The organism is Myxococcus guangdongensis (assembly GCF_024198255.1).
Classification (GTDB): Bacteria; Myxococcota; Myxococcia; order Myxococcales; family Myxococcaceae; genus Myxococcus; species Myxococcus guangdongensis.
The window spans coordinates 57,672-115,342 of the sequence record NZ_JAJVKW010000006.1 but is presented as its reverse complement, the minus strand read 5'-3'; the positions used below and the strand labels follow the sequence as shown (position 1 = coordinate 115,342).

The window sequence follows — 57,671 nt, the reverse complement described above, 5'->3', positions numbered from 1 at the left end:
AGGGCATCGTGCATCTGGTCCATCAGCACGCAGCCCAGGCTGCCCAGCTCGCGAGTGATCGTCTCGACCTTGCGAGCCAGGGAGTCGAGCACCGAGTCTTCGGCGCGCTGACCATAGACGAAGTAGCCACAGCGCACGATGGGCGAAGGTTGCAAGGCACGGTCGATGCGGCCGTTGCGCTGCTCCATGCGGGATGGATTCCATGGGACGTCGATGTGGAAGAGGTCCGCGCACTGGCCTTGCAGATTGATGCCTTCGCGCGCTGCGTCGGTCGCGAGGAGGACCCGCACGGGGAACTCATCCATCGAACCATTGAAGGCGGCCTGCACCTCCGCGCGCTTCGCATCATCGATGCCACCCGTCAGCGTGAGGATGCGCTCATCCCCCCGTTGGGTCCCCTCGAAGGCGGCGGTGAGCTGCTCCTTGAGGTAGCGGAGCGTGTCTCCATACTCGGTGAAGAGGATGACCCGGCGAGGCTTCCACGCAGCGTCTCGGGTGAGCGGGCATTGGTGCTCGCGAATCCAGTGGAGCAGGGCCCGAAGCTTCGCGTCCCGGGCCGAGCGGTGCTGGGCGCTCAGCTGGAGCATGTCCTCCAGGAGCTTGCGCGCCTGGGCGTTGGCGGACAGAGGCTGACTGTGCTCGCGGATGGTCTCCGCGAGCGACAGCTCGAGTGCGTCGTCCGTCTCGCCGTGCTCCTCGGAATCAGGAGCCGTGTCGCCGGTGAGCACTCCATCGTCGGGAACCCGCATCCCCGAGCCGAAGGCCGCCGCGTGGATGGAGAGTGTGCGGTGGAACGCCTCGATGCTGGAGAGGAGGCGTTTCTGGAGGTTGATGAAGACCAAGCGTCCCTGCTTCGTGCCGGGCGCCATGAGCTCCGTGTAGCGCGCGAGCTTCTGGGACAGTTCCAGCTCCGGTGCTGAGGCTTCGCCCAGATCGATACGATGCTCGACGGTCTTTCCATCCGGGGCGAGCCACTCGGCGTGCCAGCGTCCCGAGTCATGTGTCAGCCGCACACCCACCACGTGTCGTTCGGGGTAGCGCTGTGAGCTGCCGAGGGCGCGGAGGTCCCCTTTGAGCCGGCGCACCATGACGGGAGCCAGCTGTGATTCTCGGACGCGGGTGCCCCGCGTGAAGCGCTGTGGGTCCAACATCTCCAGCAATGCGGAGAAGCTGTTGGAGTGGCCGTTGTGAGGAGTGGCTGAGAGGAAGAGCCGGTGCTCGAAGCGCTCCGCCAGTGAGCGGATGCTGCGAGTGGTCTCCGTGTCGATGGCATACCGGCTGGCCGAGGCGGGCGCGACGACGTGCGCCTCGTCGAGCACCAGCAAGGACTTGTGGTGCCCCTTCTCATCCAGGAGGGTCTTCAGCGGCTCGAAGTACTCGCTGCGCCGCAGGGTCTGGTACGACACGATGAAGCGGGAGTGCGTGGCCCAGACGGGGACCTGGAAGCCACGTTCCTGACGGCGACGGGAGACGAACTCGCTGTTGAAGATTTCGAAGCGCAGACCGAATCGCTTCTCCATCTCATCGCGCCACTGGAGCGTCACCGACGCCGGGCAGACGATGAGCACACGATCCACGCGCTGGCGGAGGATGAGTTCCTGCAACACCAGCCCCGCCTCGATGGTCTTTCCGAGCCCCACGTCATCGGCGATGAAGAGATTCACCCGAGGCAGCTCGAGCGCCTTTTTGAGAGGCGTGAGCTGGTGATTCATCAAATGGATGCCCGCGCGGAACGGCGCCTGGAAGAGCCGGGCGTCAGTGGCGGTGACGGAGCTCCATTTGAGCGCATGCAGATACGCGGCGAAGTGACGCGGCTCGTCGAAACGCGCAGGAGGTCCCAGTCCACCCTGATGGGGTCGAATGACCCGAGCAGCGAGTTCACGTTCCCACAAGACAGACAGGGGACGTCCCTGTGCGTCATCATCAAGACACGTGAGACGAACGAGGGTGTGTTGTTCCCGGACCCCCGAAGGAGCAATGACCTCGTTGACCAGATACTGACGGTGTCGGACCTGCGCGATATCACCCGCGCACGGCATGGGAGCGATTGGCACGGGAGATACATGCCGCGACGGGCGTGTAGCCAGCCATCACCCCCAGGTGGTAGAGTCATCACCCCCAGGTGGTAGAGTTTCACTCCTCGGTGGGCTGTAACGGCGTCACCCCCGCCAAATAGGCTGAGGGCGCCGATACGTCTATCCACGCAGCACAGAGACCTTCGTAGTCAGCGGCGAAGGTGGAAGCGAAGAAGGAGCGGATGCCGCGACTGAATTGGGTGAGAGTCCCTCGCCTCCGTAGACACCCTCGATGTGATGGAAGGGCGTTCGATGTCGGAGAGCGAGAAACCCAGAGGATACGGTCATGGCTGCGGTAGGGCGGCGATTAACTTCTCCATGAGAACCTTGGACCCAGCTGCGTAGGTCGTGCTTTGACCAGCCGTAGCCTTGTTCATCCGCCAGATATCTTCTTGGTTGGTAAGCTCGATGATTTTTATAGTATTGGGTTCAAAGCCAGGGCCGACGGCTACGTCCGACGATACAGGAAGCCAAGCCTCAGAGTCGGCCTCGCGGAGATTTCCCGGCTTGCGCACGATCGGAAGACTACCGATGGCGAAACTCTCGCCAGGTGCGGTGATGTGCAGCAACGCTAGTCCGCGCGCGGCCAGAATCCCAAGCACATCGCCTGGGGTGCGACGGATGGCTTGAACCTTACCGCCCTGGATCAGGCGCTTGCGCCCTTCGGGAGTATTGAGCTTGTCGATCTCCGCTGTGGCATCGGGCCTCCGTGCTCGTATCTGTGCGAAGATCTCATCCAGTAGGGCATCCGCTTGAGTGAGGGAGCCGAGCTTGGCGTGAACGTCCGGCACTCGCTTCCACTGAAGATAAAAATAGGCATCCCAGATTGTGCGTTGCTGGGCCGTCAGTTGCGGCTCGTGTCCAGACCTTGCACCAGCCACCAACTCCTCAATAATGCTATTGGCACCACTCTCCAATTTGGAGAAGTCTGACTCCAGGCTGGTGTCCTTCACGCCGTCGGAGGCCTCGATCGTGTAGAGGTGTGTCTCGACAAATACTGCCTTGGGCGGCGCGTGAAAAAGCACTCCTCTCTGCTTGTTAAAGGCCCAGAGCTTACCCTTACCGTCGGTGAATCGGTCGGCGTGCATCTGCGCGACAAAGTGATGCCTTTTGGGGATATGATCGTCATTGTTGAGCATGGATGTCTTCGGCAAGGACAAGTGCTACCTACTCGAGCAACTGCTTCTCCCAGCATCTTTCCTATGCAGAATGTTCCGCCCAAGGTCATCCAGGAGTTGATGGGTCACGAGACCGTCGAGATGATCATCGGGTACGCCCACCTGTCGTCGGAGGCGACGGAGCGCGCGGTGCAGCAGTTCGACCGACCCGTGCCCAGTTCCACGCAGCACCGACCCGAGACGCCGGATGGTCACCGAGGGCACAGGGGAACCAAGCGGCCAAACAAAAAGCCCAGCAACCTCTCGGCTGCTGGGCTTCTCACTCAGTGGAGGCGGCGGGAATCGAACCCGCGTCCGAAAGCCTTCCGCTCTTCGACCCTACGTGCGTAGTCCGCGATTTGCTACGTCCCCAAGACTCCCACGGACGGGATTCCTAGAGCCGGTCCTGGATAGGTCTCGCCACCTCGGGTCCAGGCACCCTCGGCAGCCAGCCCGCATTATGACGGTCGATCCCAACCCCACGGGCCGAGAGTTGGGGGACCGCGCACTAAGAGCTGTTTTTAGGCAGCCAGCGCGAGCTCAACGTTGTCGTTGGCTTTTGTGTCTTTGCCGGGTTGGATTTACGAGCTACCTGACAAGCTCGGCACGCGTCTCGAACTTCCTTGCCCCCGTCGAAACCAGGTCGCCCCCGGTAGTTGACTGCTTGCTCCACTGGCGGTCACCACGTCGACCGCGTCTTCTCCACATTAACCGCTGAAGCGCCCTCGTCAATCCTCCTGAGCGTCCACCAGCCCACGTTCCCGCACGCAGGCGGACACTCACCCTCGAAGTCGCTTCCCCTCCCGCCTCACCCGCGTAGGGTCGCCCCCTCGCTCGGCCAGCGCCCTACCCGCCCTGCCCGAGCCCTCGAGGACACCGCATGAGACGACTCCTACCCCTACTCCTCCTGCTCCTGGGCACCGCGCTCCCCGCGCTGGCGCAGCCCCAGGCCGCCTCCCAGGCGTTCCCCTACACCCTCCAGACGGAGAAGCTCGCCAACGGCCTCACCGTCGTGCGCGTGCCCTACCCGTCCCAGGGAATCGTCTCGTACGTCACCGTCGTCCGCGTCGGCTCGCGCAACGAAGTGGAGGCCGGCAAGACCGGCTTCGCCCACTTCTTCGAGCACATGATGTTCAAGGGGACGAAGCGTCACCCCGAAGGCGAGCGCGAGCGCATCCTCGGCACCTTCGGCTTCGACGACAACGCCTTCACCACCGACGACATCACCCTCTACTACTCGTACGGCCCCAGCGCCGGCCTGCCCTTCCTCATCGACATCGAGGCGGACCGCTTCCGAAACCTCGAGTACTCCGAGCCGTCCTTCCGCACCGAGGCCCTCGCCGTGCTCGGCGAGTACCACAAGAACGCCGCCGCCCCGTACCTCAAGATGGAGGAGGCCCTCAACGCCGCCGCCTTCACGAAGCACACGTACCGCCACACCACGCTCGGCTTCTACGACGACATCAAGGCCATGCCGGAGGCCTACCAGTACAGCCGCGACTTCTTCGAGCGCTGGTACACCCCCGACAACACCATGCTCTTCATCGTCGGCGACTTCGACGATGCCCAGGTCATGAAGCTCGTGCGCGAGCACTACGGCCCGTGGGACCGCAAGACGGCCTCCATCCAGGTCCCCAAGGAGCCGCCCCAGAACCAGCCGCGCACCGCCCACGTCGACTGGCCCCAGCCCACCCAGCCGCGCATGGTGCTCGCGTGGCACACGCCCGCGGCCTCCGCCAACACCTCCGACTCCGCGCTCCAGACGGTGCTCGTCGCCTACCTCGTCGGCCCCACCAGCCCCGCCTACAAGCAGCTCGTCCTCGACAAGCAGCTCGTCGAGGCCATCGGCAGTGACTACGTCGAGCACCGGGATCCGCACCTGTTCTCGCTCACCGCCACGCTCAAGAACGAGAAGGACCGCGACCGCGTGCGCCTCGCCCTGCTCCAGGAGGTCAGCCGGCTCGCCGCCGGCAAGGTCGACGCCGCGCGCGTCAAGGCCATCCAGGACAACGCCCGCTACGGCGCGCTCATGGCGCTCCAGACGCCGCGCGACGTGGGCATCCAGCTGGGCTGGTACGCCGGCATCCTCGGCACGCCCGACGGCCTCCAGCGCCAGCTCGGCAACCTGGCCAAGGTGACGCCCGCGCAGCTCTCCGAGTTCGCCAAGCGCCACCTCAAGGCCACCAACCTCACCCTGCTCAGCCTCACGCCCAAGGTCTCCGACGCCGGAGGGACGAAGTGATGAAGACTCCTCGCCTGTTGTCCCTCGTCGCCCTCGCGTCCCTCGTCGGCTGCGCCTCCACGCCCAAGCCCGCGCCCACGACGGAGGCCCCTCCGCCCACCACCGAGGCCCCCGCGCCCGAGGCTCCCATTCAGAAGGCGAGCACGCCGCCCACCGAGGTCCCCGCCGTTCCGCTCAAGCAGCCCAAGCCGCTGGAGCTGGTCGTCCTCGCGCGCCCGGACACGCCCATCGTCACGTTCCGGCTCGTGTTCCACTCGGGCTCCATCGACGACCCGAAGGGCAAGGAGGGCCTCACCGCGCTCACCGCCACGCTGATGGCCGAGGGTGGCACGCAGAAGCTCACCTCCGCGCAGCTGCTCGAGACGCTCTTCCCCATGGCCGCCGAGCTGGAGGTCGCCACGGACAAGGAGTTCACCACCTTCTCCGGCCGCGTCCACAAGGACTTCCTGCCGCGCTACCTGGAGCTCTTCACGGACGTGCTGCTCGCGCCGCGCCTGGACCCGGCGGAGCTCGAGCGCCTGCGCGCCAACGCCATCAGCGACGTGGAGAACGGCCTGCGCAGCGCCAATGACGAGGGGCTCGGCAAGGTCGCCCTCGACGCGCTCATCTACGAAGGACACCCCTACGCCCACTACACCGGCGGCACCGTCCAGGGCCTCAAGGCGATCACCCTCGACGACGTGAAGGCCCACGCCCAGCGCGTCTTCACCCAGGACCGGCTCGTCGTCGGACTGGCCGGCGCGGTGGACGATGGACTCAAGGACTCGCTCCTGTCGCGCTTGGGTGGACTGCCCGCCTCGGGCGCGCCGCGCGTGACGCTGCCCACCGTGGCATCCACCGCCGGGCGCACCGTCATCATCCAGAAGCAGACGCTCTCCACCGCGGTCAGCATGGGCTACGTCAACCCTGTGCGCCGCGGCGACGCGGACTTCTTCCCGCTCGCCTTCGCGCTCTCACACCTGGGTGAGCACCGTCAGTCCATCGGACTGCTCTTCACCGAGCTGCGCGAGAAGCGCGGCCTCAACTACGGCGACTACGCGTATGCCGAGCACTTCATCGAGGACCCGGGCACCACGTACAACCGCACCAACATCGCGCGCACGCAGCAGGACCTCACCGTGTGGATCCGCCCGGTGGAGCCCGCCAACGGCATGTTCGCCACGCGCGGCGCGGTCTTCTACCTGGAGCAGCTGGTCAACGAGCCGATTCCCCAGGAGCGCTTCGACCTGATGCGCGGCTTCCTCCAAGGCTACTCACGCCTGTGGGAGCAGACGGACCCGCGCAGGCTCGGCTACGCCATCGACTCGCTCTTCTACGGGACGCCGAACTACCTGGACCAGTACCGCCAGGCGCTCACGAAGATGACGCCCCAGTCCGTGCAGGAGGTGCTGCGCCGTCGGCTGCATCCCAGCGCGCTGTCCTTCGCGTTCGTCACGCAGGACGCGGAGGGGCTCGCCAACGCCCTGCGCACCAGCCCGCCGTCTCCCATCACCTACGCGTCCGACAAGACTCCGGAGCTTCTGGAAGTGGACAAGGCCATCGTCCCCTTCAAGCTCCCCGTTCGAGCAGACGCCGTCACCATCATTCCCGCGCAGTCATTCATGGAGAAGTAGCGCGAGGCTGTATTTCGGCCCGAGGGGTGGGTCATTTCTTTCCGCCCCTCGGGAGCCGATGGTATGAGCTGCCATCATGCGAGGCACCAGCTCCGGCTCTCTCTCCTGGTGGCGGCCCCTGCGCAGCTCCGTCGCCCGACTCGCCCTGCTCGGCCTCGTTCTGGCCTCGGTAGCGGCCCACGCTCAAACCGACCCCTTCACGCGCGGCTTCGACGCCGTGCCCAACAAGCCGACCACCGCGCAGAACAGCGGCATCGCGCTCGAGGGCACCTACAGCGGAGAGCCCGTGGGCAGCTTCCGCGGCGCGCTGCTGTTCGACTTCAACTGGCGCATCCTGGCCCTGAAGCTCGGTGACGAGAAGCTCGGCGACCTGTTGCCGTACCGGCTCGACGCGCACCTGCTGTTCGCCTACCAGCTCCACGAGCGACTGGAGATTGGCGTCGACCTGCCCGTCACGCTGTTGCAGGGCGACAACTTCAAGCTGTTGCGAGACGCGCTGAACGCGCCGAACTTCCCCGGCGCCGCGGGCGTCAGCCGCACCACGCTCGGCGACATCCGCGTGGTGCCTCGCGTGCACCTGTTGGACCGCGAGAAGTTCCCGGTGGGCCTGTCGCTCGTCGCGGAGGTCCGAGCGCCCACGGGCTCCGCGGACAGCTTCACGGGTGAGCGGGGCTTCCTCTTCGCGCCGCGCCTGGCGGTGGAGCAGCGCATCGAGGTGCTGCCCATCCCCCTGCGCGTCGTCGGCAACGCGGGCGTGCGGATTCGCAAGGAGGCCCAGTATCTCAACCTGCTCGTGGATGACGAGCTGACGCTCGGCGGTGGTGTCATCGCGGAGCTGCCCAACATGGGCCGCTTCACGGACGTGCAGGCCACGGCCGAGATGCACATCGCCACGCCGCTGGTGCGCCCCTTCAACTTCGACCAGTCCGACACGCTCAAGACGCCGTGGGAGGTGCTCGTGGGCGCCCGCACGAAGGTCTGGGGCAACTGGGGGCTGGAGCTGAACGTGGGCCGAGGCATCAACCTCACCACGGGCTACGGCCGCGAGGCGCTGCGCGTGATGTTCGGGCTGCGCTACGACGAGAGCTTCGTGGACTCGGACGGCGACAACGTGCCGGACAACCGGGACCGCTGCCCCAACGAGCCCGAGGACAAGGACGGGTTCATGGACAGCGATGGCTGCCCGGACCCGGACAACGACGACGACGGCATCGTGGACGGCGAGGACGCCTGCCCCAACGTGAAGGGGACGAAGGAGCTCAAGGGCTGCCCCGAGGTGGACACCGACGGCGACGGAATCACCGACCAGTTCGACAAGTGCCCGGACAAGCCCGGCCCGAAGGACTACGACGGCTGCCCGGACACCGACGGCGACGAGGTGCCCGACAACGAGGACGACTGCCCCGACATGTTCGGCCCACCGGAGAACAACGGCTGCCCGTTCGACTCGCCGCCGTACGTGTTCGTCGAATCGGACCGCATCCGCATCAAGGGCAACGTGCTCTTCGAGACGGGTTCAGCGGTCATCCAGAAGCGCTCGTATCCGCTGCTGGACGAGGTGGCCACGGTGCTGCGCAAGAACCCCACCCTCGGACCGGTGCTCATCGAAGGGCACACGGACAACCGGGGCTCGCGGCAGCTGAACATGAACCTGTCCGACAAGCGTGCGCGCTCGGTGCTCGAGTACCTGGTGGGCAAGGGCATCGACCGCAAGCGCTTGAGCTCGGAGGGCTTCGGGTTCGACCGGCCCATCTCGACGAACGACACCGCGCTGGGCCGCGCGAAGAACCGCCGCGTCGACTTCCGCCTCATCCGCTCCGAGGTGGAGACCGAGGGCCGGGAGACCGTCGTCCCCGCGGGACAGCAGCCTCCGGCGGGCAAGGAGGCTCCGGCGATGAAGCCTCCCGAGGGTGGCGCGAAGAGCGCGCCCGCGACTCCGCCGGCGACGAAGGCTCCTGAAGGCGCGGCGAAGAGTGCGCCCGCCACGACTCCGGCGACGAAGGCTCCTGAAGGCGCGGCGAAGAGTGCGCCTGCTACGGCTCAGCCAGCGACGAAGGCTCCCGTGGATGCTTCGAAGACGGCTCCGGCGACGAAGGTGCCGGAAGCCGCCCCGAAGCCAGCGACGACTCCAGGGAAGTAAGCCGCCTCACACGCGGCGCCGCGAGACCTCACCGTCTCGCTGTGCGCCGCGTGTTCGAGGGGCGGTCAATGGATCAGCGCAGGCGCATTCGTCCCGGGCGCCGCACCGCGGTCCTGATCGCACATCCGCTCGAGGAGCCTCACACCGAGCGCCGAGTTCCTGCCAGCGCATCCGCTCGGTCCATCCGGGAGAGCGGCTTCACGCTGAGCGCCGCGCCTCTGGATGCATCCGCCCGAGAAGCCGCACACCGAGCGCCGAGTTCCTGCCAGCGCATCCGCTCGGTCCAACCGAGAGAGCGGCTTCACGCTAGGCGCCGAGCCCTCGCTGCATCCGCGCAGGCGCCCGAACGGGACGCCGCGCCCTGCCCCGCGCTACTGCTTGAGCGCCCGCTCGATGCGCCTGCGCAGGGCGTCCTCGGACAGGGCGCCACGCTGCGCGTCCGTCACCTTGCCCTCGCGATCCAGGAAGTAGAGCGTCGGCAGCGCGTTCACCTCGAACGCCCGCGCCATGTCGTCGTCCGCGTAGACGACGTAGGGCTTCAGGTCCGGCAGGTGCTTGCGGATGAAGCTGTCCACCAGCTTCGGCGCCATGTCCCCGTCGTCACGACTCGCCGCCAGGAAGACGAGCCCCTGCGACTCGTACTCCTTCGCCAGCTTCACCAGCGCCGGCATCTCCTCGCGACACGGCGGACACCACGTCGCCCAGAAGTCCAGCATCACCACCTGGCCCCGCAGCTCCTCCAACTTCAACACGCCACCCTCGTGGCGCTTCATCTCGAACGAGGGCGCCGCCGCGCCATCCGGCACGAGCTGCGAGCGGCGCGCCTCCAGCACGCCCAGGTACACCACCCCCGCAAGCCCCAGTCCCGCGAGCAGGGCCATGAACACCTTCGTCCCCACGCCCGTCGGCTTCGCGGGCGGCGGCGCGCCGATTCCTTGCTGCGTCACGAAAATCCACTCCTGGTCAGGCGGTCATGCACCTGCCTCAACATCCAGCGCACCCCGCTCCGAGCCACCGGCCTGCGTGACACCCACCGCGCCACGTCCGGGCCGAAGCGATAGTAGCCACGGATGAACCCGCGCCCGAGCACACTCTTCCTGAGCACATCGTCCCGGTACGCCCGGAACGCCACCAGCTCCGGCGCGCCCTCGCCGAACGCCACCGTCGCCACGAAACACGAGGACGCGGGACTCACCCACATGAGCCGCTGGTTGGTGAGGTTCACCACCACCTTCAGCTCCCGCGCCTCCGTGTACAGGAAGCCGAGCAGGTCGCGCCGCGCCGCCGGGAACTCCTGTCCGCTCGCCTCCTCGAACTCGATGCGCGACGAGTTGGCGGAGCCCACCTCGTCCACCGTGAAGAAGTAGCGCTTCGAGCTGCGACGGACCTCCACCTCCAACCCGCGCAGCTCCCCGAAGTACGCGAGGAACGGCGTGCCGCACACCGGACACACGAAGCGGTTGTACGCGTGGTTCGTCAGGAAGGCGTAGTCCCCCACCCGCTTGCACCCGGTGTTGGGGCACACCAGCTTCACGCTCGCCTGCGGCGCGGGCCGGGGGTCGTACCGCGAGCCTCCCGACGTCTTGTCGAACACCGGCGGAGGCCGTGGCGGTGACGTCACCAGGTGCCGCGTCGGATGCGCCGCGCGCTCCAGCTCCTGCGCGCGTCGCCACGCAACCTCCGCCGCCTCCAGCCGTCCGCCCGCCGTGTGACACAGGGCCTCGGCATGCGCGAGCAGCGCGGCCACCATCTTCTCGAGCGCGGGCGCCATCGAGGGCTCACGCCCCGCGGCGAGCGCCTCCGCCAACACCTTCTCCATCTCCGGCAACAACGCCTGGGCGGCCTTGCGCGAAGGGTCCTCGGCCCGCCGGTACACCGGGGGCTCGGGGATGCGGGTGAACAACGCCGACGCGGACGCCCGGATACGCTCCACCACCGCGTCTCCACGTCCCACGTCCATCTGCGCCGCACGCGTCCGGGCGGCCTGGAAGAGTTCTTCGGGCTGCAAGCCCGCGGACATTAAGTGCCGTCCGCCCCCCTGTCAGCGCGGATGACACACACCCGGTCGGAAACTGGCCATGCGTCACCGCCTCATGTAAGACGACGTGGGAGGCTGTGAGCATGGGAGCTTTGAAGTTCATCGTCTGGACGGCTTGCGCGGTGGGGCTCGGCATCTTCCTGTCGACGGGGCAGGTGGACGGCAGGACGCCGCTGCAGCACATGGAGCGGAGCTGGAAGCGCGCCGTGAAGCCCGACACCGTGGATCGGATGAAGGAAGGGCTGGAGGACGCGTACGAGGACGCCAAGGGCGCTGTCTCGCGCTCGACGGATGCGGCCCCGCGCGAGCGCATCAGCGCGGAGGACCGCGCGGCGGTCAACCGAATCATCGCCCAGAAGAAGTAGCCTGGCGGACAGGCCCGCTTCCGCGACACGACTCCCCTCCCTAGGTTGCACCCGGTGGATGGGCGGCGTCGGGGCGGAGGTGGGGCATGAACGGGGCTCCTTTCAACAGATTCGTGATTCTCGGCGCGCTCGTGTGCGCGCTGGCCACACCGGCAGAGGCCGCCGGTCGCGGCCGGCTGTGGCTCGAGGCCCAGAATCGTTCGATGAACAACCAGCGAGCCACCTTGAGCGAGGTGGCCCGACGGGCCATGCCCTCGGTGGTCTCCATCACCACGCGGCAGCTCAGTGACGAGACGCCCGCGGGCGAGGAGCCCCAGAAGGGCATCGGCTCCGGCTTCATCATCCACGCCGACGGCTACATCCTCACCAGCGCGCACGTGGTGGAGGGGGCCTCCGAGGTGATGGTCTCCGTGATGCACCCGCGCGGCTACGCGGAGGAGTACCCGGCCCGGGTGGTGGGCGAGGACAACCGCACCGACTGCGCGCTCTTGAAAATCGAGGCGCCGCGCCGGCTGCCGGTGCTGAAGCTCGCCTCCGCGTCCCACGTGCGCTCTGCGGACTGGATTGTCGTCATCGGCAATCCGTTCGGCCTGTCCCACTCGGTGACGGTGGGCGTGGTCAGCTACATGGGCCGCACGGACGTGACGCCCAACGGGCGCGACGGCGACTTCGACTACATGCAGATGGACGCCTCCATCAACCCGGGCAACTCAGGGGGGCCCGTGCTGGATTTGCACGGCGACGTGGTGGCGGTGGCCAACGCGGTGAACGTCGCGGGCCAGGGCATCGGCTTCGCCATCCCCATCGACATCGCGAAGACGGTGATTCCCCAGCTCAAGGCCCACGGGCGCGTGCGCCGGGGCTGGCTGGGCATCAGCGTGCAGGACTTCTCGCCGGAGGTGGCCGAGGAGTTCAACCTCCGCCAGGGGCCCGGCGTGGTGGTGACCGAGGTGGTGGAGGGCGGCCCGGGTGAGCGCGCGGGTCTGCACAGCGGGGACGTCATCATCGGGCTCGACACCCGCCGCGTGAAGCGGGCGCACACGCTGCGCTGGCAGGTGGCGGCCCGGGGCGTGGGCCACGACGTGCGGCTGCGCGTCCACCGGCTGGGCAAGCCGCTGTCCCTCAAGGTGAAGCTGGAGGAGATGCCGACCGAGCAGCCCGCCACCGCGCTGGCCGCCCACCGACAGGGGCGCCGGCCCGCTGGGGCCCAGTCCGTGCTGGACGACCTGCTGTCGCCCGTGCCCCGGAAGAAGGTGCAGCCTCCGGCCGCCCCGGAAGTCGAGCCGGACGGCTGGGGTTCCGAAGACGGCGCTCCGGCGCCCTGAGGCCGCCCCAAGCCCACACGGGTCTTCCCGCGTGTCCTTGCGTTCGGGTGGCATGGGCGCTAGACAGTGCGCCTTTTTCGTACCCGGCGGTTGGTCCACCCCGTGTGGCGCCGCGGTTCTCGCATCGTTTCGCAGGAGAGTTCCACAATGGCCGAGGCCACCCCGACGACCCAGAAGAAGCTCACCCACTGGCCCCGCACCTCGAAGGGCGGCGGCAAGAAGGCGTGCACCGTGGAGGGCTGCAAGCGCCCCTACCGCGCCAAGAGCTACTGCTTCTTCCACTTCAAGCAGTGGCGCCAGGGCGACCTGCCCCACTCGCGCTACCGCACCTGCTCCAAGCCGGAGTGCCGCATCAAGACGTTCAAGGCCGGCCTGTGCGAGAAGCACCACGGCGAGGCGTTCAAGAAGGACGCGGCGTAAGTCGTCCGCATCCGGCGCCGGGGGCGCGTGTCTCCCTCTCATGCAGGGAGCAGTCCCCCGCGCCACCGCGGCCTTGTCGTGCTGGAAGGACGTGAGCCTCCGCTCCGCCTCGCACCGGGCCCGCCGCACCCGACTCCACACCCCATCCGAAGAGGCATCCGCCGGACAGGGCTCCTCGCGAGACCCACGTCCGCGCGCGCCATGAGTCCCGTGTCGTGAGGTGTCCGCACGCCGCGTCCACGGTGCGCTCCGCGGCCCCCGCCTGCCGCACGCCCGGTCCTCAAGGTGCGTCCAGCGACGACGCCCTGCCCCCAGCGTCGAGCGCCCACATCGCGTCATGTCGGACGGTCTCCTGCTCCGCGGTGCGGGCGGGGCGACGGCGACCCGTCCTCGAAAACGAGGCGGGAAGATTCCCTGGCGGACACGTTGGGAGCACGACAACGGAGAGATGCTCCCGTGGACGCATGCCGCCGAGTTTCGCTGGTTGATCCTGAAGCAGATCGGTATATTCCCGCCCGTATGCGTCGCTGGCTCCCTGGGTTGCTCCTCTCGCTCGTCTCGGTCCTCACCGCTTGTGGCGGTGCGGGCACGCCCGCGCGCGCGACGATGAGCGTCCGTCAGGCCCTGACGCATCCGCCCGAGTTCATGGAGTTCGAGTCCCCCGCCACGCGGCTGGAGATGTTCCGCGAGGTGGCGCGGCAGTCGGACCTGGAGGCCGGGCAGGCGGCGCAGGCACTGGTGCTCTTCCCCATGAGCCAGGACGGCGAGCTGCTCGCGGCTCCGGGCTTCGACGCGCGCATGGACCTGTTCCAGGCGCCGGACGCGGGCAAGGGTCTGCAGTTGGTGCTGGATGCACGGGCGGGCGAGCGTTGGCCGGAAGACCGGCGCGAGAGCCTGCAGGGGCTGTCCGAGCGGGAGGCGGCGGAGCTGGTGGCCCGCACGCTGCTCGCGCACTGGGGCATCCAGCCCGAGAGTGCGGTGCAGGTGGACCGCGCGTCCGGAGCGCCCTACGCGGTCGCCTACGTGGACGGCATCCTGCGCATCAACCCGGCCTTCCTCTACCTGGCGGCGGCCTACGGTCCTGCTTCCATGCCGGCCGCGCTCCAGTAGAGTCCCGCGCCCGAAGCAGCCCCCTCTCCCTGCTGGACTTCACCTTCCCGAGGGGCGGGCCGCGAGGCGCCTTTGAATACCTCCGCACTTCACGCTCAGCTTCCCCTCACGCTCCGACAGGTGGACCTGTCGGCGCTCGGCCAGCACTACCGCGGCAAGGTCCGTGACACGTACCGGCAGGGCGACAGCCTGGTCCTGGTGACGACGGACCGGCTCTCCGCGTTCGACCACGTGCTCACCACCATCCCCTTCAAGGGCGAGGTGCTCAACCGGCTCGCGGCGTTCTGGTTCGAGCGCACGAAGCACATCTGCCCCAACCACGTGCTGGACGTGCCGGACGCCAACGTCACCGTGGCGCGCGCGTGCACGCCCTTCACGGTGGAGGTGGTGATTCGCGGCTACCTCACCGGCAGCCTGTGGCGCGACTACGAGAAGGGCACGCACACCGCCTACGGCCTGCCCTTCCCCGCGGGCCTGCGCAAGGACGAGGCCTTCCCCGCGCCCATCATCACCCCGTCCACCAAGGCCGAGTACGGCCAGCACGACGAGCCCATCTCCGAGCAGGAGATTCTCGCGCGCGGACTCGCCAGCCCCCGCGACTGGGCGCGAATCACCGAGGCGGCGCGCGGCCTGTTCCAGGAGGGCCAGAAGTGGGCGCGCACGCGCGGCCTCATCCTCGTCGATACCAAGTACGAGTTCGGCAAGGTGGGCGACGACATCTACGTCATCGACGAGATGCACACCCCGGACTCCAGCCGCTACTGGGTGGCGGACGAGTACGAGGCCCGCTTCGCCAAGGGCGAGGACCAGCGCATGCTGGACAAGGAGAACATCCGCCAGTGGCTCATCCGCGAGCGCGGCTTCTCCGGCCAGGGCACGCCGCCGGCCATCCCCGATGACGTGCGCGTGGAGCTGGCCACCAAGTACGTGGCGGCCTTCGAGCAGATCACCGGCACGTCGCTGACGCTCGAGCCGGGCAACGTGCACGAGCGAATCGAGCGGAACCTGCGCCAGAAGGGCTACCTGAAGTAGCCCCTCCAGCGCGCGGCCCGGAGCGCCCTACTCGCTCCGGCCGAAGACGCGGCGGAAGATGTCGTCCATGTGCCGCGTGTGATAGCCCGGGGAGAAGCAGTCGTTGATCTCCTCGGGCGTCATCATCTTCAGCAGGTCCGCGTCCGCGAGCAGCGCCTGCCGGAAGTCCACGCCCTGCTCGTAGAGCTTCATCGCGTTGCGCTGGACGATGACGTAGGCGGCCTGCCGGTCCATGCCCTTGCGCGCCAGCTCCAGCAAGAGCCGCTGCGAGTTCACCACGCCGCCGAGCAGCTCCAGGTTCTTCTTCATCTGCTCGGGGTAGACGCGCAGGTCCTCCATCAGCCGCGCGAAGCGCACCAGCATGAAGTCCGCGAGGATGGTGGCGTCCGGGCCGATGACGCGCTCCACGGACGAGTGCGAGATGTCGCGCTCGTGCCACAGCGCCACGTCCTCCATGGCGCTCACCGCGTAGCCGCGAAGCAGGCGCGCCAGGCCCGTGAGGTTCTCCGACAGGATGGGGTTGCGCTTGTGCGGCATCGCGCTGGAGCCCTTCTGTCCGGCGGTGAAGGGCTCCTCCGCCTCGCGCACCTCGGTGCGCTGCAGGTGGCGGATCTCCACCGCGAACTTCTCGATGCTCGCGCCCAGCAGCGCCAGCGCCGTGAAGAACTCGGCGTGCCTGTCACGCTGCACCACCTGGCTGGAGGCCGGGGCGTGCTTCAGGCCCAGCTTCGCGCAGACGCGCTCCTCCACGGCTGGAGGCAGGTGCGCGAAGGTGCCCACCGCGCCGGAGATCTTGCCCACGGCGATGCTCTCACGCGCGTGCAACAGGCGCGTGCGCGCGCGGCCCAGCTCGTCGTACCAGATGGCCAGCTTGTGGCCGAACGTCACTGGCTCCGCGTGGATGCCGTGGCTGCGGCCCATCTGCAGCGTGTGCTTGTGCTCGAAGGCGCGCTTCTCCACCGCGGCCCTCACCCGCTCCAAATCCTGGAGGATGAGGTCCACCGCGTCGCGCAGCGTCAGCGCCAGCGCCGTGTCCAGCACGTCCGAGGACGTCATGCCCAGGTGCAGCCAGCGCGCGCTGGGCCCCACCCGCTCCTCCATGAAGGTGAGGAAGGCGATGACGTCGTGCTTCGTGGTGCGCTCGATGTCCTCGATGCGCGCGGCGTCCTCGGGGGTGAAGTCCCCGGCGCGCGCGACGCAGTCCTCCAGCGCCTCGCGAGGGGCCAGCCCCGCCTCCACCATCCCCTCCAGCGCGGCGAGCTCCACGTCCCGCCAGCGGCGGTAGCGGGCCACGTCGGACCAGAGGTTGGACATCTCCTGTCGGCTGTATCGCGGAATCACTCGTAGACCTTCACGGCAAAGTCCTTCCGCGCCGCGAACCGGAGCAACTCCAGTACGGACTCGGAGGACGGACCCAACTTCCTGGCGGTGCTGAGGTTGACGGACAGGTCCAACCCCTCGGGCTGCGCCACCGCCAGCGCTCCCGGGTCGACCTTCTCGTGGATGATGCGGTTGGCCAGCCGCCCCGCCTGCAGGCCGATGGTCAACGGGCTGGGAGACAAGGCCAGCGTGGCGCCCTCCTTCACCTGACTGGGCGTGAGCGCGACGAGCGGCAGCCGCTTCGCGTGCGCGAACGCGATGAGCTCCTGCACCACGGCCGCGTTGCCCACCGTCTTGTCGGCGACCATCAGCATCGCGTCGACGCGACCCGCGGCGCCCTCGAGCGCCTTGGCCACCTTGCCCGGCGAGTCCACCTCCAGCGCGAGGATGGACAGGCCGCGCGAGGCGGCCGCGGCTTGAGCCAGCGCCACCGTGCTCGCGGAGAAGCGCGGGTCGTGCACCATGCCCACGCGCTTCGCCTTGGGTGCCACCGCGAGCAGCCCCTCCAGCTCCGGCCCCAAGTCGCTGGTGAGCGAGATGCCAGTGACGTTGGGGCCCTCCAGGCCGTACTTCTCGTAGTACGGCACCATGGCGAAGAGGACGGGCACGTCCTCGCCCAGCGAACGGCGCGCGGCGTTGGCGGCCAGCGGGCCCAGCGCCAGGATGAGCGCCGGCTTCTGCGCCGCCAGCTTCTTGAAGATGCGCGCGGCAGCGCCCGGGCTCTCGTCGAGCGTCATCTCCTGGACCTCGGCGCGCGCCTCCGCGGAGAAGCCCGCGAGCAGTGAGGTGTAGGGCGCCAGGTTCGCGGACTTCACCGCCACCACCTGTGGGCGGCTGCCCTTCTGGGCCCAGGCCAGCGAGGGCGCCAGGCAGAGCAGGAGCGCGAGGGCCAGGCGGCTCATGGCTGCGTGCTCGCGCAGCAGCGGAAGCCCACCGAAGGAGAGGCCTTCTCGGGGGGGCCGAAGGCGCGCGCGCTGCAACGCGACTCCGAGTAGTGCTCGCTGAAGGCGCCGCCCCGCTGGACGGCCCCCTTGTGCTCGATTCGGGCCTCGGTCCACTCGGCCGCGTTGCCGGAGAGGTCCATCACCCCATAGCCCGACACACAGCCCGGATACGTTCCGGAGGGTGCGAGCGCCGTCTCCGACTCGGCTCGATTGACCTTGGAGTTGCACTTGCCTGGAACGTAATCGTTGCCGTGCGGGAAGCGCGCGTGGCCCGGTCCCTTGCATGCTTTCTCCCACTCGTCTTCGCGGCACAGGCGCTTGTTCGCGGCCTCACACAGCGACTGGGCCTTCTCCCAGGTGACATTCACCGTGGGGCTCGCGCCTTGCTTGTTCGGATGCTCGAACTGGTCGATGCAGAAGGAGGCGAGCTGGACGCTCTCCAAGGGAGGCTCGTCCACCTTCGCCAGCTCGTCGTCCTTGGCCCGCCCGCGCCGCAAGGCCCCACCGCTCACCAACCGCATCTCCGGCGGGCACTTGTCCGCGAGCGCGACGACAGGTTGAGCCTCCGCCTCGGCGCCTTGAGCGCGCATGGCCGGGTCACTCGTCGGGACGGGCGACTTCGCCTTCGCGGCCTGTCGTGCCTCCCAATAACGCAGGAACAGGAACCCGCCTCCACCGCCCAGCGCGAGCCCGCCGACAATCAGCACCGCCATCCACAGGAACATCGAGCGACGCCGCGCGGCCGCGGACTTCCGGGGCCGGGTGGCGCGCTGGGTGGGCGCGATGCGCGCTCCCGAGACGACGGGCGAATCCATCGTGCGCGCGCCGGACATCGACGGTGAGCCATCCAAAGAGCGCGGCGCGGTGCGTGCGCCAGACATCGCCGGCGTGGTCTCCAACGTGCGGGCCGTCCGGATGCTCGGCACCACCGCCGCCGGCGCCGCGTCCAGCGTGCGCGCCAGCGGTCTGCCCGCGCCAGAGGGCGCGGAGCGGGGCCCCGAGTCGGAAGGCCCGGGCTCGCTCCCCTCCCCCGACGATGGCCCCCGCTGCGATGCGCGGGGTTGGGCCGAGGCCACCTGCCCCGAGCCCCGTGGCGGCGGACGCGCGGCGGGCTCCGAGCGACCCGACTGCGAGGCCTCCGAACGACCCGGCTGCGAGGGCTCCGCGGCCGGGGAGCGCGCGAAGACGATGGACTCCGGTGAGCCTCGTGCACCCGCCGGAGCGGCCGGCTCCGCGGCGGACGAGCGCGCGAAGATGACCGGCTCGGACGAGCCCCGCGAACCCGCGGCGGGAGCCGGCTCCGCGGCCGGGGAGCGCGCGAAGATGATGGACTCCGGCGAGCCCCGAGCTCCGGCGGGAGGCTCGGCGCGCGCGGGCTCGCTGGCGGCCTTCGCCGCGGACGCGGTGATGAACGGCAGCGCCTGCTCGGTGAGGTGCTGATGGGACGCGGTCGGATTGGCGCCGATGATGGCGGCCAGCGTCGCGGCGTCGAGCGGCTGGGTGGCGTCCGGAGGAGGCGGCTCCTCCTCGTGCGACGTGGCCCTGGGCGCGAGGCTCACGCTGCCCGTGGCCGCCGGCATCATGCCCGTGGGCACGGGCGGCGGAGGCCGGGCCGACATGCGGATGGCCGCGGCCTGCGCGGAGCCGGTGGGCGGAGGGACCCCGCGCACGCGCGTGACGACGGCGGGTGGTGAGCGCGAGAGGATGCTGGCGAACTCCGCGTGCAGCTCTCCGGCCGTCTTCGGCCGCGCCAGCGGGTTGATGTTCAGCGCGCGGCGGTAGAGCGCCTCGAACGACGTGGGCAGGTCCGAGTGCAGCGACGTCAGCCCCGGCACCACGCCCTCGGTGGGCACCAGTCCGGTGAGCATCTCGCCCATGATGACGCCCAGCGAGTACACGTCCATGCGCGTGTCCAGCTCACCGCCCGCCACGTACTCCGGCGCGATGTAGACATCCGCGCGGTGGCTCTTCTGCGCCTGGACGAAGGGAAGCTGCGGCACGGCGAGCCCCAGGCCGTAGTCCGTCACCTTCAGCAGGTCCGGCAGGACGATGACGTTCTCGGGCTTGAGGTCGGAGTGCGGCCCGAAGCGGTGGGCCGCGTCGAGCGCCGCCGCCATCTGCGCGAGCAGCGGCTCCACGTCCTTGAGGGAGAAGAGCTGCCCACGCGAGGCGCGCTGCTCCATCATCCGCCGCAGCGTCATGCCCTCCAAGAGCTGCATGGTGAAGAAGGGCCGCTCGTTGTCGAGCCCCTCCTCGTAGACGCGCAGCAGGTTCGGGTGGTTGAGCTTCTTGCCCACCCGCATGGAGAACGAGAACTGGGTGCGCTCCTCGGGCTGTTGGACCAGGCGCGGGTGCACCGTCTTCAGGGCGACCTCGACGTCGATCTCCTGGTCCTGCGCGCGGAAGACGAAGCCCATGGGGCCGGAGCCCACCACCTCCTGGATGGCGTAGCGGCCGGCGAGGACGTCCCCCGGCTTGTAGGGGGCGCCTTCCAACCCACGCTTGCGAGCGGCGCCGGCCGCCTGGCGGGCGGTCGCGTCGTACTTCATCCCGCAGGTGGGACAGGTGTCGGTCGTCTCGGGGACGTGGCTGCCGCAGCGGTAGCAGAGCAAAGCAGTCGGACTCCAGGGGCCGGTCGAGGGAGGACCGCAGGCGGGGACGCGGTCCAGGCCTCATATTCTGCACGCTCCCCTGTCATCAAGGAACGATGCCGGAGGCTTCCGACGAAGGACCTACCGGCCGGTGGAGCCGAAACCATTTCCGCCCCGCGCCGTCGCGTCGAGGACCTCGACTTCCGAGAGACTGACGGTGGTCACCGGCGCCACCACCAGTTGGGCCACCCGGTCGCCCCGACGCAGGGTGAAGGGCTCGTTGGAGAGGTTGACCAGGATGACCTGCACCTCCCCCCGGTAGTCCGCGTCCACCGTCCCCGGCGCGTTGAGCAGCGTCACCCCGTGGCGCAGCGCCAGCCCGGAGCGGGGCCGCACCTGCCCCTCGTAACCGGGGGGCAACCCCAGCGCGAGCCCCGTGGGGACCGCCATCCGCTCCAGGGGCCCGAGCACCCGCTCCCCGTCGATGTCGGCGCGCAGGTCCAGCCCGGCGGCGAGCTCCGTCTCATAGCGGGGAAGCGGCAAGGGCTCCGGGTGCGCCCGCACACGGCGCACCTGAACAATCAAGGGCGAGACCATGGCGCGGATGTACCACACCCCTGCCCCGTCTCCAGTTCCCGTGCCGACGTCACGGGTTGTCCCGGGAAGGGACGACAGGCCTGGGGAGCCTTTCAGGTCCGCAAGCGCGTCCCCAGCGGGCTCAGGGCGCGGTGTCCTGGGACATGGCGCGCACCGTCGCGCGGAACTTGAGCGGGTCCACGGGACGGGAGGCCAGCTCGAGCTGATAGTGGAGATGAGGCCCGGTGGAGCGCCCGGTGTTGCCAGAGCGGGCGATGAGCTGCCCCCGCGTCACCTTGTCCCCCACCCGCACCAGCAGCTCCGAGTTGTGGCAGTACGCCGTCGTCACCCCGCGCCCGTGGTCCAGGACGAGGACGCGGCCATTCACCGAGTCCTCGCTCGCGCGCCGCACCACGGCCTCGGCCACCGCCGAGACCTCCGTGCCGACGGGCACGCCCAGGTCCACGCCCGTGTGCATCTTCCGGGTGCCCAGCACCGGGTGGTTGCGCTCGCCAAAGGGACTCGTCACCCGGGCGCTCTCGTGCACGGGCCAGCCCAGGCCGAACGTCGTGGCCAGGGCCAAGGCCTGCGCCGCGCCGACGGACGCGCCCTCGAAGCCGGGAGGCAGTTGGCGGCTCAGCGACTCCAGCGTCGGAGCGCTCCCCTCCGCCTCCACGCGCTCCACGGCATAGCGCGCGGGGACGCGTCCGACGAAGAGGGCCGCGAGCCGCGCCTCCTCCCGGGGGAAGTCACCCGCCAGCGCCGCATGAAGCCTGCGCGCGGCGCGGGGACCCTCGACCGGGTCCAACAGCGTCGTCATCGGGATGCCCAGCTCCTGGGCCAGCGCCGCCGAGGGCTCGCGTGCCCGCGCATCCAGCCCCTTCAGCGCGAGGTGCGTGCCCCACGCCAGGGCCTCTGCATCCGTCAGCGGGCGCACGATGGAGATTTCGGGCGCGAGCACTGGCGCCGCCAGCGACGTGCCCGTGACGCCGTCGTAGTACGCGAGCAGCGGGCGGGCGGTGCTCTTCGTGGAGAAGGCCCACGCGGAGGCCTTGCGCACCAGCGCGCCCGCGGGCGTGTGGTGGTACGCCGTCCACACGCACAGCACCGCCATCACGAAGTCCAGCAGTCCTCGGGCCTGGCGCGGAAACATGGCGAGCCCCTAGCGAAGGAAGGACAGCAGTGGAGAGGCGTCCAGCACGGCGGCCACCGCCAGCGGCGCCACCACCGCGCACCCCAGCAAGCCCCGGGTGAAGGCCTTGCGTCCGGACACGTTCGCGCAGGCCTCGTCCGCGTGCTGGAGGTTTCGCAGCACCGCGCGCCAGCCCAGCGTGGCCAGCACTCCCACCAGCACCACGAGCGCCAGTCCCCGCGCGCCCCAATCCGCCACCTGGTCTCCCATCAGCTCGCGCCAGGACAGGTACACCGTGCCCTGGAGGAGCCGCGCCACCGTGCACGCGCCCGCCACCACCACCGCCGCCGTGGACAAGGGCCTGAGCCACCGCATGGGCGTGGGCTGGCGCAGACATCGCCGCAACAACGCGCGCCACGAGGGCTGGGCCTGCGTCCCCTCCAGCGCCACGCGCCACGCCTCCGCGGGCCTCGCGGCCGCCGCCTCGCGGTAGCCCAGCGCGGGCAGCGCCAGCAACAGGTCCGCGGCCAGCTCCCACAGCAGGGCCAGGGCGCGCGCAATCTCCGTGCGCAGCTCCAGCGACACCCACTCCACCATGGGCGCCGTCAAATCAGAGCGGCCCACCAGCCCGTCGAAGGCCGCGTCCGCGCGGTCCACCAGCGACAGCAGTCGGTCATCCAGCGTGTCCGCCGCCGCGTGCACGCCCACCGCGACGAGCGCGAGCAGCCCCAACGGCATGAACGCCCACCGGAAGGCCCCCAACAGGCGCGAGACGTCGGTGACGAATCCAGTGGAGCTCGACGGTGGAGCGGGTGGCAACAAGGCCTCCAGGAAGCGGGGCTCGCACCTCCAACGCACGCGCCCCCCGTCCAGGTCTAAGCCAGTCTCCCCAGAAACGAAAACACCCCCTCCCGCGCGAGTGGCGGAAGGGGGTGCGAGGCTGCCCGGAGGCCTTACGAGCGGGCCCGGGTGCCCAGGGGCATCACGCCTTGGCGTTGGGCTGCGTGGCCTCGGGAGACGGCTGGGCGGCGACCGCGTCGGCCGCGCCCTGCTGGGCCGCCGCGCGCTCCGCCATCGCCTCCTTGCGCGACAGGCGGATCTTGCCCGTCTTGTCGATGCTGACCACCTTCACCAGCACCTCGTCGCCCTCCTTCAGCACGTCGGAGACGCTCTTGACGCGCTTGTCGGACAGCTCGGAGATGTGGATGAGGCCGTCGGTGCCCGGGAACAGCTCCACGAAGGCGCCGAACTCGGCGATCTTCCGCACCGTGCCCGTGTAGATCTTCCCGATCTCCGCCTCGCGGGTCAGCGCCTGGATCATCGCGATGGCGGCCTTCACGGCCTCGCCGTTCGCGCTGGCGATGTCCACCCGGCCGGAGTCCTCGATGTTAATCGCCGCGCCGGTGCGCGCGATGATGTCCTTGATGACCTTGCCGCCCGGCCCGATGACGTTCTTGATGAACTCGGGGCGAATCTGGATGGTGGTGATGCGAGGAGCGTACTGGCTGATCTCCTTGCGCGGCTGCGCCAGCGTCTTGAGCATCTCCTCCAGGATGTGGATGCGGCCCTGACGCGCCTGCTCCAGCGCCCGGCTCATGATCTCCGTGGTGAGGCCGGTGATCTTGATGTCCATCTGGATGGAGGTGATGCCCTTGGTGGTGCCGCACACCTTGAAGTCCATGTCGCCCAGGTGGTCCTCGTCACCGAGGATGTCCGACAGGATGGCGATCTTCTCGCCCTCCTTCACCAGGCCCATGGCGATGCCGGCGACCGGCGACTTGATGGGGACGCCCGCGTCCATCAGCGCCAGCGTGCCACCGCACACCGAGGCCATGGACGAGGAGCCGTTGGACTCGAGGATGTCCGAGACGAGGCGCACCGTGTACGGGAACGACTCGCTCTTGGGCACCATGTTGCGCAGCGCGCGCTCCGCCAGCGCGCCGTGGCCGATTTCACGGCGGCCCGGGCCGCGCAGCGGCTTGGTCTCGTTCACGCTGAACGGGGGGAAGTTGTAGTGCAGCATGAAGCGCTTGAAGGACATGCCTCCGAGCATCTCCAGGCGCTGCTCGTCCTCGCTGGTGCCCAGCGTCGCCACCACGAGCGCCTGCGTCTCGCCGCGGGTGAACACCGCGCTGCCGTGGGTGCGCGGGAGCACGCCCACTTCACACGTGATCGTGCGGACCACGTCGTGGCCACGGTCGCCGATGCGGCCACCGTTGACCGTCATCTCGCGCATGTGCTCGTACTTGAGGTCTTCCACCACCTGCTTGGCGTGCTTCTCCACCAGCGGCGAGTAGGCCTCCGCGAGCTGCTCCTTGAGCTTGGCGAGCGTCTCCTTCTTCGTCTTGGAGAGCGACTCGTAGCGCGCGCCCTTCTCCTTGATGGCGTAGCCGGCCTTGATGCCGTCCATCGCCAGCTCGCGCACCTTGCCGCGCAGGCCCTCGTCCACGGAGGCCGGCTTGTCGAACGAGCGCACCTGCTTGTTCAGCGCGCGGCGCAGCTCGTCCTGCAGGTCCAGCGCGGGCTGGGCGGACTGGAAGCCGAACTCCAGCGCCGCGACCATGTCGGGCTCGGAGACCTCCTCCGCGCCACCCTCCACCATGACGATGGCCTTGCGGCTGACCGCCATGACCAGGTCCAAATCACTCTGCTCACGCTGCTTCGCGGTGGGGTTGGCCACCAGCTGACCGCCCACGCGGCCCACGCGGATGCCGGCGAGGGGGCCGTCGAACGGGATGTCCGACACCCACAGCGCCGCGGAGGCGCCGGTGATGCCGTGCACGTCCCCCTCGTTCTCCGGGTCCGCGGAGATGACGCTGGCGATGATCTGCGTCTCGTACGCGTAGCCTTCCGGGAACAGCGGACGCATGGAGCGGTCCACGATGCGGCTGGCCAGCGTCTCCTTCTCCGTCAGCCGGCCCTCGCGCTTGAAGTAGCTGCCGGGGATGCGACCCGCCGAGTACAGCTTCTCCTGGTACTCCACCGTCAGCGGCAGGAAGTCGATGTCCTTCTTCTCCCGCGCGCTCACCGCCGTCACGAGCAGCATGGTGTCGCCATAGCGGACCACCACGGAGCCATCGGCCTGCTTGGCCAGACGGCCCGTCTCGATGCTCAGCTCGCTCTCGCCAATCTTGACGCTCTTCTTCAGCATGTCCTTGCCTCGGTATTTCTTCGGGCGAGGACCCCACCGCACGCACCCGGTCCGACACAATGGACCAGGCACCCCGGGAGGGCCCTCGGGGTGTATGAGCGGTCGCCAAGGCCCGAAAAGGCACATGACAGGCAACCGCCAGCCTGTACTGCGGAAGGGCGCTTGCGGAGCGCCGGAGGGATGTCTCGGAACTTTTGATCCCTGATCGCACCGGCCGACCTCGCACCCCAGGTCAGCCGGTCCGAACGGAAACCAAAACCTCCGACGGCACCACTCCCTCGCCCGCCACCACCCACCGCGACTCAACTGCTTCGTCCTTCTCAAACGCGCGGGGCGCTGGTTGAACCAGCGCCCCGTTTGCTGCCGAGATGCCTACTTGCGTATGCCGAGGCCCTCGATGAGCTTCTTGTAGCGGGTGACGTCCTTCGACTTCAGGTAGTCCAGAAGCCGACGACGCTGACCGACCAGCTTCAGCAGACCGCGGCGGGAGTGGTGGTCCTTCTTGTGCGTCTTGAAGTGCTCGGTGAGCATGTTGATGCGCTCGGACAGCAGCGCCACCTGCACCTCGGGGGACCCGGTGTCAGACTCGTGGGTCCTGAACTTCGTCACCAGCTCCGACTTGCGCTCCTGATGCAGCGACATGTGATTCTCGTCCTTCTGTCCCGCTCCGGCGTGGATACCACTTGAGTCACCCAGGTCCGCGGAGGGGTACAGACCGGGTCTCATGCTCATGCTTCTAACGAGCGGGGGGCTTATAAGCTTCACCCTACCCAGGGTCAACCTTGGACGCCTGCCCGTGCGCCCCCCGGCCCTGGGAGCGTGAGAAGACGCACAACCCAGGGCGACGGACGTCTAGACGAGCACCCGCAGGTAGCGGAGCCGCCCCCCCACGCCCTCGGCCACGGCGAGCAGCGCGCCGTCCGGTCCCATCACCCGCACGCGCCCCGGCTTGAGCGAGGCGGGCACCTCCACCGGGACGCCGTGGGAGACCCGGCGCGCCTCGTCCGCGTTCACCCGCACCTCGGGCATGTCCACCAGCGCGTCGGAGAGCGACACCAGCCGGGGGGCCAGGAGGCCCTCCTTCGCCAGGGACGCCACGTCCGTCAGGGGCAGCGCCCGCGCCAGCGTGAAGGGCCCGCTGGAGGTGCGACGCAGCGCTTCCAGGTGCGCCCCGCAGCCCAGCGCGCGGCCCAGATCGAAAGCCAGGGTGCGCACGAAGAAGCCCTTGGAGCAACGCACGGACAGGTGGAGCCGGTCCGCGGAGAAGTCGCGCAGCACCAGCTCGTACACCGTCACCTGCCGGGCGGCGCGCTCCACCTCTTCACCCGCGCGGGCCAGCTCGTACAGCCGCTTGCCGGCCACCTTCACCGCCGAATACATGGGCGGAACCTGCTCGAAGGGCCCCCGGAAGCGCGCGAGCGCGGCCTCCAGCAGCGCGGGCGTCAGCGAGGGCACAGGCGCCCGGGCCGTCACCTGGCCTTCCGCGTCCTGGGTGTCCGTCTCCGCGCCCAGGCGCACCGTGGCGTCGTAGGCCTTGTCGCCTTCGGTGATGAAGCCCGCGACCTTGGTGGCCTCCCCCAGACACAGGGGCAGCACCCCGGTGGCCATGGGGTCCAAGGTCCCCGTGTGGCCCACCTTCTTCAGCTTGAGCAGTGAGCGCACCTGTCGCACCACGTCGAAGGACGTGGGGCCAGTGGGCTTGTCGATGACGAGGACGCCGTCCATGTCCGCTCAATATTGTGGGGCTGGCGCCAGAACTACCAGCCTTCCTTGCTCCGGACCTCGCGCAGCAGACGGTCGATCTTGTCTCCCTCGCCGACCGACTCGTCGAAGGAGAAGAAGACCTCGGGCGACACCCGCAGGTTCACGGCCTCCGTGACGGCGCGGCGCACGAAGCCCTTGGCCGCCTCCAGCCCCTTTTGCGTCTCGGAGCGCTCCTCCGCCGTGCCCATCATCGAATAGAAGACACGGGCCACGCGAAGGTCCGGGGAGACCTTCACGCCGGTAATCGTGATGAAGCCGATGCGGGGGTCCCTCAGCTCGCCCCTCGCGAGCAGGGCCCCGAGGGCCGCCTGGATTTCCTGCCCCACTCGCTCAGGTCGGGAATGCGTCGTCATTTCTTCTCCCAGTCTCGCGGGTTGCGCAGGGCGCGGGCTCGAACCCGTGCCTCGTCCAGCGTCATCCGTCCACCGCCCGACGGAGACGGGCGGCCCGTACCGGGGCCACCGTCGTTGTCGCCGTCATGACGGCGCTCCCAATCTCCCAGCCCCTCGGCTTCCGCCAACGAAGCCCGCTCACCCCTGAGGAAGCGGGCAATCGCCGCCTCCGACTCGGCCGCCGCCTCCTCCGGAGACAGCGCCTCGTCCTCCTCGTCCAACACCTGCCGCGCGGACTTCGCCCCGAGCGAGGAAGCCTGCGAAGGGCCTCCCGCGAAGAGCTGGTCTCCGAAGGCGAGTATCTCCGTCTCCCGCGACATCAGCGGGGCGACGTACATCTCCTCGATGAAGTGGATGACCTTCTCGAGCTGCTCGTCCACATGGCGGCGTTCATTGCCCACCACCGAGAGAGCGAGCGTGGCCTTCTGCCAGAGGTCTTGGTCCTCCACCTCCGCCATGGCCACATTGAAGCGAGCCTTCACCCGGTCCATCACCCGGCGGAGCACCTGCCGCTTCGACTTCAGCGAGCCGCTCTCCGGAATCTGGAGGGTCAGACGTGCGACACCCACGAACATGCCAATCCCCCGGCCTCGGGAGACCGCGCGAAGCCGCGAGGTCTCCCGGGCGAAACCACTCCGGGAAGGTGGGGCCTTCCCGGAGGCGAAGAGGACTCGGTCGAGCTGTGACTAGGTGAGGCTCTGCCGGGTCTCCTCGATCTCGTAGGCCTCGATGATGTCGCCGGCCTTGAGGTCATTGAAGCTCTCGATGCCGATACCGCACTCGAAGCCCTGCGCGACCTCCTTGACGTCGTCCTTGAAGCGCCGCAGCGACGCCATCTTGCCGGAGAACAGCTGCTTGTTCTCGCGCATGAGGCGAACGAAGGCGCCACGCTTCATCACACCATCCAGCACCGCCGCGCCGGCGATGGTGCCCAGGCGGGGGACGTTGAAGGTGTTGCGGACCTCCGCGCGGCCCAGCTTCTTCTCCGTGCGGATGGGCTCCAGCAGGCCCTCCATCTGCGAGCGCACCCCATCGATGAGCTCGTAGATGATGGAGTAGCTCTGCAGGGTGACTTCCTGCGCCTTGGCCGCGGCCTCCGCGCCGGACTCCGGGTTCACGTTGAAGCCGAGCACCACGCCCTTGGAGGCGGCCGCCCGCATCACGTCGCCCTCGGTGATGGCGCCCACGCCCGTGTGGACGATCTCCACCTTGACCTTGTGCGTGGACAGCTTCTGGACGGCCTGCTTGACGGCCTCCGCCGAGCCCTGCACGTCCGCCTTGATGACGACGCGCAGCTCCTTGGGTCCACCGCCCGCCTTCGTCTTGGCGAACAGCTGCTCCAGGGACTCGCGGCTGACCTTGGACAGCTCGGTCTGCCGCTCCTTCATGTTGCGGTGCTCGGCGATCTGCTTGGCCGCCTTTTCGTCCGCCACCACGTTGATGGCGTCGCCCGCGCTGGGGACACCGGACAGGCCGATGACCTCCGCGCAGTAGCCCGGCTTGACTTCCTTCACCTGCTCGCCACGGCTGTTGTTCATCGCGCGAACACGGCCGTAGTGCGAGCCGGTGACGACGGCGTCGCCCAGCTTGAGCGTGCCCTCCTGCACCAGCACCGTGGCCACCGGGCCACGGCCGCGGTCCAGCTTGGCCTCGATGATGGCGCCGACCGACGGACGGTTCGGGTTGGACGTGAGCTCGAGGACCTCGGCCTGCAGCGCCAGGTTCTCCAGCAGCAGGTCCAGGTTCTGCTTCGTCTTGGCCGACACGGGCACCATGATGGTGTCGCCGCCCCACTCTTCCGGGGTGAGCTCGTGGTTGGCCAGGTCTTTCTTCACGCGGTCCGGGTTGGCGCCGGGCACGTCCATCTTGTTGATGGCGACGACGATGGGCACCTCGGCCGCCTTCGCGTGCTTGATGGCCTCCACCGTCTGCGGCATCACGCCGTCGTCGGCGGCCACCACCAGCACCACGATGTCCGTCACGTTGGCGCCGCGGGCGCGCATGGACGTGAAGGCCTCGTGACCCGGGGTATCCAGGAAGGTGACGTCACCGCGCGCGGTGGTGATGCTGTACGCGCCGATGTGCTGGGTGATGCCGCCCGCCTCGCCCGACGCCACGTTGGCGCTGCGGATGGCGTCCAGGAGGCTCGTCTTGCCGTGGTCGACGTGGCCCATGATGGTGACGACCGGCGGGCGCGGACGCTCGTCCTCGGGACGGGCCTCCACCTCGGGCAGGTAGTCCTCCACCTCGAAGCCCACGCGCTCGACCTTCCACCCGTAGTCGGTGGCGAGGATCTCCGCGGTGTCGGCGTCCACCATCTGGTTCGCCGTGGCCATCTTCCCCTGGCCCATCAGCTTCTTGATGATCTCCGCGGTGCGCACACCCATGCGCTGGCCCAGGTCGGACACGGAGATGCCCTCCTGCAGCTTGATGACCTTCTTCTCCTCGGCCATCTGGGTGATCTGCGTCTTGGCGCCCTTCTTCGTGGGCTTGCGCTTCTTGCCACGGATGGGGATGGTGACGCGGCCCCAGACCATGTCCGTCAGTTCCTGCTTGGACACGCTGGTCGTATCGCCACTGGTGCGCTTGCGCTGGCCCCGCTCCTTGTTCTTGGAGACGTCCACCAGCTCGCGGCCACGGCCGAGGTGGTCCGGGACCACCTTGTACTCACGCCGCTCGGGGATGCCCGCGCGGCCCGGCGCCATGGGGTACTGCTTGGCCTGACCCGCGGTGGGCGTCACGCGCCGCACCTGGATGAGCGGGCGCGAGATGACGACGGCCTGCGTGGCCGTGGGCCGCGCCTGGCCACCCGTCGGGGTCACCTGCGCGTGGGGAACACCGCCCACCATGATGGTGGGACCCTGGGGCGCCGCCGTGCCGCCGGCCGAGGCCTGCGCCGTCGGAGACGTGCTGGGACGCACCGGGCCCTGGCCGGGACGCGCGCCCTGGCCCTGGTACGACGGATAGCTGGGACGACCGCCCGGACCACCGGGACGCCCACCCGGACCGCCCGGACCACCGGGACGTCCACCCGGACCGCCCGGACCACCGGGACGTCCACCCGGACCACCCGGACCACCGGGACGTCCACCCGGACCACCGGGGCCGCCCGGGCGATTGCCCGGAGGACCGCTCCGCTGCCCATAGCCCGGCGCGGGGCCTCGGGACACGACCGTCGCGGACGAAGACGGGGAGGAAGGCGTCCGGACAGTCGGCGGAACCGGCGAGCGCGGAGGGGGTTGGGGCAAGTGGGTACTCTCCTGAGAAGGGGGACGAGGCTGCGCGGCGGCAGCGGGAGGGGCGACAGGCGCGCGAGGCGCCTCGACCGGGGCCTTGGGGGCCTCGGCTGCGACAGGGGGTGCGACGGGCGCGGGCGACTCGGCCACCGGGGTGGCGGGCGGAGTCACGGGCGCGGCGGCGACGGGAGCCGTCTCCGCCACGGGGGCGGGAGCCGACTCGACGACGGGAGCGGGCGGCTCGACGTGGCGAGGGGGCTCCTCGACGGTCGGCGCAGCCGCTTCGATGGTGTGGGTGGCGGCCTGGGGCGGAGCCTCGGGCGGCGCGGACTCGGGCACACCTTCGTACCCGGCATCGGCCGACTGGGACTCGAAACCCCCGTCACCGGGCGAACCCGCGGGCGGGCCCACCTTGCGGCGCACCACGAACCCCTTCGCCGTCACGGGGGGCGCGGCCTGCTTCGGCTTGCGCTTGTCCAGGATCTTCTGGACGGCGGCGGTCGCCTGGTCGTCATCGAGGGAGGACGAATGGCTCTTGACGTCGTACCCGAGCGCGGACAGCTCGTTTACGACCTCCTTGTTGTCGAGCTCAATGCCGTGGCCCTTGAGCTCCTTGGCGATTTCGTGGACGCGCTTCTTCGACATATTGCCCTTGTTGGCCTGCCGCACCCGGCGACTCCGGGGCGCAGCACCCTAGCTCAAACCCGAAAATGTGTGCGAGTGGTCCTTAACACCCACTCCCCCCCAACACCCCTCCGCCCTCATGGCGCAGGCTGCTCTGCCTACCCGAGCTGCGACGGGTCTAACAACCCCGCCTTCCCGCGAAAGGCTCTTGCAAATGCCTTCCGCTTCAGCGCTGCCGTCATGCAACCGACACCGCACAGGTAGGCGCCCCGTCCGGGCAGCCGCCGCTCCCTGTCCACCACGATGGCGCCCCCGGGGCCTACCACGAACCGGGTGAGCTCTGCTTGCGGTCGCTTGGACCCGCATCCGACGCACATCCGGACCGGGCCTGACTCCGCGCTTGTTGCTGGCTCCGAGCGGCCAGTCGGGCGCCCCACGTCCCCTCTCCTCTTCTAGCTTACGGCGACTTGGTGGCTTCCGCGCCACCGTCCAGGGTCGCCGCCGAAATACCGCGCTCGGCGTTCAGCTCCGCGCGCAGCTTGGCCTCCTCCACCAGGTAGTTCTCCGCCGCGCTCTTGAGCTGGCGGGCCTTCTTGATGCCCACACCCGGGACGTCGCCCAGCTTCGCGAGGTCCTTCTCGTTGGCGATGTCCTCCACCGTGCGGTAGCCGGACGACTGCAGCTGCTCGATGGTCTTCTCGCCAACGCCGCGCACGCGCGCCATCCGCTCGGACTGGTTCAGCTCGTCGGGGTGGCGGCGCGCCTCGGCGATGCGGGCCTGCTCCCTTTCATAATCCATGCGGGACAGCTCCGCCTGGTCTTCGACCATCCGCTTCCGGGCGGCCTCCTGCATGGAGGGCACGCGGGCGGGATCCACGCCGGGGATCTGCGCCAGCATCTCCGCGTTGGCCTCGGCCACGTCCCGGGCCTGGCGGAAGCCATGCGCGTAGAGCGTCTCCACCAGCATCTCGTTGACGCCCGGCAGCGCGCCCAGCGAGCGGCTGGCGAACTCGCGCATCTCCCGCACGCGGCTCTCGCTGTTGATGTCCAGCTTCCAGCCCGTCAGCTGGGCCGCCAGGCGCACGTTCTGGCCGCGACGGCCGATGGCCAGGCTGAGCTGGTCGTCCGGGACGATGAGCTCCATGGCGTGGTTGGCCTCGTCGATGATGACGCGGCTGACCTCCGCGGGGGCCAGGGCCGAGCACACGAAGCGCGCCGGATCCTCATCGTACGGGACGATGTCGATCTTCTCCCCGCGCAGCTCCTGCACCACCGCCTGCACGCGGCTGCCCTTCATGCCCACGCACGCGCCCACCGGGTCCACGTCGGAGTCCCGGCTGGAGACGGCGATCTTGGCGCGGCCACCCGGCTCGCGCGCGGCGGCCTCGATGACGACGATGCCCTCGGCGATTTCGGGCACCTCCATCTCGAACAGCTTGGTGAGCAGGTTCACGGACGCGCGGGACAGGACGATCTGCGGGCCCTTGGACTCGCGCAGCACGTCCAGCACGTAGGCCTGGACGCGGTCGCCGGGGCGGTACGTCTCACGCGGGACCTGCTCGCGCACCGGCAGGACGGCCTCGGCGCGGCCCAGGTCCACGATGATGTTGCCGCGCTCGAACCGGCGGGCGATGCCGGTGACGATCTCGTTCTTGCGGTCCTTGTACTCGTTGAAGACGTTCTCGCGCTCGGCGTCGCGGGTGCGCTGCAGGATGACCTGCTTGGCCGTCTGCGCGGCGATGCGGCCGAAGCCGCGGCGGAAGGTCTTCAGGCGCAGGATGTCGCCGTACTGGTCGTCCTGGGCCTTGGCCTCGTTGGCGTCCTCGTCCCGGTAGAAGATCTGGAAGACGAGCTCGTCGCCGGGCTCCACCTCCATGCCCTTCTTGTGGGACTCACCGAGGGTGATCTGGTTCACCGCCTGCACGGGGTCGGTGATCTCCTCCACCACGGTGATGGCCTGGAACAGCTCCACCACGCCCTTCTCGGGGTCGTACTTGGCCTCGAGGTTGCGGTCCTGGCCAAAGTGCTTCTTGGCCGCGGTCTTCATCGCATCCTCGAGGGTGGCAATCAGCACAGCCCGGTCGATGCCCTTGTCCTTGGCGACCTGGTCCAGGACGAGGTTGAGGTTGACGCTCGGGTTGGCTTGCTGCGTGGGCATGGTCTTCTCCTGAATGGGCCACGGGCCCCCCGCGCGGCAGGGTGCCCTGTATGTCGACGTCTAGAACTCGAACTCCAGGTTCGCCTTCGCGATGTCCTTGAAGAGGATGTGGAAGGTTCCGGCGCCTTCCACCTCCACCGAGATGCCGTCGCCCGCCACCCCGGCCAGCGTGCCGGCGAAGTTCTTGCGCGGAGGCTCGCCCAACGGTCCGAAGGTCTTCACCTTCACCCGCTGACCGACCACCCGCTCGAAGTGCGCCGGCTTCTTCAGCGGCCGGTCCACACCAGGGCTGGAGACCTCGAGGCTGTACTCGTGGGGGATGAAGTCCTCCACGTCCAGCATCGGGTCCACCGCGCGGGAAACCTGACTGCACTCGTCCAGTCCCACCCGGCCCCCTGGCTTGTCGATGAAGAGCCGAAGCACCCACCCCTCGCGCTCCCGGACGAACTCCAGGTCCACGAGCTCCAGGCCCTCGCCCGCAACGATGGGGTCGAGCACCGCGCTCGCCCGCTCCTCCACCGTCTGCTTGAGGTTCTTCTCCGACATAACCGGGAAACCAGACTCCAAAAACGCGAAAAGCGGGCACGGCGGCCCACTTTTCGAGGTGCACATCGAAAAATGTCGGGCGCGTCCGTAACACACCCCCCAGAGGGGTGTAAAGGAAGGACGCTCCCTCTCGGGCCCCTTGAAACCTGCCCAACAGGACCAGGAATTCCCAGGGGTTCCATGCGCGGGACGGGCGTTATAACGGGCCCATGCACCTCATCGCCGCCGCCCAGATGGTGTCCACCGCGGACAAGGCCCACAACCTGGAAGTCGCCACCCGGCTCGTCCGACGGGCCAGTGAGCTGGGCGCCCGGCTGGTGGGCCTGCCAGAGAACTTCTCCTGGATGGGGCCAGAGGCCGAGCGCGCGGGCGCCGCGGAGACGCTGGAGGGCCCCACCCTGTCCCGGATGGCGCAGTTGGCCCGGGAGCTGAAAGTGACGCTGCTGTCCGGCAGCGTCCTGGAGGCGGGGGCGCCCGGCGGTCGGCTCTACAACACCAGCGTCCTGTTCGGGCCCGAGGGTGAGCGCCTGGGCGTCTACCGCAAGATGCACCTGTTCGACGTGGAGGTAGGCGATGGTGCGACCTACCAGGAGTCCGCGGCGGTCGCGCCCGGGACGGATGTGGTGGCGGCGGATACACCGGTGGGTCGGCTGGGGATGTCCATCTGCTACGACCTGCGCTTCCCGGAGCTCTACCGGCGGCTGTCGAAGGATGGGGCGACGCTGCTGGCCGTCCCCGCGGCATTCACGATGATGACCGGGAAGGACCACTGGGAGGTGCTGCTGCGGGCTCGGGCCATCGAGAACCAGGCGTACGTGCTGGCGCCCGCCCAGGGAGGCCGGCACTCGGCGCAGCGGCTCACGTATGGCCACGCCATGGTGGTGGACCCGTGGGGGCTGGTGACGGCGCGCGCCTCGGAGGGCGAGGGACTGGCCGTGGCGCCGGTCGACCCTGAGCTCCTGAACCGAATCCGACGCGACCTGCCCTGCCTGCGACACCGCCGATTGGATTAGCCTGGGATTCTCGTGAATGGTCGACCCTGGCTTCCCATGCTGCTCGTGCTCGCGCTCCCGGCTTCACCGCTCGGCTGCACCGCCGAGGATGCGCCCGCCATGCCCGCGGCGACGCAAGCGCCGGCGCCCGTGCCGCGCGCGCACCTGCGGGGGCTGAAGGGCAACGTCCAAATCAAGCGCGCCACCGCCGACGAGTGGAGCACCGCCAGCGACGGCGTGCCCCTCTTCGAGAACGACAAGGTCCGCACCGAGGCGGGCGCGGGCGCGGACCTGGTCTTCACGGCCAGCGACAGCAAGGCCACCACCAGCACCGTGCACCTGGGCGGTGACTCGCTCATCGGCATCGCCGAGACGCGGCCCAGGCCGGGGCGCTCGCGCACGGACCTGACGGTGCTGCGCGGGCGAATCGACGCGGAGCTGGAGAATCCCGCTCGAGGGACGATAATCGTCGGCACGCCCGGAGCCACCATCCAGGCGGGAAGGGAGATTGTCTTCCAATGAGGACGACCCTGTTCCTGTTCGCGTGGCTGTGCGCCGCGCCTCCCGACACCACCGTGGTGGGGCCCCAGGAGTCGCTGCGCGACGTGGCCGAGCGCGCCCTGGGGGACGCGAGCGCCACCGCGGAGCTGCGCGCGCTCAACGCCCTGTCCTCGGATACGGTCTCCCCCGGCACGCGGCTGAAGCTGCCGGGACAGGAGCGGACGCTGGCGCTCAAGGCGCTGGAGACGGCGCGCACGCTCGTGGCCCAGGCCCGAGGCACGGGAGGGCCGGCGGAAGCGGAGACCCGGCTCAATGAGGCGGAAGTGCACTTCCGCACCGCGCGTTACGCGCAGGCCTCCGAGGCCGCCAACGCCGCGGGCACGCTGGTGACGCAGGGCCAGGCGCCCCAGCCCTCCACCTTCAGCGTCCAGGTGGAGCCCGACGCGGGCACCACCACCGTCAGCGTCACCCGGGGTCCGCCGGTGCGAGTGGAGGCCGAGGGCGTCACCCGGCCCGTCGCGCCCGGGGAGACGGTGCTCGTGGAGAAGGGCCGCCCTCCATCCCTCCCCCCACCGAACGTGCCCCAGCCCGAGAAGCCCGCGGAGGGCGCGCGGCTCGAATACCCGGCGGACACGAAGGGCGTGGGCCTGGGGCCCGTGAAGCTCTCCTGGGCGGCGCAGCCGGGCGTCGAGCGTTATGAGGTCGAGGTCTCGCGGGAGGCACCGGGCGCCAACGTGCTCACCCTGTCCTCCACCGTGGCCGAGCTGAAGCTGCCGCGGCTGCCGGCGGGGCGGTATCGGTGGACGGTGAGAGCCGTGAGTGCCTCGGGCCGCTCGGAGCCCTCCGGGGCGCGTCGGTTCGAACTGGTCGAGAACATCTCCGTCAGGGTCCGTTCGGGGCCGTGGGAGTAGTTGCTGGAGGAGTCGCGCCGTGCGCCTGTTCAAAGCCATGCTCCTCTTGATGCTGGTGGTCAGCATCGTCCCGACCCTCATGGTGGGCTGGCTCTCCGTCTCCCATACGCGTGAGCTGCTGGTGCGCGACGCCCAGGAGCTGGCGCAGGAGCGCGTGAAGCAGCTGCGGCTCAAGGCCGAGAACCTCCTGGGCGAGCCCACCGACGCGGTGCTGGGCCTGGCGCGCGTGCCGGACTTCTTCTCGCTGCCCCTCAAGGCACAGCAGACGCACCTGGGAGCGGTGCTCTCACAGCGCCGCGAGGTGCTGGCCATCACCGTCTTCGGTCCGGACGGCAAGCGGCTGCCGGGGCTGCAGGCCTTCTCGCCGGATGACGTGTCCCCCACCGCGCTCGCCTCGCACGAGGAGCGGAGCCGGGCGCTGCTCGAGGGCATCAAGGAGACGCCGCGCTATTCGGACGTCGTGGTGGCCCCGAAGCAAGCCGGGCCCGTGGTGACGCTGGCCTTCGCGCTGAGTCAGCCCGTCAAGGGCTTCATCTCCGCGGACCTGTCGCTGTCGGGCCTGAGGCAGATGCTGGAGCAGGAGCGCGTGGGCAGCACCGGCTTCGCGTACCTGACGGACCACCTCGGGCACCTCATCGTCGGCGGAGGCGGCGTGGGCGCGCTGGGTGGAGACGTCTCGCAGCGAAGCCCCGTGGCGCACCTGCTGCGGCAGCTGGCCACCACGCCCGACGCGGAGCTGTTCCACGTGGGCAACTTCGGAGAGGGACGAGACGCGGTGGTGGCCGCGTACACCGTGCTCCCCGAGACGGGCTGGGCCATCGTCTCCGAGCAGCCGGTGGAGCACGCCTATCGCCAGGTGGAGACGATGGAGCGCCGCATCCTCGTCGGGCTGGGCGCGGCCATCCTCGTGGCGCTGGTGCTGGCGGCGCTCTTCTCGCGCACCCTCACCCGGCCGCTCAAGGTCTTCACCGAGGGCGCGCTGGAGCTGGCGCGCGGCAAGTTCGGCGTCGAGGTGAAGATCACCCAGAAGAACGAAGTCGGGGAGCTGGCCCAGACGTTCAACTACATGAGCAAGCAGCTGCTCGCGTACGACATGGAGAACCGCGGCCTCTACGAGAGCCTGGAGAAGGGCTATCTGGAGACCATCGTCGCGCTGGCCAACTCCATCGACTCGAAGGACGCGTACACGCGCGGCCACAGCCAGCGGGTGGGCGACGTGGCGGTGGAGATAGGCCGGGAGCTGAACCTCACCGAGCGCGAGCTGCGCCAGCTCCAGTACGGCGGCATCCTCCACGACATCGGCAAGATTGGCATCGTCGAGTCCATCCTCTGCAAGCAGACGAAGCTGACGGACCAGGAGATGGCCATCATGCGCGAGCACCCGGCCATCGGCGACGCCATCATCGGCCCGGTGAGCTTCCTGGGCGCGGTGCGCGCGTGCGTGCGCCACCACCACGAGCGCTGGGATGGCACCGGCTACCCGGACCGGCTCAAGGGCGAGGACATCCCCCTGCTCGCCCGCATCGTCGGGTGCGCGGACACCTTCGACGCCTGCACGTCGACGCGCCCCTACCAGAAGGCCATGCCGCTGGAGAAGGCGATGGAGATCCTCGACACCCTCACGGGCGCGCAGTTGGACCCGCAGGTGGTGGCGGCACTGAAACAGGTGCTGGCCAAGAAGGGCGTGCGGTTGGAGGGCCACCGGCAGCCCGTCAAGCTGGCCTCGTGAGTCCCACGCCTCCCCAAGGCCGAAGGATGGTAGGGAAGGCGCACCGCTGTTGAGCTTCTGAAAGGTGCAACGTTGAGCTTCTGGGACCGCATCAAGCCCTCGACCCCCGCCGCCACCGCGACGGACACCCGCCTGTCTCCGGACGGCTCCCGCCTGGAGCTGACGTGGGACGACGGTGCCCGGAGCGCCGCCACCGCGCAGCTGCTGCGCCAGCAGTGCCCGTGCGCGGCCTGCGTGGACGAGTGGACGAACCAACGCACGCTGGACCAGACGAAGGTGCCCGCGGACCTGCGCGTGAAGCAGCTGCAGCAGGTGGGCAACTACGCGCTGACCTTCGCCTTCAGCGACGGTCACACCACCGGCATCTACCCCTGGAAGCTCCTGCGCGAAGTCACGCAGCCCATCTCCTGAATGAAGGGCCCACGAGCCCGGAGCGCCTCCTCGTGAACGAACGCTATCGGCTCGTCAGTCCCCTGGCCACCGGCGGCATGGCGGAGCTCTTCCTCGGCGTGGCCAAGGGCGCCGAGGGCTTCGAGCGCACCGTCGCCATCAAGCGCATCCTCCCCCACCTGGCCCAGGAGCCCGACATCGCGCGGATGTTCCTGGCCGAGGCCCGACTCGCCACGCTGTTGCAACACCAGAACATCGCCACCGTGTTCGACGTGGCGGAGAGCGCCTCGGGGCTCTTCCTGGTGATGGAGCTGGTGGACGGTTGGGATTTGGGCGTGCTGCTGCGTCAGACCTCGAAGCTGGGGCGCCGCTTCCCGCCGCACCTGGCCGCGCACATCGCGCTCCACGTGCTCGCGGGGCTGCACCACGCCTACCGCAAGCTCCACGAGGGGCGGCCGTTGCTCATGGCCCATCGGGACGTGTCCCCGTCCAACATCCTCGTGTCCCGCGAGGGTGAGGTGAAGGTGACGGACTTCGGCATCGCCCGACTGAGCGGCGCGTCCTTCACCGCGCCCGGGCACTTCAAGGGCAAGGAGGCCTACAGCGCTCCCGAGGTCCTCCAGGGACAGCCCGCCACCGCGCTGAGCGACCAGTTCTCCCTGGGGCTCGTCCTCCACGAGCTGCTCACCGGCGCGCATCCCTTCTCGTCCACGACGGAGTCGGGTGGCTCCGTCGCGCTGGCCATCGTGTCGCGCGACGTGCCGCCGCTGCCTGCCGAGATTCCCGCCTCTCTCGCGGACATCGTGCGGCGAATGCTCGCCCGCGCGCCCGAGGCCCGCTTCCCCACGCCCGAGGCCCTGGGTGAGGTGCTCGCGAGGTGGCTCTCGCAGACCGGTGAACCGGCGAGCGCGCAGGGGCTCACCGCGTTCCTCGCGGCCCTGCCCCCGCCTCCCACGCTGAGAGAGAAGGCTGGAGGCACGGGGTCGAAGAGCGGTGTGTCACCGTCGCGCCCGAGCGCGAGCCTGCGCCCCGCGACGAACGACCCTTCCGCGCACTCGGCGCCGACGCGCATGGGGCCCCTCGCGGAGGCACTCGCCCGGGGTGCATCGGCGGGGACAGGGGCTCCGCCTGGACATGGGGATTCGCAGGCTCCAGGAGCGCTGGACGCGGAGGAGGACGAGGCGTCGGGGCTCGCGGGCATCGAGATGAGCTCGAGTGGGCGGCTGCTGCACCGCTGCGTGCGGTGTGGCTCGCTCCTGTCCGCGGCGCGTGCGCCCTGCTCCGTCTGCGCCGAGCGGCTCGCACCGCCGACTCCGGGGGCCTTCGACACCTCCGTGGAGTCCCCCTTCGCGCCGCAGGGTGGCTTGCTCGCCTCGGAAGATGGAGCCTCGTCCGTGGATGACGCCGTGCCGCCATCACGTGGCGCCATGGACGGCGGTCGCACGGACGCCGGAAACACTCCGGCGGGAGCGCTCCGTGGTGGCGGCGCATCCGCTCCCCAGGGGGCCTCGTCCCCCAAGAATGCTCGCGGTGCTGGACCTGCTCCGAGCGGTACGGGCTCCGCCACGGCGTCGCTCGCGGAGAGCATCGAGGCCGTGCCGCGCCGTCCCTCCGCGCAGAGCGTGACGCAGGTCCGAGGCGATTCGCTGGAGCTCGAGGAGCGGGCTCCGCGTCCCGAGAGCACCTGGGATGAGGTTCCCGCCTCCGCGGCGCCTCGACGCTGGGGACGCCGCATCGTGCTGCTGGTGGGGGTGGCTGTCGCCGTGGGCGGCAGCGTGTGGCTGTGGCCTCACCGCACCACCGTCGCGCATCGCCTCATGGCCAGCGTCGACCGCCCCATGCCGCCGCCCGTGCTCATGCTCACGAGCGAGCCCTCGGGCGCGACGGTGTTGATTGGCGACAAGTCGGTGGGCACCACGCCGCTGGCCCTCGACAACCTCTACCCCGAAGGACCCGTCGCCGTGCAGGTGCGGCTCAAGGGCTACCGCATGTGGAAGGGCACCTTCCCCGGAGGCGAGCCCGCTCGGCTCGAGGCGACGCTGCAGCGGTGAGCCGCATGGGATGACCGCTTGAGGCAAGGCACGGTCCTCTGACACAGGGGCGGGCAGCTCGAGGTGACACTCGGCGGTGAGTCGCACGGAAGTGGGCGCTCGCGGCGAGGCACGGTCCTCTGACGCAGGGGCGAGCGGCTCGGAGAAACACTCGGCGGTGAGCCGCACCGGGTGGCCGGACGCAGCAGGGCACGGTCCTCGGACGGAGGGGCGGCTCGACGTGACACTCGGCGGTGAGCCGCATGGGATGACCGCTCGCGGCGAGGCACGGTCCTCTGACGCAGGGGTGGGCGGCTCGAGGTGACACTCAGCGGTGAGCCACACGGGGTGGCCGCTCGCGGCAAGGCACGGTCCCCTGACGCAGGGGCGGGCGGCTCGACGTGACACTCAGCGGTGAGCCGTACGGGGTGGCCGCTCGCAGCAGGGGCCCCTCCCCGGAGGCGAGTTCGCGCGGATTGAGGCGACGCGCAAGAAGCGAGCCGCACGCGTGGTCCTCCACTGTCGAGTCGCGCGGAGGAGTCCGTAGTTCGAGGGGAAGCAGCGCAGCCCGAGCCGACGCTCCCGAAGCAGGCCACATGGACCGTGGCCCCTCCGGTCGTCACTTCACCAGACGCAGGTGCCCCCGACGCGGCGGCGGAGAGTCGTCCTTCGGTCCCTCGGGAGTCACCTCCGGAGGCGGCGGTGCCGCGACCGGAGCCTCCTCGGCCACCGGCTCGGCGGGCACCTCGCGCAGGAAGGTGCGCGGACGCTCCGTGGCCAGCGGCACGGGCTGCGGCTGAGGACGCGCGGCCACCGGCTGCTGGAGCAGCTCCGGGGGCATGTCCTCCATGTACATCCACGACTCCTTCGTCACGTGGCTGGCGATGGCGAACAGCGCCGACCACGGCACCGCCACCTTGAACCGCGACCCCGAGAAGCTCAGCGTGCAGCGTACGCCCCACTCGCCCACCGTGAGGTCCGGCGGGTCGAAGCGATACGAGAGGTTGAGGCGCAGGTGCGCCTCTCCTCGCAATGAAGCGGGAACGAGCACACCGGGCCTGCGCGCGTCCAGGTGGATCATCACCATCCCCTGGTCCAGCGAGGCGAGCAGCCGCTCCTTCTTGTCCAAATCCTTCTTGTCGTCCATCGGTGTACGGCGGTGAGAAATTCGGGTGCGCCACGTCAGCGTCGGCGCACGACCCGGTCCATCTCCCGCTTCGTCTCCCGCTCCTTGATGTCCTGGCGCCGGTCCTCGTGTGTCTTGCCCCGACACAACCCGAGCTCCACCTTCGCGCGCCCCTTCTTGAAATACAGCATCAGCGGGATGATGGAATACCCACGCTCCCGCACCTTCGTGGTCCACCGGTCGATTTCCGCCCGGTGCATCAGCAGCTTCCGGCCGCGCGTGGGCAGATGGTCGAACACGCTGGCGGACTTGTAGGAACCGATGTGGGCATTGAGCAGGAACAGCTCGCTGCCCTTGGGCAGGGCATACGCGTCCGAGAGATTGGCCACCCCGTCACGCAGCGACTTCACCTCGCTTCCCGTCAGCTCCAGGCCGGCTTCCACCTTCTCATCCACGGTGTAGTCGAAGCGCGCACGCCGATTCTCGGCGATGAGCCTGACCTGTTCGCCGCCTGCCGGCCCCTTCGACTTTCCACCCGATGCCATACGTGTCGTGGGTCTCCTAACCGCCCAGTGCCATGTTGTCGATGAGGCGTGTGTTGCCGCTGAAGGCCGCCACGAGCAGACGAGCGGCCCGCCCCGGCGTTATCACGTCCAGCGGCGTCAGGCGCTCGGCATCCACCAGCGCGACGTAATCCTCGCGCAGGCCCGCCGCGGCCAATTCGTGCCGCACAGCGCCTGTCAGGGCCACGGCATCCCGCGTGCCTCCCTGCAGCAGGGTGAGCGCCGCCCGCATTCCTCGCGACAAGGCCAGCGCCCGCTGCCGCTCCTCGGTGGACAAGTAGGCATTGCGGCTGCTCATCGCCAGCCCGTCGGGCTCGCGGACCGTCGGCATTCCGACGATGTCCACGCCCAGGTGCAAGTCCCGGTTGAAGGCCTTGATGACCTGCAGTTGCTGGTAGTCCTTCTCCCCGAAGAGCGCGACGGCCGGACGGAAGAGCGCGAGCAGCTGCGTGACGATGGTGGCCACGCCCCGGAAGTGTCCCGGGCGCCGCTCACCACACAGCCCCTGGCTCACCTCCGTCACCTCGACGTACGTCTGGTAACCCGGGGGGTACATGACCTCGGGCGTGGGCGCGAAGACGACGTCCGCTCCCGCCTCGCCACACTTCCTCAGGTCCCCCTCGAAGTCGCGCGGGTAGCGAGAGAGGTCCTCGCGGGGCCCGAACTGGGTGGGGTTGACGAAGATGGACACGGCCACCACGTCGGCACGACGGCGCCCCTCCCGGATGAGCGAGAGGTGCCCTTCATGCAAGTAGCCCATGGTGGGCACCAGCGCGAGCCGGCGCCCCTCACGGGCAAGGCCCGCCGCCCACGCCTTCACTTCCTCCACGGTTCGCAGGACGGCGGGCGCCATGCGCTAGACCGGGATTCCGTAGACGGGGCCGATCTTCTCCTCACCCTCGGCCGCCACCGGCACCTCGGCCCGGGGGCCAGGCACGGGAGCGGCGGGCGCCACGGCGCGCAGCGTCTTGGCCGCCTTGAACGAGTGGTCGTCGTCCGGGAACGCGCCCTGGCGGACCTCGTCGAAGTAGACCTTGGCGGCGCCGGTGATGGAGCCGTGCAGGTCCGCGTAGCGCTTGACGAACTTGGGCTTGAAGTCCGGGTTCATCCCCAGCAGGTCGTAGCAGACCAGCACCTGCCCGTCGCAGTGACGACCCGCGCCGATGCCGATGACGGGGATGCTCAGCTTCTGCGTAATCGTGCGCGCCAGCTCCAGCGGCACGCCCTCCAGCACCAGCGCGTAGGCCCCCGCGGCCTCCAGCGCGAGCGCGTCCTCGACGAGCTGCCGCGCCTGGTCCTCGTCGCGCCCCTGGACGACGTAGCCACCCATCTTGTGCACCGACTGGGGCGTCAGGCCCAGGTGGCCCATGACGGGGATGCTCGCGCGGACGATGGCGCGCACCGTGTCCGCGAACTCGGCGCCACCCTCCAGCTTCACGCTGCCCGCACCGCCCTCGGAGATGAGCCTGCCCGCGTTGCGGACCGCCTCCTGGATGGACACCTGGTAGCTCATGAACGGCAGGTCGGCCACGACGTGGGCGCGCTTCGTTCCGCGAGCCACCGCCGCCGAGTGGTAGACCATCTGGTCCATCGTCACGGGCAGCGTGGAGTCATGGCCCTGGATGACCATGCCCAGCGAATCACCGATGAGCAGCACGTCCGCGCCCGACTGGTCGAGGATGTGGGCGAACGTGGCGTCGTACGCGGTGACCATGCAGATCTTCTGACCGATCTGCTTCAGGCGCTTCAGCGAATGGATGGTGACCTTGTCCTTCACGGTTCACCTCCTGTTGGGTGAGGGTGGATACGGCGAAGTGCCGACCCCGGGCCCCTCGCCGTCCCGTCAGGGATCGCCGGAGGCTTCGAAGCCGACGCCCGCACTCTAACGCCCTCGCCCCGGCCGTGGGGCCTCAACAAGCGGGCGACCCGCCGGGAGGCCGATTTCAGGGACGCCGCGACGCCTTGGGCACGTAGTGCTGCGTCCCCGGCTTCGCCTTGCGGATGGCCGCCAACAGGTCTTCCCGGTCCGCCTCGTTATTCACGAAATCAATGTCCGAGGTGTCCACCACGAGGAGCGGCGTCTCCGTGTAGTGGAAGAAGAAGTTGTTGTACGCGTGGACGAGGCCCTCCAGGTACCCGGAGTCGAACTTGCGCTCGAACTCGCGGCCGCGCTTCTTGATGCGTTGCAGCAGCACGTCGAGGCGGGCCTGGAGGTAGACGACGACGTCGGGCTTGGTGACGCGAGGCCCGAGCGCCTCGAAGACGCGCTCGTAGAGGGCGAGCTCGTGGGCGTCCAGGTTGAGGTGGGCGAAGATGCGGTCCTTGGCGAACAGGTAGTCGCTGACCGTGACGGAGCGGAACAGGTCCTGCTGGAAGAGCTCCTGCTGCTGCCGGAAGCGCGACAGGAGGAAGAAGATCTGCGTCTGGAAGCCGAACTTCTGCCGGTCCGTGTAGAAGCTGGACAGGAAGGGGTTCTCCTCCACGACTTCGAGCACGCGCCGCGCGCTCAGCCGTTCGGAGAGGATGTTGGAGAGGCTCGTCTTGCCGACGCCAATGGGCCCCTCGACCACGATGTACCGGTAGTCCATCCGCCGAGGCCTCCCGACCCGGAAAACGCGCGATGAGACCCCAGTGATTCTCCACCGGGGAGAACAGTCCGCGGGGCCACGCGTGGGGGCGCGGATAACACAACCTGGGCACCGGGGTCCGGCGATTTTTCCATGCCTGGGGCGGCGGCGGGAATCCCAGGGCTCGCTTGACGCTACGGGTGGCCTCCCCCTAGGTTGCCGCGCGATTCCATGGCGTGTGCGCGGGGTGCCCTTCGGTCATGAGTGGGAGGCAGCGGGCGAAGACAGTGGTGCGACTCGAGGAGGCTCGCCCGAGCGCCACGCCCAAGGCCGAGACTCCACCTCCCATGGAGGCGGATCCGCTCTATGGCGTCGTGCTGCTGAAGACGGCGCTGGAGCTCAAGCGCCGCAAGGATGGCTCCGTGGAGGACATCCTCCGCGACGTGCTGACGCGCATGCGCATCCCCGAGGACGAGTTCCGGGCGTTCCTCGAGCAGCAGGGCGGCCTGGGTCAGCTCCTCGGGTTGCGAGGCCGGTAGGGCCCTCGGCGGGCCCCTGCCCTACTCGTCCGCGCCTTCGTCCGAGAGGTCCACCGGCGGCGGCGAGCCACCCGGAGCCACCGGACCCAGCGCGCGCTCGAGGGCGGCGAACTCCTCCGGCGCGAGCGTCTCCGCGCGGCGCTGCGGATCAATGCCCGCCGTCTGCAGCGCGGCGAGGAGCGCGTCGGGCGTGGCCAGCGTCTTGTCGGACTTGAGGGAGTTGAGCAGCGTCTTGCGACGATGGGCGAAGGAGGCCTTCACCACGCGGGTGAAGCGGGCCTCGTCGATGATGGGCGCGCGAGGCGACGCGCGGCGCGTGAGCGACAGCACCGCGGAGTCCACCTTCGGCGGCGGATGGAAGCGCCACGCCTCCAGCGTGAGCACGTTCTCCGCGTCGAAGTGCAGGCCGAGCAGCACGGTGAGCAGGCCGTAGTCGCGCGAGCCGGGCTCGGCGGCCAGGCGCTCCACCACCTCCTTCTGGAGGGTGAAGACGGCGCGAGAGACCTGCGCGCGCTGCGCCAGCACCTGGAAGAGGATGGAGCTGGTGAGGTGGTACGGCAGGTTGCCCGCGACAGCCACGTCGGGCGCGCCGGCCACCTCGGCGAAGTTCACGGTGGCGGCGTTGCCGGCCACCACGCGCACGCCGGGAATCGCCTCCTTCTCCAGCACCGTCACCATGTCCCGGTCGCGCTCCACGGCGGTCACCTTCGCGCCCGTGGCGGCGAGGAAGCGCGTGAGGTGGCCCAGGCCCGGGCCCAGCTCGACGACGGGCTCGCCCTCGCGCAGGTGCAGCGCGTCGGCGATGGTGCTGAGCGCGTCCTCGTCTCCGAGGAAGTTCTGGCCCCAGCTGTACTTGGCGCGCAGGCCGTGGCGCTTGAGGATGTCTCGCGGCGATTCCACCCGGGTGTCCCTCTTCTACATGCGCCAGGCGGGGTCGGCCGCCAGGCGGAAATCACCGCGCAAGCCGCGGCGCCACGCCTCATACCCCGCGACGGCGATCATCGCGCCATTGTCCGTGCACAATCGCACCGGCGGCAGGAACATGCGCAGCCCCCGCTCCTCGGCGCGCTGCTGACACAGGGCCCTGAGGCGCGAGTTGGCGGCCACGCCTCCGCAAAGCACCAGCTGCTTGTGGCCCAGCCGGCGCGCGGCGGCCACCAGCTTCTTGGACAGCACGTCCGCCACCGCCTCCTGGAAGGACGCGCACAGATCCGCGAGCGCCTGTCCTTCCGGCACGCCGTGCTTCTTCGTGTGCTGGAGCACCGCCGTCTTCAGGCCCGAGAAGGAGACGTCGAAGTTGTCGCCCGGCAGCGCGCGCGGGAAGCGGATGGCCTCCGGGTTCCCCTTCTGCGCGAGCTGGTCGATGGGCAGCCCGCCCGGGTACGGCAGCCCGAGGATGCGGGCCGTCTTGTCGTAGGCCTCGCCCGCGGCGTCGTCGCGCGTGCTGCCCACCAGCCGGTAGTGCCCGAAGTCCTTCACCTCGTAGAGACTGGTGTGCCCCCCGGAGACGACGAGCCCGAGGAACGGCGGCTCCGGCGCGTCCTCCAGGAGCCGGATGGCCAGCAGGTGGCCCTCGAGGTGGTTGGCGCCGACGAAGGGCTTGCCGGTGGCGAGGCTCAGCCCCTTGGCCACCTGGAGCCCCACCAACAACGCGCCGATGAGCCCCGGGCCGGACGTGACGGCGATGAGGTCCACGTCGTCGAGCGTCTTCTGGGCGCGCGTGAGCGCCTCGTGCACCACCGGCATCACCTGGACGATGTGGTTGCGCGAGGCGAGCTCCGGCACCACGCCGCCCCAGCGACGGTGGATGTCCACCTGGGTGGAGACGACGTCCGAGAGCACGCGCCGGCCGTCCTCCACGAGGGCGGCGGCGGTCTCATCACAGGAGGTTTCCAGGCCGAGGACGAGCAAGGCGACTCACTTCACTTCCAGCAGGGCGGGAGCGACCAGGAGGTCCGCCGCCCGCTCAGTTGCCGAGCGACTTGAGCATGGCGCGGACCTCGTTGGCGGAGGCCCCCGACGGTTCCAGCTTCAAATACTGGTTGTAGGCCCGTCCCGCCTCGGAATTCTTGCCGATGGACTGGTACGCCATGCCGAGCGACAGCCAGGCCCGGGCGTTCTTCTCGTCGTCCCGGACCACGTCCGCCAGCAGCTTGGTGGCCTCGCGGAAGGCGGACTCGGACTCGAAGCCGTTGACCAGGGCGATGCCCAGCCCGGCCTTCGCCTCGGTGGAGTCGGGCTTGAGGCCCATCGCCTTGCGGTAGCTCGCGGCCGCGGACTTGAAGCGGTTGCCCACCGTGGCGCTCTTCGCCGCCTTGATGAGGTTCGCGTACTCGACCTCCGGGTCGACGGCCGCCTGGGCGACGGGGGTGCCCGAGTCCGCGCCGGATGGAGGCGCCTCGACCACGGCGGTGCCTGAGTCCACCGGAGCTGGCGGCGTCTCGACGACGGCGCTCCCCGCGTCGGGCGTCACCGGCGCGCCCGCATCGACCGGGGCCTGGACCCCCGCGGTGGCGCCCGAATCGGGCGCGGCCACCGGAGGCACCGGGGCGACGACGTCGGGAGGCTTCTGGGGCTCGGGCGTCTGGACCGTCTCGACCTTCGGCGGCGTCTCCGCGGGAGGCTTGTTCCCACCACCGAAGGCGACCACCGCCACCACGGCGCCGATGAGCAGCAGCGCGCCCCCCACGTAGAGGCCCGTGCGACGCGGACGCACGGCCGCCGCGTCCTCCGCGTGGGACACGGGCGGCGTCGGCGTGCTCGCCGGCGGCGGCGTGGCGGGCTTCGGCGTCTGCGCAATCACCGGAGGCGCCACGGGCGTGGGCGCCACGATGGGCTGCGGCGTCGCGGGGGTGATGAGCGTGGGCGGCGGCGCGGCCGGCGTCAGCGGCTCCTCGGGAATCGCCGGGGCCGCGGAGGGACGCTCGGGAGCGCCATGCCCCGGATAGGGAGGCAGGGCGAGCTGCTGCGGCGGCGGCGCGGCGGGGACCTCTTCCACCTCGGGGATGGTGTCGACATCGACGGCCGGCACGTCACGGCCGCTCACCAACGTCACCTCGGACGACGGAGGCGCGGGCGCGGGCGGCGGCACGGGCGGGAACGGGTTGGGCCCCACCGCCGCGCCGCCGAAGATGGGCGCGCGCGCGGGCGCGGGCGGCTCGGAGACAGGCGCGGACGCGGGCTGCGGCGAGGAGCCACCCTGCCCTGCGAAGCCTCGTGGCCCCGAGGCCCACACGGAGGACGGCCCCCACGTGGTGGGCGCGCTGATGCCCTCGGTGTCCACCCGGTTCCAGTCGAGCAGCAGGCTGCGCCGCGCGTGCTCCGTCGCGCGATGGGCCGGCGGCGGCTCCACGAGGAAGGACGACCCCTCCGCGACGGCGGGGGGCAGCGTGGGCGCTTCACCGTCCGCGTCCGCCGTCTCGTCCACCATGCCCAGCGGGCGCTTGGGGCGCGCGTGGAACACGACGACGTTGGCGGGCACCGCGTGCACGGGGGCGGCGGACTCCGGCTCGGGCTCCTCGGGCGGAGCCGTGACGGGCTCCTCCTCGACACCCGCGGGCGGCGCGAGCACGCTGGGCGGCATCACCCGCGCGGCGGGCTCCGGCGGAGGGGCCACGGGCTCGGCGGCGACGGGCTCCGGCGGCGCGACGGGGGCCACGGGCGCGGGCTCGATGGGCGTGGGCGGCGGGGCCGCGTTGAGCCACTGCTCGATGCCGGGCTTGCTGCTCTGCACCGGCTCCAGCGGCGCGTTGCCCAGCTCCCGGATGAGGCCCTCGAAGTACAGCTTGCTGATGATGCCCAGCGCGGCCAGGTCCTCGAAGTCCGAGTCCTCCACCACGCGGCTCAGCGCGCGCTTGCCGTCGAACAGGCGCAACAGCCCGTTCACCTCGTCGGGAATCTCCGAGAGGCGGTCGGCGAGCTGGTGGTAGTCGATCTCGAACACCGTCTCCAGCGGCGGCAGCTGCTCGAGCATGCGGCCCCATTCATCGAGGCGCCGCATGCCCTCCATCAGCAGGCCCTGCGTGGAGATTTCGATGCGCTCGGGGCGGTCCAGCGAGGTGAACTGGACGTCGAACTGTCCCTCGAAGGTGTTGAGCAGCCGGTAGAAGGCGTTCTCACCCTTGAGCCGGCCCAGCTCCGCGTCGATGACGCGGCCTTCCTTGAAGTAGACGGTGCCGGTGCGCTCGCCCTGGATGGAGATGACGCCCGTCTTGCGGCCGATCTCGAACGTCTGGACCAGGTCCACCACGCCCATGTCCGCGAGGCTGCCGCCGAAGCCACCCTTCGTCGTCTCCCGCTTCTCGATCCTCTCCTTCTCCGCCTTCTGGAGGATCATCTTCACGCGGGTGACGATCTCTTTGATGTAGATCGGCTTGGTCAGGTAGTCGTCGCCGCCCAGCTCCAGGCCGCGCACCTTGAACTCGACCGACTTCTGACTCGTCAGGAAGACGAACGGGATGAACTTGAAGCGCTCGTCGGACTTGAGCGCCTTGCACAGCTCGAAGCCGTCCATCTCCGGCATCTTGGTGTCCGCGAGCACCAGGTCCGGTGGGCTGATCTGCACCTTCTCGATGGCGTCCTTGCCGTGGATGGCCGTCGTCACGGAGAAGCCCGCCTTCTTCAGGCTGACCTCCATCACGCGGAGACTCTTCGCGTCCCCATCCACCAGGAGCAGGTGCTGCTTGGCCACGTTACTTGCCTTTCATCACGGAGGACGATTCGCGGAAGAGCCCGGCGCGGGGAGCATCCTGCCCGCTTTCCAGGCATGTCAATGGGTTGGAACGCCGGGGGACTGGCTGCCCCCCGGCCGCCCAGGCGCGGGGTGAAGCGCTACGAGGGCGGCATCAGCGGAAGAACCCGCCCTTCTTGGGTGGGTTCTTCTTGCGCATGTCGATCAGCCGCAGCTCCTGGTTGGCCTCCAGGTGCTTGGAGTTGGCGCGGACCGCCTCGCGGAAGTGGCGCTCGGCCCGGTCCATGTCGCCCTCGACGCGGGCGATGACGCCCAGCTGGTAGTGCGCGCGGTCGCAGTTCGGGTCCGCCTTGACCGCGTCCAGCATCATCTGCTTGGCCTTGGCCATGTCCGCCTTCCGGGCGGGGTCCATGTAGATGGCCCAGGCGCGCGCGGCCAGGTAGGTGGCCTTGGGGTCCAGGGCGTGGGCGCGCTCGTAGTGCTCCGACGCGGTGGTGAAGTCGCGCTTGCGGAAGTAGACCTCGCCCATCTTGTAGAGGTCATCGGGGCTGCTCTCCGGACGTCCCGGTGCGGGGCGCGCGGACCCGGTGGACCCGCCCGAGGCCGGCGGCGGCGGCTTGGGCAGCGCCTGCTGGGCCTGGAGGGTCTGGATGTAGGCCTTGCGGCGGGCGTCGTCGTAGAGGACCTCGTAGGCCTCGCGGATGGCCTCGAAGACGGACGTTATCTTCTGCGCCAGGTGCGGCAGCGTCGGCGGGAGCCGGTCCGGGTGGAAGACCTTGGCGAGGCTCAGGAAGGCGGCCTTCACCTGGTCCCTGGGGGCATCCTGGGGGACGCCGAGGACGTAGAAGTGGTCCTTGCGGGCCTGCACATCGGCGTAGCGCTGCTCGATGAGCTGGGCCTGTCGGGCCTCGTCCGGCTTGGGGGGCTCGGTGGGGGCGGCGGGCGCCGCCGCGGGGCCGGCCTCCGTGACGGGGGCGGTGCCCACGGGGGCGGTGGGCGCCCCGCGGCCCCCGAGCACGCCCATGTTCTCCATCGCACGGCGAAGCAGGCGCTGGCGCCGGAGTTTCGCGGCCTCGTCGGGATTGGAGGGGTCTGCCGCCACGTCGTCCTCGTCGAAGTCCCAGTCGTCCAAGTCTCCAGACGGCTCGGACCACGCAGTCTCGCCAGTTGGGCCGGTGTTGTCACCGGGGAAGGTCTCGAAGTCCGCTTCAATGGTTGCTTCGACGATGGCTTCGACCGGGGGCTCGTCCGCGCCGGCGTTCGCCTGATTGACATCCGAGCGGACGAGCGTCTCCAGGTGGGCATCCACCTGCTGGAGGGCGGCTTCGAAGGAGGCGGTCAGGGTCTCGGCGGCCTCGTCCTTGTCGAAGGAGACGATGCGCCACAGGTCGTCCTCGCTGGCCCGCTTGTTCTTGGCGGGCGTGGGGCCCAGGCGAAGGGGGGGCGGCGCGGCGACGGGGGCCGGGCGGGAGGCCCAGAGGCTGTCATCGTCTTCACTCTCGGGAGAGCCCTCGATGAGGGTGTCCAGGTCCGGCATCAGGACCGGGGGCTCGACCGGGGTGAGGACAGGGGGACCGGAGGCGGCGCGGGGTGGAGGGGTGGGGAGCGGCTCGGCGGCGGGGACGGCTTCCGCCCAGAGTTCGGGCTCGGGTTCGGCCTCGAGCAGGGGGAGGTCCTCGGGCTCCGGCTCCGAGGTGAGGGAGGTCTGCGTCGCACGCCAGGACTCATCCTGGACGGGGACCCGGTCCTTGGTGCGGGTGGGCGGGACGACGGAGCGGGCCGGCTCCTCCGCGAGCCAGGGCTCGAGCGGCTGCGACTTCGAGCGGCGCAGGGCCTCCTCCATGTCATGGAGGAGTTCGGCCTGGGCGCGGTCCCTGGCGGAGCGCAGGGCTTCGCGGCTCTCGCCCTGGAGGGTGAGGGAGGATGCCGCGAGCGGCGGGACGTTGGAGGCGCGTGACGAGGTGGGAGACGGGGCTTCTTCGACGTCGTCGGCGGGGATGATGTCGCCGACGTCGAGCATCAGCTCGCCGATGTCCTCCTGCGTGGGGGCCGTGGGGGCTGGGAGTTGAAGGGCCTGGGTCTCCGCGAGACGGGCCTGTTCGGCCTGGTGCTGTTCCTCCGCGAGGCGGGCCTGTTCGGCCTGGTGCTGTTCCTCCGCGAGGCGGGCCTGTTCGGCCTGACGTGCCTCTTTCGCGCGGCGAACCGCGTCAGCCCTGCGACGCTCGACCTCGAGTCGGAGTTCTTCGGCACGACGGGCCTCTTCAGCGAGACGGGCTTCCTCCGCACGAAGACGAGCCTCTTCAGCGAGGCGAGTCTCTTCGGCGACGCGGGACTCTTCAGCGAGACGGGCTTCTTCCGCGAGACGCTCTGCCTCTGCACGAAGACGAGCCTCTTCAGCGAGGCGAGTCTCTTCGGCGACTCGGGCCTCCTCCGCATGCCGAGCCGCTTCGGTAGCGCGAGCCTCTTCAGCCAATCGCGCTTCCTCAACGAGACGAGTCTCCTCAGCCCGACGTTCTTCCTCTTCACGAAGACGCGTCTCTTCAGCAAGCCGAGCTTCTTCCGCGAGGCGGACCTCTTCAGCCCGACGCTCATCTTCTGCTCGGAGGCGGGCCTCTTCAGCGACACGGGCTTCTTCCGCAAGGCGCGCCTCTTCGACCAGTCGCGCCTCTTCAGCTCGACGCTCCTCCTCCGCACGAAGCCGAGCTTCTTCTGCGAGGCGGGCCTCTTCCGCCAGTCGCGCCTCTTCGGCGAGGCGGGCCTCTTCGGCCAGTCGCGCCTCTTCAGCTCGACGCTCCTCCTCCGCACGAAGCCGAGCCTCTTCTGCGAGGCGGGCCTCTTCGGACAGTCGCGCCTCTTCAGCGAGGCGGGCCTCTTCCGCGACACGGGCCTCTTCGGCCAGTCGCGCCTCTTCCGCAAGGCGCACCTCTTCGGCCAGTCGCGCCTCTTCAGCTCGACGCTCCTCCTCCGCACGAAGCCGAGCCTCTTCCGCCAGTCGCGCCTCTTCCGCAAGGTGCGCCTCTTCGGCCAGTCGCGCCTCTTCAGCTCGACGCTCCTCCTCCGCACGAAGCCGAGCCTCTTCTGCGAGGCGGGCCTCTTCCGCCAGTCGCGCCTCTTCCGCGACACGGGCCTCTTCGACCAGTCGCGCCTCTTCAGCTCGACGCTCCTCCTCCGCACGAAGCCGAGCTTCTTCTGCGAGGCGGGCCTCTTCCGCGACACGGGCCTCTTCGGCCAGTCGCGCTTCTTCAGCTCGACGCTCCTCCTCCGCACGAAGCCGAGCCTCTTCTGCGAGGCGGGCCTCTTCCGCCAGTCGCGCCTCTTCCGCCAGTCGCGCCTCTTCCGCGACACGGGCCTCTTCGGCGAGGCGCGCCTCTTCGGCCAGTCGCGCCTCTTCAGCTCGACGATCCTCCTCCGCACGAAGCCGAGCTTCTTCTGCGAGGCGGGCCTCTTCCGCCAGTCGCGCCTCTTCGGCGAGGCGGGCCTCTTCGGCTCGACGCTCCTCCTCCGCACGAAGCCGAGCCTCTTCAGCGGCACGGGCTTCTTCCTCGAGCCGAGCCTCTTCAGCGACGCGGGCCTCTTCCGCTAGTCGCGCTTCTTCAGCTCGACGCTCCTCCTCCGCACGAAGCCGAGCCTCTTCAGCGGCACGGGCTTCTTCCTCGAGCCGAGCCTCTTCAGCGACGCGGGCCTCTTCCGCGACACGAGCCTCTTCAGCGAGGCGGGCCTCTTCAGCGACGCGGGCCTCTTCGGCGAGGCGAGCCTCTTCCGCCAGTCGCGCTTCTTCAGCGACGCGGGCCTCTTCAGCGAGGCGGGCCTCTTCGGCGACACGAGCCTCTTCCGCCAGTCGCGCCTCTTCCGCGACGCGAGCCTCTTCAGCAAGGCGGGCCTCTTCCGCGACACGAGCCTCTTCCGCCAGTCGCGCTTCTTCAGCGACGCGGGCCTCTTCAGCGAGGCGGGCCTCTTCCGCGACACGAGCCTCTTCCGCCAGTCGCGCCTCTTCCGCCAGTCGCGCCTCTTCCGCGACGCGAGCCTCTTCAGCAAGGCGGGCCTCTTCCGCGACACGAGCCTCTTCCGCCAGTCGCGCCTCTTCCGCGACGCGAGCCTCTTCAGCAAGGCGGGCCTCTTCCGCGACACGAGCCTCTTCCGCCAGTCGCGCTTCTTCAGCGACGCGGGCCTCTTCCTTCAGCCGCGCCTCTTCAGCGAGACGAGCTTCTTCCGCCAGCCGCGCCTCTTCAGCGAGGCGGACCTCTTCGGCGACGCGAGCCGCTTCCGCCAGTCGCGCCTCTTCCGCGACACGAGCCTCTTCAGCGACACGGGCCTCTTCAGCGAGGCGGGCCTCTTCGGCGACGCGAGCCGCTTCCGCCAGTCGCGCCTCTTCGGCGACACGGGCCTCTTCTGCCAGCCGAGCCGCTTCCGCCAGTCGCGCCTCTTCGGCGACACGGGCCTCTTCTGCCAGCCGAGCCTCTTCAGCGAGACGGGCCTCTTCAACCCGTCGTTCTTCCTCCGCACGGAGTCGTGCCTCTTCAGCCCGACGCTCTTCCTCAGCACGGAGACGAGCCACTTCAGCGAGGCGAGCCTCCTCAGCCAGTCGCGCCTCTTCCGCGACACGAGCTTCTTCAGCGAGGCGAGCCTCTTCGGCAAGGCGAGCTTCTTCGGCCCGACGCTCTTCCTCAGCACGGAGACGAGCCTCTTCAGCGAGACGAGCCTCCTCAGCCAGTCGCGCCTCTTCCGCGACACGAGCCTCTTCAGCGAGGCGAGCCTCCTCCGCCAGTCGCGCCTCTTCAGCGAGACGGGCCTCCTCAGCCAGTCGCGCCTCTTCCGCGACACGAGCCTCTTCAGCGAGGCGAGCCTCTTCCGCGACACGAGCCTCTTCAGCGAGACGAGCCTCCTCAGCCAGTCGCGCCTCTTCCGCGACACGAGCCTCTTCAGCCAGTCGCGCCTCTTCCGCGACACGAGCCTCTTCGGCGAGGCGAGCCTCCTCCGCCAGCCGAGCCTCTTCGGCCCGACGAGCCTCCTCCTCCGCCCGTCGCCGCGCCTCCTCCAGCGCCTCCCACTCCTCCACCGACAACGCCTCGACAGCCCCCTCCCGCTCCAGCACGAGCAGCAACGCCTCGTGCACGGGCGTCAACCCCTCCGGCCGCCGGAACTCCCCGAGCGTCTCCAGCAGCTCCCGCTCCGCCGCATCCGTCACCCACGGCGCGCACGCGGACACCTCCGCGCACCGATACACCCGCGTCCCCGCCCCCTCCGCCCCACCCCGCTCCAGCGCGGCCCGCACCACCCTCACCCCGGAGATGGGCTCGAACTCCGCCTCCACACTCCCCGCCTCGAAGGCCGCGCGCTCCGCCAGTTCACTCAGCCGGCGCACCTGCGCGAGCACCTGCTGCTCCGCCACCACCTCCGCGGCCAGCCCCCGCGCCTCCAACAAATCCTCGTCCGGCGTCCCCGCCCCACCCCGCGCCCACAACCCGTCCAACGCCTCCGCGTCCAACAGGCCACCCTGCAACAACGCCTGCGCCGGACTCTGATAGCCAAACCCCAGCCGAGCCCCCACGAGGTCACCCTCGCGCAAGGACAGCCGCGACTCGCGCCCTCCAGCGGACAGCGTCAACCAGCCCGTGGCTCGGGACTTGTGGGCGGAATACAGCGCTTCGGCGGCCTGCGACGGGGTCATCCTGCGCCCCAGTGTAGTCCCTCCACACCGCCCCTCAACTTGCCGAGGGTGCCCGCCTGCCCACCCCGCTGAAACAGACCTGTCGCAGGGCCTCATACGTCCCCACCCCCACCGCCGTGGACAGGTTCATGCTCCGCACCCCCTCCAACATCGGAATCGTCACCGCCGTCCCCGTCCCCCCCTCCATCACCTCCGGCACCAACCCCGTCACCTCCGAGCCGAACACCAGGTGGTCCCCCGCCTCGAACCGCGCCTCGAACAACGACGTCTGGGCCCGCGCCGAGAACAACCACCGCCGCGCCTCCGGATACGCCTCCACGTAGGCCGCATACGTTGGATACAGGCGGAGAAATACCTTGTCCCAGTAGTCCAACCCCGCCCGCTTGAGCTGGCGGTCATCGATGGAGAACCCCAGGGGCTCCACCAGGATGAGCCGGCAGCCCGTCACCGCGCACAGCCGGGCCACGTTGCCCGTGTTGGGGGGAATCTGGGGAGAGACCAGGACCAGATGCAGAGGACGCGCCAGGGGCTCGAGCATGGGGTAGAACGCGCTACATGCGCTGGAAGGTGACCAACGAGACGCGGCAGAGGCCGCTGGCGGACCGGGCGGAGAAGGCCACGTCCTTCGCCCACCGCTTCAAGGGGTTGATGGGCCGCACCGAGCTCGCCGTGGGCGAGGGCCTCCACATCCAGCCCTGTAACTCCATCCACACGTTCTTCATGCGCATTCCCATCGACGTCGCCTTCCTGGACGCCCAGGGGCGCATCGTCAAGCAGATGATGGCCCTGCCTCCCTGGCGGGCGACCTCCGTGTACCTCCAGGCACGCTCCGTGCTGGAGTTGCCCGCGGGCGTGCTCGCCGCCAGCGGCACCCAGGAAGGGGACCGCTTGAGCTTCGAGCCTGCCTCCCCACCCCCGATGTCCCCTGGCTGACCGCCCGATGCGCAGGAGTTTTGACCGATTTCCGAGCGCTTTGTTAACGTGCTCCGCCAGTTTCTCGTCCCCTTAGAAGAGTCCCCGCGCATGCGCATCGAGGTAGCCGGCAGCACCCACGTCGGGATGAAGCGGAATCACAACGAGGACAACTTCCTCATGCTGCCCGAGGAGCACCTCTTCATCGTCGCGGATGGAATGGGTGGCCACTCCTCTGGAGAGATTGCCAGCCAGATCGCCGTGCGCGAGCTGGGTGAGTTCTACCAGATGACGTCCCGGGACCAGGACAGCACCTGGCCCTTCAAGATGGACAAGCAGCGCAACTATGACGAGAACCGGCTGGCCACCGGCATCAAGCTCGCCAACGCGCGCATCTACGAGAAGGCCAGCAGCGAGTCGAAGTACAAGGGCATGGGGACGACCATCGTCAGCGTGCACTTCGCCAGCGACGTGGCCTACGTCGGGCACGTGGGCGACAGCCGCGTGTACTTCTTCCGCTCCGGCGCCCTCAAGCAGATCACCGAGGACCACTCGCTGCTCAACGACTACCTCAAGGCGAAGAAGCTCTCGCCCGAGGAGGTGGAGAACTTCCCGCACAAGAACGTCATCGTGCGCGCGCTGGGCATGAAGGAGAACGTCCAGGTGGACGTCTCCCGCGTGGAGCCCCAGCCGGGCGATGTCTTCCTGCTGTGCTCGGACGGCCTGAGCGGCATGGTCACCGACGCGCAGATGCAGGAGATCCTCGGGCGCACGCCGGAGCTGGACAAGGCGTGCTCCCAGCTCATCGACATGGCCAACGCCGCGGGCGGCAACGACAACGTCACCTGCGTGCTCGCCCGCTACCACCCGGCCTGAGTCTGCTCCGGGTGGTTCGAAGCCCCGCCTGGGTTCCCCCCAGGCGGTTCGCAGCCCTCGCCTGAGCCTGCTCAGGCGGTTCGCAGGAAGACGCGCAGCGCCTCCGCCACGCCCCACGCCTGGGCGATGCACCCCCTGGGACGGAAGGGGGGCGTGGCGTCGAAGA

General features: G+C 69.5%; 47 protein-coding genes and 1 other RNA gene (2 of these 48 cut by a window edge). 17 read left to right on the top strand and 31 right to left on the bottom strand.

The features are described from left to right. The 3 genes from drmD to ssrA all read right to left on the bottom strand — a co-directional run. A protein-coding gene (gene drmD, locus LXT21_RS20030; protein ID WP_254040123.1) for a DISARM system SNF2-like helicase DrmD crosses the window boundary here: on the bottom strand, window positions 1–2,039 show its 5' portion. The gene continues 1,141 nt to the left of window position 1, outside the view; 2,039 of the gene's 3,180 nt are visible here — the first part of the coding sequence; the start codon lies at window positions 2,037–2,039; its stop codon lies off the left edge, out of view. A gap of 320 nt (window positions 2,040–2,359) precedes the next feature. Beyond that, window positions 2,360–3,214: a DUF4238 domain-containing protein gene (locus LXT21_RS20025; protein ID WP_254039743.1), complete on the bottom strand. Its 855-nt coding sequence runs from the start codon at window positions 3,212–3,214 to the stop codon at window positions 2,360–2,362. A 303-nt stretch (window positions 3,215–3,517) separates the two neighbouring features. Beyond that, window positions 3,518–3,883, bottom strand: a transfer-messenger RNA (tmRNA) gene (gene ssrA, locus LXT21_RS20020). 229 nt (window positions 3,884–4,112) lie between these two features. On the opposite strand from ssrA, the gene LXT21_RS20015 reads away from it, so the two are divergent. The 3 genes from LXT21_RS20015 (at window position 4,113) to LXT21_RS20005 (ending at window position 9,227) form a co-directional block, all read left to right on the top strand. After that, window positions 4,113–5,474, top strand: a complete 1,362-nt coding sequence (locus LXT21_RS20015; protein ID WP_254039742.1) for a M16 family metallopeptidase — start codon at window positions 4,113–4,115, stop codon at window positions 5,472–5,474. Beyond that, window positions 5,474–7,087: a M16 family metallopeptidase gene (locus LXT21_RS20010; protein WP_254039741.1), complete on the top strand. Its 1,614-nt coding sequence runs from the start codon at window positions 5,474–5,476 to the stop codon at window positions 7,085–7,087. The genes LXT21_RS20015 and LXT21_RS20010 overlap by 1 nt, the downstream gene beginning before the upstream one ends. A 76-nt stretch (window positions 7,088–7,163) precedes the next feature. Continuing rightward, window positions 7,164–9,227, top strand: coding sequence for an OmpA family protein (locus tag LXT21_RS20005; protein ID WP_254039740.1), 2,064 nt, complete (start codon window positions 7,164–7,166; stop codon window positions 9,225–9,227). A gap of 371 nt (window positions 9,228–9,598) precedes the next feature. Here LXT21_RS20005 and LXT21_RS20000 read toward each other — a convergent pair whose 3' ends face one another. Both LXT21_RS20000 and LXT21_RS19995 read right to left on the bottom strand, forming a co-directional pair. Then, entirely contained in the window at window positions 9,599–10,174 is a 576-nt protein-coding gene (locus LXT21_RS20000) for a TlpA family protein disulfide reductase (RefSeq protein ID WP_407667006.1), read from the bottom strand. Next, on the bottom strand, window positions 10,171–11,247 hold the full coding sequence (locus tag LXT21_RS19995; protein WP_254039739.1) for a BRcat domain-containing protein: 1,077 nt from the start codon (window positions 11,245–11,247) through the stop codon (window positions 10,171–10,173). The genes LXT21_RS20000 and LXT21_RS19995 overlap by 4 nt, the downstream gene beginning before the upstream one ends. Before the next feature lie 95 nt (window positions 11,248–11,342). Here LXT21_RS19995 and LXT21_RS19990 point away from each other — a divergent pair, with 95 nt between their 5' ends. From LXT21_RS19990 to LXT21_RS19970, 5 genes are all read left to right on the top strand, one after another. Then, window positions 11,343–11,630 carry a hypothetical protein gene (locus LXT21_RS19990; RefSeq protein ID WP_323394722.1) on the top strand — a complete coding sequence of 96 codons (288 nt, stop codon included), beginning with the start codon at window positions 11,343–11,345 and terminating at the stop codon, window positions 11,628–11,630. 86 nt (window positions 11,631–11,716) lie between these two features. Further along, the gene (locus tag LXT21_RS19985) at window positions 11,717–12,955 is read left to right on the top strand and encodes a S1C family serine protease (RefSeq protein WP_254039737.1); all 1,239 of its coding nucleotides are present in this window, start codon (window positions 11,717–11,719) and stop codon (window positions 12,953–12,955) included. Window positions 12,956–13,102: 147 nt separating this feature from the next. Then, window positions 13,103–13,375: a vegetative protein gene (locus LXT21_RS19980; protein WP_254039736.1), complete on the top strand. Its 273-nt coding sequence runs from the start codon at window positions 13,103–13,105 to the stop codon at window positions 13,373–13,375. 519 nt (window positions 13,376–13,894) lie between these two features. Further along, window positions 13,895–14,485, top strand: a complete 591-nt coding sequence (locus LXT21_RS19975) for a hypothetical protein (protein ID WP_254039735.1) — start codon at window positions 13,895–13,897, stop codon at window positions 14,483–14,485. 72 nt (window positions 14,486–14,557) lie between these two features. Beyond that, window positions 14,558–15,517 carry a phosphoribosylaminoimidazolesuccinocarboxamide synthase gene (locus LXT21_RS19970; protein ID WP_254039734.1) on the top strand — a complete coding sequence of 320 codons (960 nt, stop codon included), beginning with the start codon at window positions 14,558–14,560 and terminating at the stop codon, window positions 15,515–15,517. Between the two features lie 27 nt (window positions 15,518–15,544). On the opposite strand, the gene purB is transcribed toward LXT21_RS19970, so the two are convergent. The 15 genes from purB to LXT21_RS19895 form a co-directional block, all read right to left on the bottom strand. Further along, window positions 15,545–16,858 carry an adenylosuccinate lyase gene (purB, locus tag LXT21_RS19965; RefSeq protein WP_223748802.1) on the bottom strand — a complete coding sequence of 438 codons (1,314 nt, stop codon included), beginning with the start codon at window positions 16,856–16,858 and terminating at the stop codon, window positions 15,545–15,547. Beyond that, window positions 16,855–17,799: an ABC transporter substrate-binding protein gene (locus tag LXT21_RS19960; RefSeq protein WP_254039733.1), complete on the bottom strand. Its 945-nt coding sequence runs from the start codon at window positions 17,797–17,799 to the stop codon at window positions 16,855–16,857. The genes purB and LXT21_RS19960 overlap by 4 nt, the downstream gene beginning before the upstream one ends. Beyond that, complete coding sequence (locus LXT21_RS19955; RefSeq protein ID WP_254039732.1) at window positions 17,796–20,453, bottom strand: protein kinase domain-containing protein; 2,658 nt, start codon at window positions 20,451–20,453, stop codon at window positions 17,796–17,798. The genes LXT21_RS19960 and LXT21_RS19955 overlap by 4 nt, the downstream gene beginning before the upstream one ends. A gap of 120 nt (window positions 20,454–20,573) precedes the next feature. Beyond that, entirely contained in the window at window positions 20,574–21,029 is a 456-nt protein-coding gene (gene dut / locus LXT21_RS19950) for a dUTP diphosphatase (RefSeq protein WP_254040121.1), read from the bottom strand. A 121-nt stretch (window positions 21,030–21,150) separates the two neighbouring features. Continuing rightward, a complete protein-coding gene (locus tag LXT21_RS19945) occupies window positions 21,151–22,161 on the bottom strand; it encodes a M23 family metallopeptidase (RefSeq protein ID WP_254039731.1) in 1,011 nt (336 codons plus the stop codon). 9 nt (window positions 22,162–22,170) lie between these two features. Continuing rightward, window positions 22,171–22,959, bottom strand: a complete 789-nt coding sequence (locus LXT21_RS19940) for a hypothetical protein (protein WP_254040120.1) — start codon at window positions 22,957–22,959, stop codon at window positions 22,171–22,173. A gap of 163 nt (window positions 22,960–23,122) precedes the next feature. Further along, on the bottom strand, window positions 23,123–25,291 hold the full coding sequence (pnp, locus tag LXT21_RS19935) for a polyribonucleotide nucleotidyltransferase (protein ID WP_254039730.1): 2,169 nt from the start codon (window positions 25,289–25,291) through the stop codon (window positions 23,123–23,125). Between the two features lie 372 nt (window positions 25,292–25,663). Further along, window positions 25,664–25,933 carry a 30S ribosomal protein S15 gene (rpsO, locus tag LXT21_RS19930; protein ID WP_044279503.1) on the bottom strand — a complete coding sequence of 90 codons (270 nt, stop codon included), beginning with the start codon at window positions 25,931–25,933 and terminating at the stop codon, window positions 25,664–25,666. Between the two features lie 210 nt (window positions 25,934–26,143). Then, window positions 26,144–27,016, bottom strand: coding sequence for a tRNA pseudouridine(55) synthase TruB (gene truB / locus LXT21_RS19925; protein WP_254039729.1), 873 nt, complete (start codon window positions 27,014–27,016; stop codon window positions 26,144–26,146). Window positions 27,017–27,048: 32 nt separating this feature from the next. Then, window positions 27,049–27,408 carry a 30S ribosome-binding factor RbfA gene (rbfA, locus tag LXT21_RS19920; protein WP_046712244.1) on the bottom strand — a complete coding sequence of 120 codons (360 nt, stop codon included), beginning with the start codon at window positions 27,406–27,408 and terminating at the stop codon, window positions 27,049–27,051. Then, window positions 27,405–28,022: a DUF503 domain-containing protein gene (locus LXT21_RS19915; RefSeq protein WP_254039728.1), complete on the bottom strand. Its 618-nt coding sequence runs from the start codon at window positions 28,020–28,022 to the stop codon at window positions 27,405–27,407. The genes rbfA and LXT21_RS19915 overlap by 4 nt, the downstream gene beginning before the upstream one ends. A 111-nt stretch (window positions 28,023–28,133) precedes the next feature. Beyond that, entirely contained in the window at window positions 28,134–31,328 is a 3,195-nt protein-coding gene (gene infB, locus LXT21_RS19910) for a translation initiation factor IF-2 (protein WP_254039727.1), read from the bottom strand. A gap of 137 nt (window positions 31,329–31,465) precedes the next feature. Beyond that, window positions 31,466–31,684, bottom strand: coding sequence for a YlxR family protein (locus LXT21_RS19905; protein ID WP_141330374.1), 219 nt, complete (start codon window positions 31,682–31,684; stop codon window positions 31,466–31,468). Window positions 31,685–31,764: 80 nt separating this feature from the next. After that, window positions 31,765–33,465, bottom strand: a complete 1,701-nt coding sequence (gene nusA / locus LXT21_RS19900) for a transcription termination factor NusA (protein ID WP_254039726.1) — start codon at window positions 33,463–33,465, stop codon at window positions 31,765–31,767. Between the two features lie 60 nt (window positions 33,466–33,525). Further along, entirely contained in the window at window positions 33,526–34,011 is a 486-nt protein-coding gene (locus LXT21_RS19895; RefSeq protein WP_254039725.1) for a ribosome maturation factor RimP, read from the bottom strand. Window positions 34,012–34,220: 209 nt separating this feature from the next. On the opposite strand from LXT21_RS19895, the gene LXT21_RS19890 reads away from it, so the two are divergent. From LXT21_RS19890 to LXT21_RS19865, 6 genes are all read left to right on the top strand, one after another. Continuing rightward, window positions 34,221–35,024 carry a carbon-nitrogen hydrolase family protein gene (locus tag LXT21_RS19890; RefSeq protein WP_254039724.1) on the top strand — a complete coding sequence of 268 codons (804 nt, stop codon included), beginning with the start codon at window positions 34,221–34,223 and terminating at the stop codon, window positions 35,022–35,024. A gap of 36 nt (window positions 35,025–35,060) precedes the next feature. After that, window positions 35,061–35,525, top strand: coding sequence for a FecR family protein (locus LXT21_RS19885; protein WP_254040119.1), 465 nt, complete (start codon window positions 35,061–35,063; stop codon window positions 35,523–35,525). Continuing rightward, window positions 35,522–36,415 carry a peptidoglycan-binding protein LysM gene (locus tag LXT21_RS19880; protein WP_254039723.1) on the top strand — a complete coding sequence of 298 codons (894 nt, stop codon included), beginning with the start codon at window positions 35,522–35,524 and terminating at the stop codon, window positions 36,413–36,415. The genes LXT21_RS19885 and LXT21_RS19880 overlap by 4 nt, the downstream gene beginning before the upstream one ends. Window positions 36,416–36,434: 19 nt before the next feature. Next, window positions 36,435–38,144: an HD domain-containing phosphohydrolase gene (locus tag LXT21_RS19875; protein WP_254039722.1), complete on the top strand. Its 1,710-nt coding sequence runs from the start codon at window positions 36,435–36,437 to the stop codon at window positions 38,142–38,144. Window positions 38,145–38,216: 72 nt separating this feature from the next. Then, window positions 38,217–38,555 carry a DUF971 domain-containing protein gene (locus LXT21_RS19870; RefSeq protein ID WP_254039721.1) on the top strand — a complete coding sequence of 113 codons (339 nt, stop codon included), beginning with the start codon at window positions 38,217–38,219 and terminating at the stop codon, window positions 38,553–38,555. 32 nt (window positions 38,556–38,587) lie between these two features. Beyond that, entirely contained in the window at window positions 38,588–40,585 is a 1,998-nt protein-coding gene (locus tag LXT21_RS19865; RefSeq protein WP_254039720.1) for a protein kinase domain-containing protein, read from the top strand. Window positions 40,586–41,183: 598 nt separating this feature from the next. On the opposite strand, the gene LXT21_RS19860 is transcribed toward LXT21_RS19865, so the two are convergent. From LXT21_RS19860 to LXT21_RS19840, 5 genes are all read right to left on the bottom strand, one after another. Further along, window positions 41,184–41,711 (bottom strand): ClpXP protease specificity-enhancing factor SspB, encoded by a 528-nt coding sequence (locus LXT21_RS19860; protein ID WP_254039719.1) that lies wholly within the window; start codon window positions 41,709–41,711, stop codon window positions 41,184–41,186. Window positions 41,712–41,746: 35 nt separating this feature from the next. Further along, window positions 41,747–42,235: an SsrA-binding protein SmpB gene (gene smpB, locus LXT21_RS19855; RefSeq protein WP_254039718.1), complete on the bottom strand. Its 489-nt coding sequence runs from the start codon at window positions 42,233–42,235 to the stop codon at window positions 41,747–41,749. Window positions 42,236–42,251: 16 nt separating this feature from the next. After that, window positions 42,252–43,106 (bottom strand): pantoate--beta-alanine ligase, encoded by an 855-nt coding sequence (gene panC, locus LXT21_RS19850; RefSeq protein ID WP_254039717.1) that lies wholly within the window; start codon window positions 43,104–43,106, stop codon window positions 42,252–42,254. A gap of 3 nt (window positions 43,107–43,109) precedes the next feature. Next, on the bottom strand, window positions 43,110–44,030 hold the full coding sequence (gene panB, locus LXT21_RS19845; RefSeq protein WP_254039716.1) for a 3-methyl-2-oxobutanoate hydroxymethyltransferase: 921 nt from the start codon (window positions 44,028–44,030) through the stop codon (window positions 43,110–43,112). Window positions 44,031–44,196: 166 nt separating this feature from the next. Then, window positions 44,197–44,841 carry a deoxynucleoside kinase gene (locus LXT21_RS19840; protein ID WP_254039715.1) on the bottom strand — a complete coding sequence of 215 codons (645 nt, stop codon included), beginning with the start codon at window positions 44,839–44,841 and terminating at the stop codon, window positions 44,197–44,199. A 239-nt stretch (window positions 44,842–45,080) separates the two neighbouring features. On the opposite strand from LXT21_RS19840, the gene LXT21_RS19835 reads away from it, so the two are divergent. Next, window positions 45,081–45,359: a hypothetical protein gene (locus tag LXT21_RS19835; protein ID WP_074957972.1), complete on the top strand. Its 279-nt coding sequence runs from the start codon at window positions 45,081–45,083 to the stop codon at window positions 45,357–45,359. A 21-nt stretch (window positions 45,360–45,380) separates the two neighbouring features. Here the strand turns inward: LXT21_RS19835 and rsmA are convergent, their stop codons facing one another. The 5 genes from rsmA to LXT21_RS19810 form a co-directional block, all read right to left on the bottom strand. Next, window positions 45,381–46,259, bottom strand: a complete 879-nt coding sequence (gene rsmA, locus LXT21_RS19830; protein WP_254039714.1) for a 16S rRNA (adenine(1518)-N(6)/adenine(1519)-N(6))-dimethyltransferase RsmA — start codon at window positions 46,257–46,259, stop codon at window positions 45,381–45,383. A gap of 15 nt (window positions 46,260–46,274) precedes the next feature. Further along, window positions 46,275–47,270, bottom strand: coding sequence for a tRNA (adenosine(37)-N6)-threonylcarbamoyltransferase complex transferase subunit TsaD (tsaD, locus tag LXT21_RS19825; RefSeq protein ID WP_254039713.1), 996 nt, complete (start codon window positions 47,268–47,270; stop codon window positions 46,275–46,277). A 55-nt stretch (window positions 47,271–47,325) separates the two neighbouring features. Next, the gene (locus LXT21_RS19820) at window positions 47,326–50,049 is read right to left on the bottom strand and encodes a response regulator (RefSeq protein WP_254039712.1); all 2,724 of its coding nucleotides are present in this window, start codon (window positions 50,047–50,049) and stop codon (window positions 47,326–47,328) included. A 154-nt stretch (window positions 50,050–50,203) separates the two neighbouring features. Beyond that, entirely contained in the window at window positions 50,204–55,717 is a 5,514-nt protein-coding gene (locus LXT21_RS19815) for a DnaJ domain-containing protein (RefSeq protein ID WP_254040118.1), read from the bottom strand. Between the two features lie 34 nt (window positions 55,718–55,751). After that, window positions 55,752–56,255, bottom strand: coding sequence for a tRNA (cytidine(34)-2'-O)-methyltransferase (locus LXT21_RS19810; protein ID WP_254039711.1), 504 nt, complete (start codon window positions 56,253–56,255; stop codon window positions 55,752–55,754). A 17-nt stretch (window positions 56,256–56,272) separates the two neighbouring features. On the opposite strand from LXT21_RS19810, the gene LXT21_RS19805 reads away from it, so the two are divergent. Beyond that, the gene (locus tag LXT21_RS19805; RefSeq protein WP_254039710.1) at window positions 56,273–56,650 is read left to right on the top strand and encodes a DUF192 domain-containing protein; all 378 of its coding nucleotides are present in this window, start codon (window positions 56,273–56,275) and stop codon (window positions 56,648–56,650) included. A gap of 90 nt (window positions 56,651–56,740) precedes the next feature. Next, entirely contained in the window at window positions 56,741–57,505 is a 765-nt protein-coding gene (locus LXT21_RS19800; RefSeq protein ID WP_254039709.1) for a Stp1/IreP family PP2C-type Ser/Thr phosphatase, read from the top strand. Between the two features lie 71 nt (window positions 57,506–57,576). On the opposite strand, the gene LXT21_RS19795 is transcribed toward LXT21_RS19800, so the two are convergent. Beyond that, window positions 57,577–57,671, bottom strand: the 3' end of a protein-coding gene (locus LXT21_RS19795; RefSeq protein ID WP_254039708.1) for an amylo-alpha-1,6-glucosidase. 1,915 nt of this gene lie beyond the right edge of the window; 95 of the gene's 2,010 nt are visible here — the last part of the coding sequence; the start codon falls outside the window, past its right edge; it ends in the stop codon at window positions 57,577–57,579.

Bases quoted from the DNA above. Each gene is read 5' to 3' on its own strand.
- LXT21_RS20025 (WP_254039743.1), bottom strand. From the start codon at position 3,214: ATGCTCAACAATGACGATCATATCCCCAAAAGGCATCACTTTGTCGCG.
- LXT21_RS20015 (WP_254039742.1), top strand. From the start codon at position 4,113: ATGAGACGACTCCTACCCCTACTCCTCCTGCTCCTGGGCACCGCGCTC.
- LXT21_RS20010 (WP_254039741.1), top strand. From the start codon at position 5,474: ATGAAGACTCCTCGCCTGTTGTCCCTCGTCGCCCTCGCGTCCCTCGTC.
- LXT21_RS20005 (WP_254039740.1), top strand. From the start codon at position 7,164: ATGCGAGGCACCAGCTCCGGCTCTCTCTCCTGGTGGCGGCCCCTGCGC.
- LXT21_RS19995 (WP_254039739.1), bottom strand. From the start codon at position 11,247: ATGTCCGCGGGCTTGCAGCCCGAAGAACTCTTCCAGGCCGCCCGGACG.
- LXT21_RS19985 (WP_254039737.1), top strand. From the start codon at position 11,717: ATGAACGGGGCTCCTTTCAACAGATTCGTGATTCTCGGCGCGCTCGTG.
- LXT21_RS19980 (WP_254039736.1), top strand. From the start codon at position 13,103: ATGGCCGAGGCCACCCCGACGACCCAGAAGAAGCTCACCCACTGGCCC.
- LXT21_RS19975 (WP_254039735.1), top strand. From the start codon at position 13,895: ATGCGTCGCTGGCTCCCTGGGTTGCTCCTCTCGCTCGTCTCGGTCCTC.
- LXT21_RS19960 (WP_254039733.1), bottom strand. From the start codon at position 17,799: ATGAGCCGCCTGGCCCTCGCGCTCCTGCTCTGCCTGGCGCCCTCGCTG.
- dut (WP_254040121.1), bottom strand. From the start codon at position 21,029: ATGGTCTCGCCCTTGATTGTTCAGGTGCGCCGTGTGCGGGCGCACCCG.
- LXT21_RS19945 (WP_254039731.1), bottom strand. From the start codon at position 22,161: ATGTTTCCGCGCCAGGCCCGAGGACTGCTGGACTTCGTGATGGCGGTG.
- pnp (WP_254039730.1), bottom strand. From the start codon at position 25,291: ATGCTGAAGAAGAGCGTCAAGATTGGCGAGAGCGAGCTGAGCATCGAG.
- rpsO (WP_044279503.1), bottom strand. From the start codon at position 25,933: ATGTCGCTGCATCAGGAGCGCAAGTCGGAGCTGGTGACGAAGTTCAGG.
- truB (WP_254039729.1), bottom strand. From the start codon at position 27,016: ATGGACGGCGTCCTCGTCATCGACAAGCCCACTGGCCCCACGTCCTTC.
- rbfA (WP_046712244.1), bottom strand. From the start codon at position 27,408: ATGACGACGCATTCCCGACCTGAGCGAGTGGGGCAGGAAATCCAGGCG.
- LXT21_RS19915 (WP_254039728.1), bottom strand. From the start codon at position 28,022: ATGTTCGTGGGTGTCGCACGTCTGACCCTCCAGATTCCGGAGAGCGGC.
- infB (WP_254039727.1), bottom strand. From the start codon at position 31,328: ATGTCGAAGAAGCGCGTCCACGAAATCGCCAAGGAGCTCAAGGGCCAC.
- LXT21_RS19905 (WP_141330374.1), bottom strand. From the start codon at position 31,684: ATGTGCGTCGGATGCGGGTCCAAGCGACCGCAAGCAGAGCTCACCCGG.
- nusA (WP_254039726.1), bottom strand. From the start codon at position 33,465: ATGCCCACGCAGCAAGCCAACCCGAGCGTCAACCTCAACCTCGTCCTG.
- LXT21_RS19895 (WP_254039725.1), bottom strand. From the start codon at position 34,011: ATGTCGGAGAAGAACCTCAAGCAGACGGTGGAGGAGCGGGCGAGCGCG.
- LXT21_RS19890 (WP_254039724.1), top strand. From the start codon at position 34,221: ATGCACCTCATCGCCGCCGCCCAGATGGTGTCCACCGCGGACAAGGCC.
- LXT21_RS19885 (WP_254040119.1), top strand. From the start codon at position 35,061: ATGCTGCTCGTGCTCGCGCTCCCGGCTTCACCGCTCGGCTGCACCGCC.
- LXT21_RS19880 (WP_254039723.1), top strand. From the start codon at position 35,522: ATGAGGACGACCCTGTTCCTGTTCGCGTGGCTGTGCGCCGCGCCTCCC.
- LXT21_RS19860 (WP_254039719.1), bottom strand. From the start codon at position 41,711: ATGGACGACAAGAAGGATTTGGACAAGAAGGAGCGGCTGCTCGCCTCG.
- smpB (WP_254039718.1), bottom strand. From the start codon at position 42,235: ATGGCATCGGGTGGAAAGTCGAAGGGGCCGGCAGGCGGCGAACAGGTC.
- panC (WP_254039717.1), bottom strand. From the start codon at position 43,106: ATGGCGCCCGCCGTCCTGCGAACCGTGGAGGAAGTGAAGGCGTGGGCG.
- LXT21_RS19840 (WP_254039715.1), bottom strand. From the start codon at position 44,841: ATGGACTACCGGTACATCGTGGTCGAGGGGCCCATTGGCGTCGGCAAG.
- LXT21_RS19835 (WP_074957972.1), top strand. From the start codon at position 45,081: ATGAGTGGGAGGCAGCGGGCGAAGACAGTGGTGCGACTCGAGGAGGCT.
- LXT21_RS19815 (WP_254040118.1), bottom strand. From the start codon at position 55,717: ATGACCCCGTCGCAGGCCGCCGAAGCGCTGTATTCCGCCCACAAGTCC.
- LXT21_RS19810 (WP_254039711.1), bottom strand. From the start codon at position 56,255: ATGCTCGAGCCCCTGGCGCGTCCTCTGCATCTGGTCCTGGTCTCTCCC.
- LXT21_RS19805 (WP_254039710.1), top strand. From the start codon at position 56,273: ATGCGCTGGAAGGTGACCAACGAGACGCGGCAGAGGCCGCTGGCGGAC.
- LXT21_RS19800 (WP_254039709.1), top strand. From the start codon at position 56,741: ATGCGCATCGAGGTAGCCGGCAGCACCCACGTCGGGATGAAGCGGAAT.